At 54.9% G+C, this 56,962-nt stretch carries 56 protein-coding genes and 1 riboswitch (2 of these 57 cut by a window edge); of the genes, 26 read left to right on the top strand and 30 right to left on the bottom strand.

The window, feature by feature from the left end; translation table 11 throughout:
* The 5 genes from L1047_RS10160 to L1047_RS10140 form a co-directional block, all read left to right on the top strand.
* Window positions 1-592 carry the 3' portion of a sigma-70 family RNA polymerase sigma factor gene (locus tag L1047_RS10160; protein WP_235278741.1) on the top strand. Its footprint begins 71 nt before the window's first position, so only the last 592 of its 663 coding nucleotides appear in the window; its start codon lies beyond the left edge, outside the window; its stop codon occupies window positions 590-592.
* Window positions 589-1,170, top strand: a complete 582-nt coding sequence (locus L1047_RS10155) for an anti-sigma factor family protein (protein ID WP_235278740.1) — start codon at window positions 589-591, stop codon at window positions 1,168-1,170. The genes L1047_RS10160 and L1047_RS10155 overlap by 4 nt, the downstream gene beginning before the upstream one ends.
* Before the next feature lie 20 nt (window positions 1,171-1,190).
* Entirely contained in the window at window positions 1,191-1,913 is a 723-nt protein-coding gene (locus tag L1047_RS10150) for a hypothetical protein (RefSeq protein ID WP_235278739.1), read from the top strand.
* Window positions 1,914-1,974: 61 nt separating this feature from the next.
* Window positions 1,975-2,286: a DUF3181 family protein gene (locus L1047_RS10145; protein WP_235278738.1), complete on the top strand. Its 312-nt coding sequence runs from the start codon at window positions 1,975-1,977 to the stop codon at window positions 2,284-2,286.
* Between the two features lie 13 nt (window positions 2,287-2,299).
* Window positions 2,300-3,457, top strand: coding sequence for an S-layer homology domain-containing protein (locus L1047_RS10140; protein ID WP_235278737.1), 1,158 nt, complete (start codon window positions 2,300-2,302; stop codon window positions 3,455-3,457).
* Window positions 3,458-3,500: 43 nt separating this feature from the next.
* On the opposite strand, the gene L1047_RS10135 is transcribed toward L1047_RS10140, so the two are convergent.
* Entirely contained in the window at window positions 3,501-4,463 is a 963-nt protein-coding gene (locus tag L1047_RS10135; RefSeq protein ID WP_235278736.1) for a S1C family serine protease, read from the bottom strand.
* 217 nt (window positions 4,464-4,680) lie between these two features.
* Here L1047_RS10135 and L1047_RS10130 point away from each other — a divergent pair, with 217 nt between their 5' ends.
* From L1047_RS10130 to phnE (L1047_RS10100), 7 genes are all read left to right on the top strand, one after another.
* Entirely contained in the window at window positions 4,681-5,250 is a 570-nt protein-coding gene (locus tag L1047_RS10130; RefSeq protein ID WP_235278735.1) for a photosystem I assembly protein Ycf4, read from the top strand.
* An 84-nt stretch (window positions 5,251-5,334) separates the two neighbouring features.
* Window positions 5,335-7,338, top strand: a complete 2,004-nt coding sequence (locus L1047_RS10125; RefSeq protein ID WP_235278734.1) for a transporter substrate-binding protein — start codon at window positions 5,335-5,337, stop codon at window positions 7,336-7,338.
* Window positions 7,339-7,480: 142 nt separating this feature from the next.
* Complete coding sequence (locus tag L1047_RS10120) at window positions 7,481-8,722, top strand: ABC transporter substrate-binding protein (protein ID WP_235278733.1); 1,242 nt, start codon at window positions 7,481-7,483, stop codon at window positions 8,720-8,722.
* Window positions 8,723-9,168: 446 nt separating this feature from the next.
* Complete coding sequence (phnD, locus tag L1047_RS10115) at window positions 9,169-10,146, top strand: phosphate/phosphite/phosphonate ABC transporter substrate-binding protein (RefSeq protein ID WP_235278732.1); 978 nt, start codon at window positions 9,169-9,171, stop codon at window positions 10,144-10,146.
* A gap of 130 nt (window positions 10,147-10,276) precedes the next feature.
* Window positions 10,277-11,080 carry a phosphonate ABC transporter ATP-binding protein gene (phnC, locus tag L1047_RS10110; protein WP_235278731.1) on the top strand — a complete coding sequence of 268 codons (804 nt, stop codon included), beginning with the start codon at window positions 10,277-10,279 and terminating at the stop codon, window positions 11,078-11,080.
* A 37-nt stretch (window positions 11,081-11,117) separates the two neighbouring features.
* The gene (phnE, locus tag L1047_RS10105) at window positions 11,118-11,927 is read left to right on the top strand and encodes a phosphonate ABC transporter, permease protein PhnE (protein WP_235278730.1); all 810 of its coding nucleotides are present in this window, start codon (window positions 11,118-11,120) and stop codon (window positions 11,925-11,927) included.
* Complete coding sequence (gene phnE / locus L1047_RS10100; RefSeq protein ID WP_235278729.1) at window positions 11,927-12,739, top strand: phosphonate ABC transporter, permease protein PhnE; 813 nt, start codon at window positions 11,927-11,929, stop codon at window positions 12,737-12,739. Before phnE (L1047_RS10105) ends, phnE (L1047_RS10100) begins: the two co-directional genes overlap by 1 nt.
* A 15-nt stretch (window positions 12,740-12,754) precedes the next feature.
* On the opposite strand, the gene L1047_RS10095 is transcribed toward phnE (L1047_RS10100), so the two are convergent.
* Window positions 12,755-13,264: a MarR family winged helix-turn-helix transcriptional regulator gene (locus tag L1047_RS10095; RefSeq protein ID WP_235278728.1), complete on the bottom strand. Its 510-nt coding sequence runs from the start codon at window positions 13,262-13,264 to the stop codon at window positions 12,755-12,757.
* A gap of 347 nt (window positions 13,265-13,611) precedes the next feature.
* Here L1047_RS10095 and L1047_RS10090 point away from each other — a divergent pair, with 347 nt between their 5' ends.
* Both L1047_RS10090 and L1047_RS10085 read left to right on the top strand, forming a co-directional pair.
* Window positions 13,612-14,931 carry a D-alanyl-D-alanine carboxypeptidase gene (locus L1047_RS10090; RefSeq protein ID WP_235278727.1) on the top strand — a complete coding sequence of 440 codons (1,320 nt, stop codon included), beginning with the start codon at window positions 13,612-13,614 and terminating at the stop codon, window positions 14,929-14,931.
* Window positions 14,932-15,126: 195 nt separating this feature from the next.
* Window positions 15,127-16,158, top strand: a complete 1,032-nt coding sequence (locus L1047_RS10085) for a S1C family serine protease (RefSeq protein ID WP_235278726.1) — start codon at window positions 15,127-15,129, stop codon at window positions 16,156-16,158.
* A 28-nt stretch (window positions 16,159-16,186) separates the two neighbouring features.
* Here the strand turns inward: L1047_RS10085 and L1047_RS10080 are convergent, their stop codons facing one another.
* Together L1047_RS10080 and hpf are read right to left on the bottom strand one after the other, a co-directional pair.
* Entirely contained in the window at window positions 16,187-16,912 is a 726-nt protein-coding gene (locus tag L1047_RS10080) for an urease accessory protein UreF (RefSeq protein ID WP_235278725.1), read from the bottom strand.
* Window positions 16,913-16,925: 13 nt separating this feature from the next.
* The gene (gene hpf, locus L1047_RS10075; protein ID WP_235278724.1) at window positions 16,926-17,501 is read right to left on the bottom strand and encodes a ribosome hibernation-promoting factor, HPF/YfiA family; all 576 of its coding nucleotides are present in this window, start codon (window positions 17,499-17,501) and stop codon (window positions 16,926-16,928) included.
* Window positions 17,502-18,305: 804 nt separating this feature from the next.
* On the opposite strand from hpf, the gene L1047_RS10070 reads away from it, so the two are divergent.
* The 4 genes from L1047_RS10070 to L1047_RS10055 all read left to right on the top strand — a co-directional run bounded on the left by L1047_RS10070 (window position 18,306) and on the right by L1047_RS10055 (window position 21,435).
* The gene (locus L1047_RS10070; RefSeq protein WP_235278723.1) at window positions 18,306-19,532 is read left to right on the top strand and encodes a methionine gamma-lyase family protein; all 1,227 of its coding nucleotides are present in this window, start codon (window positions 18,306-18,308) and stop codon (window positions 19,530-19,532) included.
* A gap of 110 nt (window positions 19,533-19,642) precedes the next feature.
* On the top strand, window positions 19,643-20,449 hold the full coding sequence (locus L1047_RS10065) for a PPC domain-containing protein (RefSeq protein WP_235278722.1): 807 nt from the start codon (window positions 19,643-19,645) through the stop codon (window positions 20,447-20,449).
* A gap of 434 nt (window positions 20,450-20,883) precedes the next feature.
* Window positions 20,884-21,090, top strand: coding sequence for a hypothetical protein (locus L1047_RS10060; RefSeq protein WP_235278721.1), 207 nt, complete (start codon window positions 20,884-20,886; stop codon window positions 21,088-21,090).
* Window positions 21,091-21,117: 27 nt separating this feature from the next.
* Entirely contained in the window at window positions 21,118-21,435 is a 318-nt protein-coding gene (locus tag L1047_RS10055) for a TMEM14 family protein (RefSeq protein ID WP_235278720.1), read from the top strand.
* A gap of 16 nt (window positions 21,436-21,451) precedes the next feature.
* Here L1047_RS10055 and hypA read toward each other — a convergent pair whose 3' ends face one another.
* The 3 genes from hypA to argJ form a co-directional block, all read right to left on the bottom strand.
* Window positions 21,452-21,820 (bottom strand): hydrogenase maturation nickel metallochaperone HypA, encoded by a 369-nt coding sequence (hypA, locus tag L1047_RS10050; RefSeq protein WP_235278719.1) that lies wholly within the window; start codon window positions 21,818-21,820, stop codon window positions 21,452-21,454.
* A 3-nt stretch (window positions 21,821-21,823) separates the two neighbouring features.
* Window positions 21,824-23,002, bottom strand: a complete 1,179-nt coding sequence (gene speB / locus L1047_RS10045; protein WP_235278718.1) for an agmatinase — start codon at window positions 23,000-23,002, stop codon at window positions 21,824-21,826.
* A gap of 54 nt (window positions 23,003-23,056) precedes the next feature.
* Window positions 23,057-23,168: riboswitch (guanidine-I (ykkC/yxkD leader) on the bottom strand.
* 61 nt (window positions 23,169-23,229) lie between these two features.
* Complete coding sequence (gene argJ, locus L1047_RS10040) at window positions 23,230-24,447, bottom strand: bifunctional glutamate N-acetyltransferase/amino-acid acetyltransferase ArgJ (RefSeq protein ID WP_235278937.1); 1,218 nt, start codon at window positions 24,445-24,447, stop codon at window positions 23,230-23,232.
* Window positions 24,448-24,696: 249 nt separating this feature from the next.
* Here argJ and L1047_RS10035 point away from each other — a divergent pair, with 249 nt between their 5' ends.
* Entirely contained in the window at window positions 24,697-26,259 is a 1,563-nt protein-coding gene (locus L1047_RS10035; RefSeq protein WP_235278717.1) for a phytoene desaturase family protein, read from the top strand.
* Between the two features lie 90 nt (window positions 26,260-26,349).
* Here the strand turns inward: L1047_RS10035 and L1047_RS10030 are convergent, their stop codons facing one another.
* Window positions 26,350-27,792 carry a hypothetical protein gene (locus L1047_RS10030; protein ID WP_235278716.1) on the bottom strand — a complete coding sequence of 481 codons (1,443 nt, stop codon included), beginning with the start codon at window positions 27,790-27,792 and terminating at the stop codon, window positions 26,350-26,352.
* A gap of 191 nt (window positions 27,793-27,983) precedes the next feature.
* Window positions 27,984-28,310 carry a hypothetical protein gene (locus L1047_RS10025; RefSeq protein ID WP_235278715.1) on the bottom strand — a complete coding sequence of 109 codons (327 nt, stop codon included), beginning with the start codon at window positions 28,308-28,310 and terminating at the stop codon, window positions 27,984-27,986.
* A gap of 55 nt (window positions 28,311-28,365) precedes the next feature.
* On the opposite strand from L1047_RS10025, the gene L1047_RS10020 reads away from it, so the two are divergent.
* Both L1047_RS10020 and L1047_RS10015 read left to right on the top strand, forming a co-directional pair.
* Complete coding sequence (locus tag L1047_RS10020; RefSeq protein WP_235278714.1) at window positions 28,366-28,884, top strand: hypothetical protein; 519 nt, start codon at window positions 28,366-28,368, stop codon at window positions 28,882-28,884.
* A gap of 77 nt (window positions 28,885-28,961) precedes the next feature.
* The gene (locus L1047_RS10015; RefSeq protein WP_235278713.1) at window positions 28,962-29,645 is read left to right on the top strand and encodes a hypothetical protein; all 684 of its coding nucleotides are present in this window, start codon (window positions 28,962-28,964) and stop codon (window positions 29,643-29,645) included.
* A 205-nt stretch (window positions 29,646-29,850) separates the two neighbouring features.
* Here the strand turns inward: L1047_RS10015 and sppA are convergent, their stop codons facing one another.
* The 6 genes from sppA to L1047_RS09985 form a co-directional block, all read right to left on the bottom strand.
* Window positions 29,851-30,657 carry a signal peptide peptidase SppA gene (gene sppA, locus L1047_RS10010; protein ID WP_235278712.1) on the bottom strand — a complete coding sequence of 269 codons (807 nt, stop codon included), beginning with the start codon at window positions 30,655-30,657 and terminating at the stop codon, window positions 29,851-29,853.
* Between the two features lie 83 nt (window positions 30,658-30,740).
* Window positions 30,741-32,117, bottom strand: coding sequence for a gluconeogenesis factor YvcK family protein (locus tag L1047_RS10005; RefSeq protein WP_235278711.1), 1,377 nt, complete (start codon window positions 32,115-32,117; stop codon window positions 30,741-30,743).
* A complete protein-coding gene (rapZ, locus tag L1047_RS10000; protein WP_235278710.1) occupies window positions 32,110-33,084 on the bottom strand; it encodes an RNase adapter RapZ in 975 nt (324 codons plus the stop codon). Before rapZ ends, L1047_RS10005 begins: the two co-directional genes overlap by 8 nt.
* 81 nt (window positions 33,085-33,165) lie before the next feature.
* A complete protein-coding gene (gene nth / locus L1047_RS09995) occupies window positions 33,166-33,870 on the bottom strand; it encodes an endonuclease III (RefSeq protein ID WP_235278709.1) in 705 nt (234 codons plus the stop codon).
* 12 nt (window positions 33,871-33,882) lie between these two features.
* The gene (gene rseP, locus L1047_RS09990; protein WP_235278708.1) at window positions 33,883-34,980 is read right to left on the bottom strand and encodes an RIP metalloprotease RseP; all 1,098 of its coding nucleotides are present in this window, start codon (window positions 34,978-34,980) and stop codon (window positions 33,883-33,885) included.
* 57 nt (window positions 34,981-35,037) lie between these two features.
* On the bottom strand, window positions 35,038-35,280 hold the full coding sequence (locus tag L1047_RS09985; RefSeq protein ID WP_235278707.1) for a NifU family protein: 243 nt from the start codon (window positions 35,278-35,280) through the stop codon (window positions 35,038-35,040).
* Between the two features lie 223 nt (window positions 35,281-35,503).
* Between L1047_RS09985 and L1047_RS09980 the strand changes: the two genes are divergently transcribed.
* The 5 genes from L1047_RS09980 (at window position 35,504) to L1047_RS09960 (ending at window position 41,188) form a co-directional block, all read left to right on the top strand.
* A complete protein-coding gene (locus L1047_RS09980; RefSeq protein ID WP_235278706.1) occupies window positions 35,504-36,613 on the top strand; it encodes a PIN/TRAM domain-containing protein in 1,110 nt (369 codons plus the stop codon).
* A gap of 11 nt (window positions 36,614-36,624) precedes the next feature.
* On the top strand, window positions 36,625-38,412 hold the full coding sequence (locus L1047_RS09975; protein WP_235278705.1) for a sensor histidine kinase: 1,788 nt from the start codon (window positions 36,625-36,627) through the stop codon (window positions 38,410-38,412).
* Window positions 38,413-38,418: 6 nt separating this feature from the next.
* Window positions 38,419-39,267 carry a 16S rRNA (adenine(1518)-N(6)/adenine(1519)-N(6))-dimethyltransferase RsmA gene (gene rsmA, locus L1047_RS09970; RefSeq protein ID WP_235278704.1) on the top strand — a complete coding sequence of 283 codons (849 nt, stop codon included), beginning with the start codon at window positions 38,419-38,421 and terminating at the stop codon, window positions 39,265-39,267.
* Window positions 39,268-39,330: 63 nt separating this feature from the next.
* Complete coding sequence (gene fabG, locus L1047_RS09965) at window positions 39,331-40,026, top strand: 3-oxoacyl-ACP reductase FabG (protein WP_235278703.1); 696 nt, start codon at window positions 39,331-39,333, stop codon at window positions 40,024-40,026.
* Between the two features lie 121 nt (window positions 40,027-40,147).
* Window positions 40,148-41,188 (top strand): ABC transporter permease, encoded by a 1,041-nt coding sequence (locus L1047_RS09960; protein ID WP_235278702.1) that lies wholly within the window; start codon window positions 40,148-40,150, stop codon window positions 41,186-41,188.
* A 170-nt stretch (window positions 41,189-41,358) separates the two neighbouring features.
* On the opposite strand, the gene L1047_RS09955 is transcribed toward L1047_RS09960, so the two are convergent.
* From L1047_RS09955 to L1047_RS09885, 15 genes are all read right to left on the bottom strand, one after another.
* Complete coding sequence (locus tag L1047_RS09955; protein ID WP_235278701.1) at window positions 41,359-41,802, bottom strand: hypothetical protein; 444 nt, start codon at window positions 41,800-41,802, stop codon at window positions 41,359-41,361.
* Entirely contained in the window at window positions 41,802-43,730 is a 1,929-nt protein-coding gene (gene gyrB / locus L1047_RS09950) for a DNA topoisomerase (ATP-hydrolyzing) subunit B (protein WP_235278700.1), read from the bottom strand. The genes L1047_RS09955 and gyrB overlap by 1 nt, the downstream gene beginning before the upstream one ends.
* A gap of 200 nt (window positions 43,731-43,930) precedes the next feature.
* Window positions 43,931-44,467, bottom strand: coding sequence for a ribosome maturation factor RimM (gene rimM / locus L1047_RS09945; protein ID WP_235278699.1), 537 nt, complete (start codon window positions 44,465-44,467; stop codon window positions 43,931-43,933).
* 3 nt (window positions 44,468-44,470) lie between these two features.
* Window positions 44,471-45,448, bottom strand: a complete 978-nt coding sequence (locus tag L1047_RS09940; RefSeq protein WP_235278698.1) for an SPFH domain-containing protein — start codon at window positions 45,446-45,448, stop codon at window positions 44,471-44,473.
* Between the two features lie 268 nt (window positions 45,449-45,716).
* Window positions 45,717-49,046, bottom strand: a complete 3,330-nt coding sequence (locus L1047_RS09935) for a Swt1 family HEPN domain-containing protein (protein ID WP_235278697.1) — start codon at window positions 49,044-49,046, stop codon at window positions 45,717-45,719.
* 36 nt (window positions 49,047-49,082) lie between these two features.
* Window positions 49,083-49,481, bottom strand: coding sequence for an HNH endonuclease (locus L1047_RS09930; RefSeq protein ID WP_235278696.1), 399 nt, complete (start codon window positions 49,479-49,481; stop codon window positions 49,083-49,085).
* Window positions 49,478-49,765, bottom strand: a complete 288-nt coding sequence (locus tag L1047_RS09925; RefSeq protein ID WP_235278695.1) for a hypothetical protein — start codon at window positions 49,763-49,765, stop codon at window positions 49,478-49,480. Before L1047_RS09925 ends, L1047_RS09930 begins: the two co-directional genes overlap by 4 nt.
* A gap of 259 nt (window positions 49,766-50,024) precedes the next feature.
* Entirely contained in the window at window positions 50,025-50,672 is a 648-nt protein-coding gene (locus L1047_RS09920; RefSeq protein ID WP_235278694.1) for a Uma2 family endonuclease, read from the bottom strand.
* 15 nt (window positions 50,673-50,687) lie between these two features.
* A complete protein-coding gene (locus L1047_RS09915; RefSeq protein ID WP_235278693.1) occupies window positions 50,688-51,260 on the bottom strand; it encodes a Uma2 family endonuclease in 573 nt (190 codons plus the stop codon).
* 19 nt (window positions 51,261-51,279) lie between these two features.
* Window positions 51,280-51,630, bottom strand: coding sequence for a type II toxin-antitoxin system PemK/MazF family toxin (locus L1047_RS09910; protein ID WP_235278692.1), 351 nt, complete (start codon window positions 51,628-51,630; stop codon window positions 51,280-51,282).
* Entirely contained in the window at window positions 51,621-51,836 is a 216-nt protein-coding gene (locus L1047_RS09905) for a hypothetical protein (RefSeq protein ID WP_235278691.1), read from the bottom strand. Before L1047_RS09905 ends, L1047_RS09910 begins: the two co-directional genes overlap by 10 nt.
* Before the next feature lie 181 nt (window positions 51,837-52,017).
* Window positions 52,018-56,217 (bottom strand): DUF1156 domain-containing protein, encoded by a 4,200-nt coding sequence (locus L1047_RS09900; protein ID WP_235278690.1) that lies wholly within the window; start codon window positions 56,215-56,217, stop codon window positions 52,018-52,020.
* A gap of 6 nt (window positions 56,218-56,223) precedes the next feature.
* A complete protein-coding gene (locus tag L1047_RS09895) occupies window positions 56,224-56,577 on the bottom strand; it encodes a type II toxin-antitoxin system PemK/MazF family toxin (RefSeq protein ID WP_235278689.1) in 354 nt (117 codons plus the stop codon).
* Entirely contained in the window at window positions 56,574-56,858 is a 285-nt protein-coding gene (locus L1047_RS09890) for a hypothetical protein (protein ID WP_235278688.1), read from the bottom strand. Before L1047_RS09890 ends, L1047_RS09895 begins: the two co-directional genes overlap by 4 nt.
* Before the next feature lie 40 nt (window positions 56,859-56,898).
* A protein-coding gene (locus L1047_RS09885; protein ID WP_235278687.1) for a type II toxin-antitoxin system HicA family toxin crosses the window boundary here: on the bottom strand, window positions 56,899-56,962 show its 3' end. Its footprint extends 146 nt past the window's final position; 64 of the gene's 210 nt are visible here — the last part of the coding sequence; the start codon falls outside the window, past its right edge — the gene reads right to left on this strand; its stop codon occupies window positions 56,899-56,901.

The raw sequence follows: 56,962 nt of genomic DNA, 5'->3' as shown, positions 1-56,962 counted from the left end.
CGAAAAGCTCGCTGATTTGGATCTGGTGCTGCTTTGCCAGCAGGGATCCCAACCCCACCGCGAGGCCTTTGCTGAGCTGATGCGTCGTCATCAAGCCCATGTGGATAAGGTGCTCTGTCATCTTGCCCCCGACTGGCATGACCGGCATGATCTGGCTCAAGAAGTGTGGATCCGTGCCTACCGCCACTTGAAGCGGCTACAGGAGCCGGCCAAGTTTCGCAGTTGGCTGGGTCGGATTGCCACCAACCTTTTTTATGACGAGCTGCGCAAGCGCAAGCGGCAGCAGCAGCCTCTTTCTTTGGATGCCCCAATCCAAAGGCGGGATAGCCAGATGGAATGGGAACTGCCCAGCGAGAGTCCTAGCCCCCACGACCACCTCACCACCTGCGAGTTTTACGAGCAATTGCATCAGGCTGTCCGAGACCTGCCGCCAGCCTTTCGCCAAACCATTCTGTTGCGGGAAATTCAAGGTATGGCCTACGAAGAAATAGCCGAAATTACAGGTGTGTCTTTGGGCACGGTTAAATCCCGTATTGCGCGGGCCCGGGCCCGTTTGCAATCCACCCTGAAATCTTATTTGGAGGGTGAATGAGCATGTTTCGTGGCAACCTTAACCCCGACCGCGGGGATCCCCCGATTGACCCGCTGCAAGAATTGCCGGTGGTGGACAAACGCTTTGAGCAGCTGAGCGCTTATCTAGATGGGGAATTGTCTACCCAAGAGGCTCGACAGGTGGAGGATTGGCTGGCCACCGATGCCCAGGGGCGGCAATTATATAGCCAGCTGGCTGCCTTGCAGGCGGGGTTGGCCAACCTGGAAGTTCCGACGATGGACAGTACCCAAACGGAGTTGCTGATCAGCCGTGTTTTCGATGAACTGGATCAGGCTCCGGTGGCTCATCTGGGCTGGGGATCCCGGCAGCGGCGGCGTCATAACCCCTGGGGCCAGGTGGCGGCAGCCTTACTGGTATTGACGGGAGCGGGCTGGGCGGGCTGGCGCTGGTACCATCTGCAGCCGTTGGTATCGCTGGAGGAACCGCCGGTACGGGTGGCGATTGTGCCGGCTTCTGCCCGTGTGGCGCAACGCTACCTCTTCGAGCCGGGGCAAAAGCAGGACGCCTACTCAATTTTGTTTGAAGTGGCCTCCACAGGTGGAGCTGAGGTGCCTTGAGGATGACCCAGGAAGGTGGTGTGGAAAGACGTGTTCGCTGGGCTTGGAGCCTGGGGGTTTGTCTCTGTCTGTGCAGCCTTGGTGCTGGGGCTGTACAGGCCCAGATCAACTCCAACACTCGCACGCCAACCCATGGGAGCCCTGCTTCTGAAGCAAGCCCATCTCGGCCCCATTCGCTCTCTTCTTTAGAGGAATCGGAAGAGGAATTGGAAGCATCTCCAGAGGCTCAGGAACCAGGGTTGGGATCCACCCCTACTCCAAATAGGTCTCCCTTTCCGGGTCGCTTACCCCGCCTCACCACCCCCATGGTTCGCCTGCAATCTCCTACCCCAGAGCGGTGGCGGCCTGTGCTACCCAGTGCTGAAGCGGAGTTGTTTCCATTCTCCCGCTTCCCGCTCCTAGAAAAGATGGATCCCCCTCCTCCGACGTTGGCAGATCTTGGTATTCATCTGGAGCGCTTGGCCCTGCTGCCCGATCCCGACTTGGCAGAACACATGGATGTAGACTTCAGCCAACGCTTAGCCCGCCTGAACGCGCAAATTGCTGACAAACAGGAGCGCCTCTACCGCCTCTTGCAAGACTGGGGCTCTGCCGAAGCCGATATTCGCCAGATCCAAGCCCAACTGAGCGAATTGCGCACCGAACGGGATCGCCTGGCGCTGGAACACCTGCTGATGTTGCGGCAGCTCCAAGACAACTTTGCCCTTCCTTTGCCGAGCCGCTCTGCCACCAGCCCCCCTTAGCCCCAGGCTATGCTGTGACTGTGGGCAAATTGAATATGAGCAGAAACGACGGAGCTGAGCTATGGTCACAATGCCCAGCAATGCAGAACTTGAACAGTTGGCGGCCACCATTGGTGCGGAAGTCTATATCGATGTGGCCCGCTGGCACCTCTACCTGCGGGATGCCCATCTGCACACCCTCTTGGCAGAACAGCTGGCTCCACAAGTGATGACCGGCAAGGTGGATGAGGCAGCCGTGACCCAGGTATTGCAAGGGATCCCGGTCAAGCTGGGGGGTGGACGCAAAGAATTGCCCCTAGCGGATCTGCTGCCGATGCAGAGCTTACTGAATCTGCTGGATGTGCTGGAAGACTTTAGTCGCAAATGGGCCTAACTGGGGAGGAACCGTGTCGCATCATCAGCCTAGGTCTTATCCAACTGGATTGTCCGCCTGCCTCAAGCTGAGTGGAGTTGTCTGGCTGCTTTTTGGGGTGTCGGCCTGTCAGGGAACTGAGTGGGGGGATCAGCTGGGACGATGGGTGCAGCCTGTGGGTTCACCGGCCCTTTCAACTGATGTGCGTGCAGATGTGAGGTCAACAGAAACTCCAGCTACTCCCCGACCCCAACTCTCACCGGGATCCAGCCCAACCTCTGTCCCCGCTCCGGTTGCTCCCAGGATCCCCATTGCCCCATCTCCCCCGATTGAAGGCAGCGGTCGCTTTGTCGATCTGGAGACGGGATCCCTGGTGGCCCGTTCCGTAAACCTGTTGGATCAGTTGGGGGTGTTTGCAGATCTGACGGGCGACGAATTTCAGCCTCAGCGCAGTATCCGTCGCGGAGAATTTGCCCGTTGGTTGGTGCTGGCCAACAATGCCATTTATGCCGATGAGCCGAGCCGTCAAATTCGTCTGGGCTCAGCATCAGAGCGCCCGATCTTTTTGGACGTGCCGGAAGAGGATCCCCATTTTCGCTACATTCAAGCCCTAGGAGCGGCTGGGTTAATCGACGGCGATGCCCATCAGGAGTTTCGCCCCAACAGCCTGCTGTCTCGGGCCGAGTTGATCCGCATGAAGGTACCGCTGGATCTGCCCCCTGGCCAAGTGAAGGGATCCCTACCGGAATTGGAAGAAGGGTGGGGTTTTACGGATGCGGCGCAGGTGCCCCCGGAAGCGATCGCCCCTTTAGTGGCGGATCGCCGCCAGAACAATGCCTCGACAGTGTTGCGCACCTTTGGCCCAATCCGTACCTTTAACCCCTTTGAGCCGGTCAGCCGGGGAGAAGCGGCCATCGCTCTATCGGCTTTCGGGGAACGAACCGCTCAAGAAGCCCTATCGCAGCTCCTCCCACTGCCAGACCCAACCCCAGAGTCAGAACCCAAATCTGAGCCCTCCCCCCCTACCCCAGAGCTGGAACAGACAGCTTCTCCCGAACCGGAACCCAGCCCGGATCCCACGCCCGAGAGTGAACCCTCCCCAGAGCCTACTGAAGCTGCTGAGCCGACTTCCCCCAGTCCTCCTGATGTGGCCCCTGGGGAATTTGTCACCCCAACAGAACCCCAACCCTAAGGGATTCAGATTCAGACAGAAGAGCCACTTCCCTCAAAATCCCTCAAAATCGCACTGGGATCTCCGCCAGTTGCCGTCCACGCCCGATGGTCAGCCGCGCCGATTGAGGCCGAGTATCCAGATAATCCAGCAGTTGTTCCAAGTTGACCAAGCGACGCCCATTCAGCCCCACCAGGCGATCCCCCGGTTGTAGGCCGATGCGGCTTGCCAGGGATCCTGCTTGCACCTCTTGAATCACCAGTGTTTGCGGATCTACCGCCACCCCCAAGCGTGGCCCAGTTGGATTGCTGGCCACCAGAGGGGCATTATTCAGGTTTTGGGCGATGAAGGCTTGGGCGACGGTGGCGCTAGTGGCAAAGCCAATGCCCAGATTACCGCGCCCAGAGGAGAGGATGGCTTTGTTGACGCCGATCAATTCTCCGCGGGAATTGAGCAAAGGGCCGCCGGAGTTGCCGGGGTTAATGGCGGCATCCGTTTGCAGATCTCCATTGGGAGCAATGCGGCTAAGAATGCCGGTAGTGAGGGTGCCGGAAAGGCCAAAGGGGCTGCCGATGGCATACACTTGCTGGCCAACCCGAATGCCCGACTCGGAAGCCAAGGGCACCGTCGGGAAGGTAGCGCCGCCTGTATCCCTCAGGCGCACCAGAGCCAAGTCATTGGGCCGATCCACCGCGATCACATCACCGATGTAGGTGCTACCCGCCGCTGTACGCACCTGCACCTGTCCGTTGCGGGATCCCCTGACCACATGCTCATTGGTGAGGATCAACCCCTCAGGGCGGATAAACGTGCCAGATCCCGTACCGCGACCATTGCCAATGGTCACCACTGCCGGGCTAGCCGCCTGGTAAACATCGATGCTGGCCTGTTCTTCGCGGTTAAATTGGGTGGGCAATACTTCGACCGGGTTGGCATGGACCCGTAGCCCTAGCAGGCCGAGAGTGAGCAAGCCCAGCGAAAACCAGCGAGAAAGACGAGGAGAACCTGGTTGGGAAAGAACGCTCATGCTCATGGTTACACGGATGAGGAAGGGGATGAGGAAGGAATGGACGGAAGCCTTTTTTCCAGCTTGGCAGACGGAATGCCCCTTTAGGAGCCTCATGAAGCTGTCTTGGCTGTCGGCTTGGCGCAGGTTGGGCTAGGGCTTGGCGTAATTCTGCGGGGGAGAGCCACTGCGGCTTAAGATGAAAAAACAAAACCGGAAAGCTGTAGGGATCCTGCCCGTGTCCACAACTGTTCCCGAAATTCGTTCTGCCGATAGGTTGCGCTACACCGTGATCGGATCGCGGCGGGCCAGCGTTTACTTTTGGGCGGTGGCGCTGACAGGGGGCGGTTTGGGCTTTACCTTGGCGGGCCTTTCGAGCTATTGGCACCAAAATCTGCTGCCTTTTTCGGATCCGGCGGCCTTGGTGTTCATTCCTCAGGGCATTGCCATGCTCTTTTATGGGGTGATCGGATCCCTGACGGGGCTGTACCAATGGCTGAGTTTGTACTGGAATTTGGGGGGCGGCTATAACGAATTCGACCGCCAGGCCCAAAAGGTGACCTTGGTGCGGCAGGGCTTTCCGGGCAAAAACCGCGAGGTGCGCCTTGAGTATGATTTTGCCGATGTGCAGAGCCTGCGGGTGGAACTCAGAGAAGGGCTGAACCCCCGCCGGGCCATCTATTTGCGGGTGAAAGGGCGCGGCGATATTCCCCTCACCGGAGTGGGTCAGCCACCCCCCTTAGCCGAGATCGAAAACCAAGCAGCAGAGATTGCCCGCTTTCTCAATGTCAACTTAGAAGGCATCTGAAAACATCTGATCCTCCGTAATGCCAGTATATTAGCTTACAGGCTTTTGTCTGAGCCGTGAGTTATGCCTTGCAGAGAGAGGGGTATGTCCACCATCCAAGTCGGGATCCTGCATTCCCTCAGTGGCACCATGGCCATCAGCGAAGCCCCTTTGGTGGATGCAGCTCTGTTGGCCATTGATGAGATTAATCAACAGGGGGGCCTGCTCGGCTCCGAGATCGAACCCATCATCGAAGACGGCGCTTCGGATCCAGAGCGCTTTTTATCGGCGGCTGAGTATCTGATCCCGCAGGTGGCGACGGTATTTGGTTGCTGGACCTCCCTCAGTCGGAAAGCGGTGTTGCCCGTCTTCGAGGCGGCGGATGCCCTGTTGTGGTATCCCGTGCAGTACGAGGGCATGGAGCAGTCGCGGCAGGTGTTTTACACCGGGGCTTGTCTGAATCAGCAGGTGGAGCCAGCCTTGCGTTGGCTATTGCAGCAGGGACATTGCCGCATCTTTTTGGTGGGATCCGATTATGTGTTTCCGCGGGTTGCCCATACCTATCTGAAGGGGCAGTTGCACCATTGGGGCGGCCAGTTGGCGGGGGAATGCTATGTCCCTCTCGGATCCCGACACTTTGGGAGTGTGTTGCAAGCTCTTCGACAGGCAGCCCCGGATGCCATCTTCAGTACCCTGAACGGAGACAGCAACCTTGGGTTTTACCACGCCTTGGCGGAAGCTGGGATCCCGGCCAGCCAACTGCCAGTGATGGCGATGAGCATTTCCGAGGTGGAGCTGCTGCACATTGGCTCAGCAGCAGTGGGGCACTACGCCTGTTGGGGCCATTTTCAAAATCTACAAACCCCCGCCAACCAAACCTTTTTAAGCCGGTTCCGGCGACGGTATGGTCGTCATCGCGTTATCAACGATCCGATGGCTGCCGCCTATACGCAGGTGTATCTGTGGTGGCAATCTGCCCAAGCGGCTCAATCTCTGGAAGTAGAAGCGGTGCGCCAGACAGCGATTGGACAAGAGAGGGAAACCCCCGCGGGTCTGTGGCGGATTGCCCCCAACCATCACGTTTGCCGTGACTATCACATTGGCCAAATCCGCCCGGATCTGCAATTTGACATCCTAGCCAGCAGCCCTGAGCTGGTGGATCCCTTGCCTTGGCTGGGGGTAGAGCAGGCGGGCTTTGGCACATCTGCAGTGGTGATGGATTTGCTCCAGTCGGTGCCGCAAGCCATTCACGACCAGTGGCTGCTCAACCAAAAAACCGAGGAACTGAAGCGTTCGCAAAAGGCTCTAGCAGATGCCAACCGCGAGATCTCACAGCTGAACCAAGCTCTGCAAGTGGAGAACTTGCGCCTCAGTACCGAAGTGGAGATCACCCGCCGTCTGCAGCAGATGATCCTGCCCAAAGAGGAGGAATTGCAAGGGATCCCGGAGCTTGACATTGCCGGGTTTATGGAACCGGCGACAGAGGTAGGGGGGGATTACTACGATGTTTTGCGTCAAAATGGTTGCGTCAAAATCGGCATCGGCGATGTGACCGGGCACGGTTTGGAAAGTGGCGTGTTAATGATCATGGTGCAGATGGCCGTGCGCACCCTACTGGCTAATGGGGAAACCGACAGCAAACGCTTTTTATCGATCCTGAATCAGGTGATTTACGAGAATGTGCAACGGATGCGCACCGACAAGAACCTCAGCCTGTCGCTGCTAGACTACCACTCTGGCCAGCTTAAACTGAGCGGCCAACACGAGGAGTTAATCCTAGTACGCGCCAATGGGCAAATCCAGCGAGTGGATACCATCGACCTAGGCTTCCCCATTGGGTTGGAGGCCGATATCAGCTCCTTTGTGAACCAGCACGAATTTTTCCTGGAACCAGGAGATGGAGTGGTACTTTACACCGATGGTGTGACCGAAGCTGAGAACGAAGCCGGAGAGCACTTTGGCCTAAACCGGCTCTGTCAGGCGATTAGCTGCCATTGGCACCAGAGCGCTAGCCAAATTCGCCAATCCATCGTCAAGGAAGTGCGGCAATTTATCGGCTCCCAAACCTTGTACGATGATCTAACTCTATTGGTACTGAAGCAGCGTTGAAGGGCGTTCCACTGCTCAGTCCTACAGGGATCCCCGTGGGGAAAATCCTGCCGGAAATTGAATATTGTTTTCAGAGTAGCGGTATCCCCCCAGAAGAATGATCTACCCTTGAACCAGCACGGTTGTTGCCTGGGAGAAGCCTGTGATCGCTAACCTGAAACCCTTCACTCCTCTGCGCGCCATCTTCTCAGTGCCACTTCGCCTGTGGATACGGCTAGGGCTGACCCTGTTGCTCTCGCTGGGCTTGGCTCTGCTGGCCGTGTTGCTCACCCCCCATTCTGCTCATGCAGCCCGTGGGCCTCTCTATCGCTTGGGCCGTCCGGAGGGGGCAGTCTCGATCGTGGCTTGGGCGGGCTACATTGAACGGGGTGAAACGGATCCCGCCTACGACTGGGTGACCGGCTTTGAAAAAGAGACCGGCTGCAAAGTCAGCGTCAAGGTGGCGGCGACCTCCGATGAGATGGTGGCTCTGATGAACGAGGGAGGCTTTGATCTGGTGACCGCTTCTGGCGATGCCACCCTGCGCCTGATCAAGGGGGAACGGGTACAGCAAATTAACCCACGCCTCATCCCCAGTTGGGACACCATCGACCCGCGCCTGCAGGATGCCCCCTGGCATACCGTGGAGGGCAAACACTACGGTGTCCCCTACCAATGGGGATCCAATGTATTGATGTACAACACCCAAGCCTTCCGGGAGCCACCCACCAGTTGGGATGTGGTGTTTGAAGAGAAAACCCTGGCGGATGGCAAATCCAACAAGGGCCGCATCCAAGCCTACGATGGCCCCATCTACATTGCTGATGCTGCTCTGTACCTGAAGGCCCACCGACCGGAACTGGGCATTACGGATCCCTACGAGCTCATCCGTGAACAGTTTGATGCGGCTCTGGATCTGTTGCGTCAGCAACGGCAGCTGATTGGTCGCTACTGGCACGATGCGGCGGTGCAGGTGGATGACTTTGTCAACGAAGGGGTGGTGGCCTCTGGCTCCTGGCCCTTCCAAGTGAACCTGTTGCAGTACGAAGGACAACCCATCGCCAGCGTTGTGCCGGAGGAAGGGGCCACCGGCTGGTCGGATACCACCATGCTCAGTGCCACCGCCAAACACCCCAACTGCGCCTACCTATGGATGGAACATTCCTTGAACCCGAAAGTACAAGGAGATCTGGCGGCTTGGTTCGGTTCAGTGCCGGTGGTGCCTGCCGCTTGTCAAGCCAGCGAGCTACTGGGGCCAGAAGGCTGCCAAACCAATGGCATCGATAATTTCGAGCGCATCTCTTTTTGGAAAACCCCCGTGGCCGACTGTGGCGATGGCCGCATGGACTGTGTGCCCTACTACGAGTGGGTGACCAATTATATTGGTGTGATTGGCGGTCGTTAAAGGGATTTCAATCTGTCCTTACAGCCTTTTCCAGTGCTATCTAATATAGTAAATTCAAGCTAACTCTTGCTCCATAAAAGAACCTACGTGAAGTCAGAAAAGGTTGTTCAGCCGCCAGCAGGAGCTTTTCCTGAGGATGGGATCCCTTAAGTACTTTGGGAAGCTCGAAGATAAAGATGACGGATCTCTGCACCCAATAATCTATCCTTAACCCTTCATTAAACCCCTCTTAGCTTAGGCTCCAGCAGATAGTGTTACTGTGTTATTAAGCTTTATTAAGCGTTCTGAGTCCTGTGGAGCCATTGGGTTTTAGCGATAAGAGCTAGTGCTGAATTGAGCCTGGGATAACTTGATGTTTTTGAATGAACGGCACTTCACCTACTTTATTAATTATTAAGCTCGGCTCCTTCTAGCCTCAAATTCACCCCAACCAGGAGATCTTTGCAATGTTGGCCTATCACTCTGTAACTCGTCTGCTGTCTAAGGGTCTTGCTCTTGCTGCAGTAGCCATGACAATGGTGGGTTATCAAGCGGCTCAAGCGCAATCTTGCCCTCGTCCGGTGGGCATGGATGAACGGTACTGCGATGCTGATGGCGACCTAGTGGCAGATACGCCAACGGATCCGGCTCAAATTGTTAACCCTGATACCTTGCTAATCTCCTACACCTCCTCTGAAGATCCAGCGGTTTACTCCGAAACCTGGCAAGAATTCACCGACTACCTCAAAGAGGTGACTGGCAGAGACGTCCAATTCGTGCCTGTCGACTCTGAAGCGGCTCAAACAGAAGCGCTGCGGGCCGGACGGTTACACATCATGGGCACCTGCACCGGCTGCACCCCTCGTGCTGTGAACCAAGCGGGCTATGTGCCCTTCGCCATTTTTGCCAAGGAAGACGGCAGCTTTGGCTATGAAATGGAAGTGATCACCCGCATCGACAGCGGCCTAGAAAAGCTAGAAGACATCAAAGGCCGCCGCATTGCCTTTACCCAGCCCTCTTCCAACTCCGGCTACATCAGCGCCCGCATTTTGATTGAGGAGGAAACTGGCTTCAAGGATGGTGTGGACTATGAGGCCAACTTCTCCGGGGGTCACGAAAACTCCATCTTGGGTGTGTACAACGGAGACTACGATGCTGCCCCCATTGCCAACGATGTGCTCAACCGCATGTGCATCGCCGGACAAGTGGAGTGCAATCAGTTCCGCACCCTCTACAAATCTGCAACCTTCCCCAGCGGTCCTTTTGGCTACGCCTACAATTTGGATCCAAAGCTGCAAGAGAAAATCCGCGAGGCTTTCTACACCTTTGACTTTACCGGAACCAAGTTAGCAGAAGCCTTTGACCGTGCTGCTTTTGGCCCCATCACCTACAAGGAAGATTGGGAAGTGATCCGGTTGATTCAGGAGAAAGACCCTCCCCAATAGGTGAACTGAATAGAGCAGGGATCCCGTGTTAAGGGAAAACCATAAGGGATCCCTTTTTGTTGGATGCCAAAAAGTTGGGTTCTGAGGAAGTAACCGTTAAACCCTTGTCCGTTTAGAGTAGGTTATCCAGATGCTACGTATCGACTCCTTGAGCAAACGTTACCCTACAGGCGATATGGCCTTGAAAGGGGTGACCCTAGATGTTCCTGATGGGCAGGTGATGGCCTTAATTGGCCCTTCGGGAGCCGGGAAAAGCACCCTGATTCGTTGCATCAACCGCTTGGTGGAACCTACTAGTGGCAGCGTTTGGCTCAACCGTGTCGATCTCGCCCGCTTGAACACGCGCGAGTTACGGCAAGCACGACGCAAAATCGGCATGATCTTCCAGGAATATGCCCTGGTGGAACGCCTGACTGTGATGGAAAATATTCTCTCCGGGCAACTGGGGTACGTCAATTTCTGGCAGAGCTGGTTCCGCAAGTTTCCTCAGGCCATCATCGATGAAGCCTTTCGTCTATTGGAGCGGGTGGGGTTGTCGGAGTTTCCTGATAAGCGAGCCGATGCCCTCTCCGGCGGTCAGCGGCAACGGGTGGGGATTGCGCGGGCCCTTTTGCAGAACCCCGAGCTGCTCCTGGTGGATGAGCCTACCGCCAGCTTGGATCCCAAAACCTCCCGCCAAATCATGCGCTTGATCAACGAGCTGGCTACGGAACGGGGCCTATCGGTGATCATCAACATTCACGATGTGCCTTTGGCGCAGATGTTCGCCCAGCGGATCGTCGGTTTACGCTTCGGGGAGGTGGTGTATGATGGCCCCCCCAATCGCCTTACCCCCAGTGTCTTGAGCGAGATTTACGGCGAAGAAGATTGGAATGCCTCTGGCCCCGCCCAAGACTCTGAAGAGAGCGAGGCCGTCTCTGCTGCTGCTCACTAAAGGATCCCTTGCAGAAGTCAACATCGCGGAGCAGAACATGACACAGGCAACAACCCTGAGCAGTCGGAAATGGTCACCGCCGCCCCTGATTAAGAATCCCTGGGTTCGTTGGGGATTGGTTGTGGGTGGCATTATCTATCTGATCTTCGCTATATCCACCCTCAACTTCGACCCAGCCCGGGTAGCCCGCGGTATTGAGCGCAGTGGGCGGCTGCTACTGGCCTTTTTGCAGCCGGATTTCACCACCCGCGGCAACCTGATCTTCACCGGGATGATGGAAAGCGTGACCATGGCCGCCATCTCCACCGTGGCCGGGTTCATCGTCGCGGTTCCGGTGGGGTTTGGTGCCTCCCGCAACTTGGTGCCGATGCCGATCTATCTGTTTTGTCGCGGCCTGATCGCCCTGTCTCGCACCTTTCAGGAGGTGATCATTGCCATTCTGTTCGTGGTCATGTTTGGCTTTGGGCCTTTTGCCGGGGTGCTCACCCTCACCTTTGGCAGTTTGGGCTTTTTCAGCAAGCTTTTGGCGGAAGACATCGAAGAAATTGACCCGATGCAAGTGGAGGCGATTCGCTCGACGGGGGCCTCCTGGCTGCAAATGGTCAGCTATGCGGTGTTGCCGCAGGTGTTGCCCCGCATGATCGGTCTGACCCTGTATCGCTTCGACATCAACATTCGTGAGGCGGCTATTTTGGGGATTGTCGGTGCCGGCGGGATTGGCTCAACCCTGAATACTTCCCTGCGCCGCTACGACTACGACACGGCCTCGGCAATCATCCTGGTGATTATTGCGTTGGTGATGGTGGTGGAACTGACTTCCGGCTGGATTCGTAAGAGGGTGCAATAATGCCTGTTCTGGAAAGCAATGGGATCAAAACTTGGCAGTGGCGCAATCAGAAGCAAATTCTGCTGGAATATGCTTTCTGGCTGGTGCTGCTGCTGGTGATGTTAGCTTGTGCCCGGTTCATTGCCGAGCGCACCACTTGGAGCTTTGTGTTGGATGCACCCCGCCAAGGGGGAGAAATGCTCTCGCGGGGGGTACCGCCCCGCTGGGACTATATGTCGCAGCTTTGGCGGCCTCTTTGGGATACCCTCACCATTGCCACCTTGGGTACGGCCCTGTCCTTCGTCATTTCGGTGCCAGTGGCGTTCTTGGCGGCTCGCAACACCACTCCCAATTTGCTGGTACGTTACATTGCCCTGTTCATCATCGTGGGTACTCGCTCCGTTAACTCCCTGATCTGGGCTTTGATCCTGGTGATCATTCTGGGGCCGGGGGTTCTGGCCGGAACCCTAGCCATTGCCCTGCGCTCGGTTGGCTTTATGGGCAAGCTGATCTACGAGGGTATTGAAGAAATTAACGAAGAACCGGTAGAAGCGATCCGTTCCACAGGGGCTAGCGGTGCCCAGGTGCTGAGCTATGCCATTTGGCCACAGGTGATCACCAATATTCTCGGGGTCACGGTTTACCGCTGGGATATCAATTTGCGCGAGTCCACGGTAGTGGGTCTGGTGGGTGCGGGCGGAATTGGCCTACAGCTAGATGCTTCCATCAACACCCTGCGCTGGAACCAGGTGAGCTTGATCCTGATTGTCATCTTCATTTCTGTGTTCATCAGCGAGTGGATCTCCGCCAAGGCTCGCCAAGCTCTCACCTAGAGCCTGTCGTTTGGTTCACCGATTCGACGATTCCGCCACGGATTCTGTCACGATGGTCTGATCGGATAAATGGGCGATCAACCGATCCACCAGCTGGGAGAGGGTTTCCCGTTCTTCTGGGGTAAAGCATCCATAGGTATGATCCCGCATTTCCCAAATCAGGGGGGGCAACACCTCCTTCAGTTTTTCCCCGGCTGGGGTCAGGTAGACCCGCCAAATGCGCCGATCCTGGGGATCCCGTTGCCGCCGAATCAGATCCCGTTTTTCCATGCCATCCAATACGCCGGTCATGGTGCCCCCCAATTGCTGTAGGCGCTCGCAAATGGTGGAGGTCGGGATCCCGTCCTCTTCCCAGAGGCAGCACAGCACCACCCAATGGGAGGTGGTCAGGCCAAAAGGCTCCAGGTAAGACTGAAATTGCCGCCGCACCAATTGAGACAAAAGCCGAATGCGATAGCCCAACGAATTGGGGGCAAGAACATCGTGCCACCGCTCCAGGAAAGCCCGTTTCTCGGATTTAACCATCACCTTAGTTTGACTGTTTCCCATGGGCGGCCTGGAATGCTTAGAGCCTAAATTGTTTCATTCTATCCTTTGGGAGAAAAAAGGGTTTGTGAACTGTTACAAAAGTAGCTATCTCTCCCGCTCTGAAACAGTACAGCCTTTTCCGACTTCATGGACGACACAAGCTCAAGAAGAAATTCTTGTCGGACAAAGGATTGGCCTGCATCGGCTGTAGGATGTATTGCCGGAAAAGGCTGTAGCCTGAAACTGGGCTGCCAGCGGGTCATTGTAGAGATTTGCCAAGGCCATTCGGATGGCACTAGAGTAGCGTCAAGTCTTCCCAGCCTGTCGTCTTTTGCGAGGTGATCATGCCGCCTATTCCACAGTGGTTGCGCTCCTGCCGTCGTTCCTTCTGGGCAGGGATCCCATTGGCTTTTTCCCTCGCCTTGGGGGCCTGCTGGACGAATCGTACAGGATCTGAAGTGCCTCCTCTAACCCAGGCTGTGCAGGCCGGATCCCCGACATCCGCCCAAAATCCATTTCCCCCCATCCCCACTCCACCGCCGCCACTGCCTTCTCCTACAGGTACTCCGGGTGTACCGCCCTGGTGGCCCCGTTCTCAGACCCAAGTCTGGGAGTACTCCCCTTATGCAGTGGTGCTATCCGGCTTTTTGCAGGGGCTTGCTGCCCAGGGAGGGTCTCTCTCTCAACAGGGGATCCTGCTCTGGACCGCGGAAGGAGAGCTGTTGGCGGAGCATTTGTTGGATCAGCCTTTGCCGGTGGGGGCATTGGATCAATTGGCAATCAGCTTGATGGCTATCGAGACCTGGGGCTATGAACATCGCTTTGAGACAAGGTTCTATACCACAGGCCACTTGCTTGGGCATCGCCTCACCGGAGATTTGATCGTTGTGGGCGGCGGGGATCCCTATTTTACAGAAGCGAATGTAGAAGCGCTGGCCCGTCATTTGCGCAACTTCAATATCCGCCAGATCGACGGAGATGTGAAGGTGCTGCCCTCCTTCCATCTGGTGGGCCAAACCGATCCTTTGGCCAGCGGTCGGCGTCTTGCGGAACTCCTCGCGGATCCCGAACACCCCCACACGGTTTCTATCAGCGGTTCGGTGTCAACCCTGGCGGATTTGCCTGCAGAGGCCCGCTTCTTGGCCAGCTACACCTCCTTGCGCCTGGGATCCCTGTTGCAAATCCTGAATGGCAGCAATGATCGGGCCATGGCAGAAACCCTGTTGGCGGAACTGGGGGGCAAACCAGCCCTACTGGAGTACCTGCAGCATCGCTTGGTGGCTCATCCCATCTCCTATATGGATGCGGCCATGACTCTTGGAGAGGAGGATATTCGTCTTGGAAAAGCAGACCAAGCGTTGCAGCTCTCCCCCCGCGCTTTTGCTCATCTCTGGGAATATCTAATCGATTTCACCGCCGGGGATCCGACCCGGATCTTGCCCATGGCAGGGATTGGCCACAGCACTCTGCGGGTGCGTACCTTGCCTTTGGGCACATCTGCCCAGGTGGGATCTGCAGAAGACCGCCTGATGGTGATGGGGCAGTTGTCGGATGGCACCAACTTTGTCTTGCTCAACCAAGGGCCAGATTTGGGGCTCTTGCGCCAGCAACAGGATCAGTTTCTGCAGGATGTGCTGGTCATCAATGAGCCTTCTCACCGCTGATTCCCAAAGTTGGCAATCCTCTCCACATCCAATCTTCACTTCCAAAGGAAGGGCGTATTTTCCGCAGCCTTGGTCGGGATATCCCCTCTGATGGGGCCTATAAGTCCCACAAGCCCTTGTCCCACCAGACAGAATGAAAGAACCCCTTTCCAAAGGGCGAGCTTTCAAAAACTGGACAAGCAGGATGGGATAACCATGCCAAGACTCAGCCTTGTATCCAACGAACGCCCTACCCCAGAATCCACCACCCCTGTAACCCCATTGCCGGATGGCTCACTTCTAGATGCCTATTCGCAGGCCGTCACTCGTGTAGCCGAGCAGGTTAGCCCTGCGGTGGTCAATATTGAGGTGTATCAGCAGCGCCGCACTCCTCGTCGCGGGGTGCAGGAGGGCCGTGGCAATGGCTCGGGATTTGTGATTACGCCGGATGGATACATTTTGACCAACAGCCACGTGGTGAGTGGTGCCACCCGTATTGAGGTGTCATTGCCGGATGGGACACGGACTACTGCTGAGCTCATCGGGGATGATCCTGATACGGATTTAGCAGTGATTCGCATTCATGCCGCGCCGCTTTCTGCTGTGCGCTTAGGGGATTCGGCCCAAGTCAAGGTGGGGCAGTTGGCCATTGCTATTGGCAATCCCTACGGCTTCCAAACCACGGTCACAGCGGGGGTGGTCAGCGCCTTGGGACGCTCCTTTCGCTCTCGCTCGGGCCGGTTGATCGACAATGTGCTGCAAACGGATGCGGCTCTAAATCCTGGCAACTCGGGTGGGCCGTTGGTCAACTCCCGTGGCGAAGTGATTGGGGTGAATACGGCGGTGATTTTGCCCGCTCAGGGCATTTGCTTTGCTACGGCGGTGAATACGGCCAAATTCGTTGCTGCTCAACTGATCAAGGAGGGGAAAATTCGGCGGGGATACATTGGTGTGCAAGGCCAAAATACGCTTCTCCATCGGCGGTTGGTGCGCTTTTACGATCTGCCGGTAGAAAGTGGAGTGCTGGTGATTGCTTGTGAACCCAATAGCCCTGCCCAACGCTCAGGGTTGCAACAGGGAGATGTGATCATCGGCTTTGCGGAAGCGACCATTGCCAGCATCGACGACCTGCACCGCCAACTGACGGAGCAGCAAATTGGCGTGCCCTCTTCCATCACACTGATTCGAGGTACAGAGAAGCTGACGTTGGCAATTACGGCTGCTGAAGTTCCGCCGGTGCAGGGTTGAGAAACTCCAGGGATCCCTGACTCTTCTCTCAAGATTGAAATAGGCGAGAATACAACTGTTGGTGGGCCTGACCATCTCGCTCCTGTAAAGGGGCAAAGCTGCTCAACTGGGATCCCAGCTCAAGGCTCAGGTTCGGCACGATCTTCTGTTGCAACGCCTGCTCAATCGGTTCGTACAGGCTAGCCAACAAAGCTTGTCCGTCACTATGGCCCAGAGGAACCAACCGTACCGCTGCTGAGACCCATCCCGACAGAGCCGAAAACAAGTAGGCCCGCAAGGCATCCTCCAGGCCAACGCCCGCTGCGGCGCAAACCCAGCCAAACACCAAACAATGGTGCAACCCTTCTTCTGCATGGGTAGGAGGTTGGATCCCCCAGGTGCGTTCTGCCAGTTGGGCCAAGCGTTTGCCCAGATTCAAACTGGCCTGTCGGGGTTCAGCAGCCCAACGAGCGGCGTTTAGGTGCGCCTGCAAGTCCCTCAACTCAGCCGGGGATCCCTCCTGCGCCCGCAAATAGGCTAGCCCACAGGCTCTACCCTCAAAAGGAGCCAAGCTCAGATGCAAAACCCCCAATAGGTACTGCTGTACCCCGACTCGATCCCGCAGTTGCCCCGCTTGAACGGCAGTTTCTAAGCCCCAAGAGTGGGAATAGGCCCCAATCGGCAGAGCAGAATCGGTGAGTTGCAGCAGTAGGTAGAAAGCGCCACCAGACCTAAGAGAAACGAGAGAAACGAGAGAAACGGGTTCGCCGGGCATCTTCAACCCATCTTCAGCGGTGGGGGCGGATCAGGCCAAAGCCACCGTGGTTACGCACATAAATGACGTTGATTTCGTCGTTCTCGCTATTGCGGAAGACAAAGAAGTCGTGATCCACCAACTCCAACTGATGCAGGGCTTCCTGAACCGTCATGGGGGGCATGGCAAAGTATTTGGTGCGCACCACTTCCGAGGGTAACTCCGGCTGCCGCTCGGTATTCAAAGGATCGGTGACAGGCTGTTGGGCCACCGCCACGGAGGTTTTGGGGGCATGGCGGGTACGATGAACACCATTGCGCTCCTTGTATTTGCGCAACTTGCGAGCTAGCTTGTCGGCGACGCGGTCGATGCTGGCGTAGAGGTTTTCGCTGCTTTCTTCCGCCCGGATGATGGTGCCATTGGCGTAGAGGGTGACTTCGGCAGATTGGCTGGCACTGATGCGGGGGTTGCGGGCTACAGATAAGTTGACATCAACTTCACTGGTGATCTGGGCGAAATGGCTAACGGCACGGTCGATTTTTTCCTGAACATAGCTCCGGATGGAGTCGGTGATATCGACGTTTTTCCCTTGGATCACAAGCTTCGTCATGGGGACTCTCCCAGTCATATCGGTTTACGTCTGAGTTAGCATCTCACCCCTGCCAGGGATCCCCTGGGTTCTTTAGAACACCCCCAGCTCATGAGTTATTCATGAGCTATTTCAGCTTCAGCAACTTGCGAAAAATAGGGCTGTATAACGAGAAGATCAGCCTTTGCAGGGACGCTAACTTCTTGGGTTAAGTCTAAATTAACATCACTCCCAGGGATCTCTGTTGGAGATTAAGCATAACTTTAGGCTGTCTTAACCTTTACGAGACTGTGAATTGCCGCAACCTCCTTGTTGCAAAAGGCTATCCCAGACCGAGAGCGACAGATTCAAACTTCGTAGATTGATCGCAGCAATTCCAATTGATTACCAAAATTATCAAATCGAACAGCAAAATAGGGACAGACTAACTCTGCACAAAAAGTCTCTAGAAAAATCTCTGGAATGTTACTGAAATATTAAAGATAGAAGCCAAACTTGCGTTAGTAGATTATGAGTAGACTACCCATAGCTTAAGCAGCCCAATTTCCTTCTCAATTTTCCATAGGCCTTGATAGTACTTAATACTATCATACAGCCCAGCTCTACCCTCTGCGGATAAGGCTCGATAGATAAAGATAAAGGGGTATTGAGTTAAATTAAGGTTTTTATCAAGAGCAGGGATCCGAATTTGGGAGATATTATCGCTTGCGGCAGTGAGTCTGACAAGTCTGTTTTTCACCTCTTTTGAGGTGACAGAAGTGCTACCTTCAAAACCCAGCTTTGTGTGGGAAAGATGGGGTAATTTTTGGGCGCGGAGGGATCCGATTGAACCTGGTAGAACATTTGGACAACGCAGAAGCAGCCCTGCAAGAGCGCTTCCGGGCGATTGAAGCCACCTTGCGGCAGAATTTGGCGCGGGTCTTGGAGGCTTTTCGCGCTCAACAGGTGGGATCCCATCATTTTGCTGGGGTTTCTGGCTATGGCCACGACGACTTGGGGCGGCAGGTGTTGGATCGGGTGTTTGCCCAGATCATGGGCTGTGAGGCGGCGGCGGTGCGGGTGCAGATGGTGTCCGGCACCCATGCCATTGCCTGTGCTTTATTTGGGGTACTGCGCCCGGGGGATGAGCTGCTGGCGATCACCGGCCCCCCCTACGACACCCTCGAAGAAGTGATCGGCTTGCGGGGATCCGGGCAGGGATCCCTGCGGGAGTTTGGCATTACCTATCGCCAATTGGATCTGCTCGAAGGATCCGTAGATTGGCAGAGCCTGAAAACGGCGCTTAAGCCCCAAACCCGTCTGGTGCATATTCAGCGCTCCTGTGGCTACGACTGGCGCCCCAGCTTCTCTATTGCCCAAATCGCCGAGATGATCCAGCTTGTCAAAGCTCAAAACCCAGAGGTAGTGGTCTTTGTCGATAACTGCTATGGCGAATTTGTGGAAGCCCAAGAGCCAACCCATGTGGGCGCCGATCTGATCGCTGGATCCCTGATCAAAAATCCGGGTGGCACCATCGTACCTGCGGGGGGGTATGTGGCTGGGCGAGCAGAGTGGGTAGAGCAGGCGACCTGTCGCTTAACGGCGCCGGGCATTGGCTCCGAGGGAGGGGCAACTTTAGATCTAAACCGGATCTTGTTTCAGGGGGTGTTCCTAGCCCCGCAGATGGTGGCTGAAGCTGTCAAGATCGCCCACTTAGCCGCCCAAGTGTTTCAGGATCTGGGCTATCCTGTCTCTCCTTTGCCCCAAACTCCTCGTACCGACATCATTCAGGCCATTCAGCTGGGATCCCCGCAAAAATTGGCAGCCTTTTGCCGAGCCATTCAAAGGAGTTCCCCCATCGAGGCTTATCTCACCCCCATTCCTGAAGTGATGCCCGGTTATGCCGATCCTGTGGTGATGGCGGCGGGCACCTTTATCGCCGGGAGCAGTGCCGAACTTTCTGCGGATGGGCCGATGCGGGATCCCTACACGGTCTATTTGCAAGGGGGAACCCACCTCTGCCACGGGCGCTTGGCCCTAGAAGCGGTGCTCACGGCATGGGAGGCCCTTTGAATGTCTGAAGCTTTCCTATAGGCTAGGGGCATAAACCCTACCAGCGACTAAAATTGGGGTGATCTGCGGCTCTTATCCCTCAGGCGCACTTATCTAGGGGAGTCTTTTCGATGTTGAATTTGCGTCGTTCTTCTGCCTCTCCCCGCCGTTGGGGATCCCGTTTGGCCCTCAGTTGCCTGGCCTTGGGGCTGGCCAGCAGTTGTGGATTGCTAAATTGGGTGCGAGAGAGTGGCTCTCAGGTGGGATCCTCTCTGACCCGTTCTGCCCTATGGAGAGACAGCCAAACCATCACCGGAACCCTTGGCTCTGGGGATCAGATCAACCCCCACGATGGCAGCTTTTTGGATGAAATCTCGATTACGGCTCAGCCGGGGCAAATTTTGATCGCGTCTATGGAAAGTGAGGCCTTTGATGCCTATTTGGAAGTGGTGAATGGCCAAGGACAGGTGATCGCCTTTAATGATGACTCTGGCTCCGATGTGAATGCTCTGTTGGCGGTGCGTTTGCCGGAAGGGGGTACCTACACGTTGCGGGCCACCAGCTTTGAACCAGAATCTACTGGCGACTACCAGCTCACCTACACCGTCACCCAACTGGATTGGCAAGAAAGTCACTCCGGTCGTCTGCAGCCGGGATCCCTGCAGCACCCCGACGATGGCAGTTGGATGGAAGAACACCCCATTTCCGCGCGAGCCGGGCAAATTCTGATCGCCTCCATGACCAGCCCGGATTTCGACGCCTTTTTGCAACTGCTGGATCCCGATGGGGAAGTCATGGCTTGGGACGATGACCAGGGGGGCGGAACCCATGCCCTGATGATCGCCTTCCTACCCCGTACAGGTACCTACACCCTACGGGCCAACACCTACGAACCGGGGGAGCAAGGGGCTTACGTATTGCAGTACACATTGCGTTAGCACCTATGTCTGCAAAGGTTCTCCAGCTCTCTGACAGCCTTTTCCAGCGCTATCTGATACAGCAGATTTAGGTCACTCCCTTGCCCCATAAGGTTTTTTGCCTAGCTCAAGGGCCTGCGTAAAGTCGGAAAAGGCTGTCAGTAAGATCCGCGATCAGGTTTACAAACCTTTTGATGTTGATGTCGAGGTTTTGACAGTAATCATTATTTTTTAATATTCAGTGCAAAAAGCCTCTGGATTTCTTCCTGAAAAGCCTTCTAAAGCAAGGATATTGGGCACTTGCTGAGGTTTATGGGCAAGCATGACATCTTATCCTAAGTTGTGACGGAGCTGAAATATTCTCAGTTTTGATGGGGTCTCTTTTCTAGAATCAGGGCTGTGGCCTAGACCACTTTCGAGCAGTCCAGACCCTACTCTTTATCAAGATGGATGCCATGACTCCTGAAATGGTACGCCAGTTTTGGTCTTTGGTCGGCGAAATCGGCAGGCCAGAATGGCTCACACAGCGCGACGATGACTTGGTGCGGTTGCTCTTGAATGCCTGCCGAAAGCAACATGCCCTCAGCCTCGTAGATACTTCTATTCTGAATCGTTACATCACCATCCGCTTGCCGTTAATCCGTGATATCGTCCTGGATTAGACAGGAATTGAGCGGAGGTCTGCAATCATGGTGACCGCACAAATTACCTTGCTGATCTATGGGGTACTGCTTTTGGTGGGCGGAGTAATCGGCTATGCCAAGGCCAAAAGTCCTAAGTCTTTGCTAGGTGGCTTGGTGGGATCCCTGCTGAGTGGGGTGAGCTACTGGCTGCTGGGTTCGGATCCCCGTTGGGGTCTGGGGTTGGGGTTAGGGACGGCAGTTCTGTTGTCGATTGTGTTTGGCATTCGCTACCGCAAAACCCAAAGTTTTATGCCCGCTGGCTTGCTGTTGATCCTGAGCTTGGGGGTAGCTGCCCTCTTGGGCTTCAGTTTTCGCTTGGCCTAGACCTCAATCTTCCTGTTCACTCTCCCTGAGAGACTTCCGATAGGCACTCAATCTGGTCAATTTTCAGTTCCCGGCCTGAGCGGATCTCCTCCATCGGGGATCCACAGGTGGGGCAGGCGTACCGTTGGCCGATTTCTGGCTTGTATTCTTGTTTACAGGAATAGCAGTAGGCGATCAGCGGGGTTTCCCGGATCACCAGCCGGGATCCCTCGAGGAAAGTAGCCTGGGTCTGTACCGCGTAGGCAAACTCCAGGCTGACCGGCTCCACACAGGTGAACCGCCCGACGATCAAATGGACGTGGGTGATCCGAGGTCGTTCCGGCTGGCTTTCCCACCAGTCCCGCAGGGTTTGGATCAAGGCCCGCGTCATATCCGTTTCATGCACCCTTCACCTCCAGTCGCCTGCCATTTCTGGTTCTGCTTCGGGGTGAAGGTAGGCGGGTTTTTCGCGGCGGGGCAGTTGCCCAGACACCACCAAGTGGGCCAGCGTATCGCAAATAACTCGGGTGGCCATCAGGGCAGTGATGTCGCTAATGTCGTAGGGGGGCGATACTTCCACCACCTCTAGCCCACACACGGGCGCCTCCCGTACGATGCGCTTGAGCAGGTAGAGCGCTTCTCGGGGCAGTAACCCGCCCGGTTCTGGCCAACCCGTACCTGGCACAAAGCCTGCATCGATGCAGTCGATGTCGAAGCTGATGTATACACAATCGGTGCCATCCAGGGCTTTTTCAAGGGCAAAATCTGCCGCCGCATCCAACCCCATTTCGGTGATATCCGTTACTGTGAGGATGTTGGTGGCCCGCTCCCGACACACCTTCACCCCTTGCCGGGGCACTTGCCAGCCGCCGATGCCCAGTTGTACCAGGTTGTGGGCGGGCGCGTTGCGAATGTTGGTGGCGTGAAACCAAGGGCAGGTGTGCATGCGCTCATCCAGATCGGTCTCTTGGGTATCCACATGGCGGTCGAAGTGGATGATGCCGACTTTTTTATCCCCCAGGTGGCGACAGACCCCCCGTACCGTCGGGAAGCCAATCGAGTGATCGCCGCCGAGGATGATCGGGAAGGCCCCGGAGCCGAAAATATGGGCCACACCTTTGGAGATTTGGTCGAAGGATTTTTCGTTGTTGGCTGGGATCGTGAAAATATCGCCGACATCACAGAGGGTGATTTGCTCCCGCAGATCCACGCCAAACTCGAAGTTGTAGGGGGTGTAAAGGGCGGAAATGCGCCGGATCCCTTGTGGGCCAAAGCGGGTGCCAGGTCGATAGGTGGTGCCAGAATCGTGGGGAACCCCCACCACCGCCACATCGTACTCGCCGACTTTGCGCACATCCTCTAGATAAGGAGCCTTGAGGAAGGTGTTGATGCCCGCATAATGGGGCAATTCGCCACGCGAGAAGGTGGGAATGGAGCGGTCGCCGATGCTGGCTGCGGCCTCCAGGCCAAATTCCAGGCCCCGGCTGACTTCCTGTTGCCAGCCTGATAAGGATAGCCCCGCCTCTTTGGCCAGAGCGGCTTGGGCCTCGCTGGAAAAACCGTTATTCACGTTCGATTCGGTGGTCATGATCGGATCCCTTTTGCCAAACAACAAACCCGGAAGGCCGCTTCGTGATGCTAGCTCTCCCGGGCTTTTATCCCTCCGTGTGTCCGAGGGCTACCCATGAGCCGCCGGATCCCTCTCTTGAACCAGACGTTCGTGAGTGAGAACCGGAATCCTAGAGGTTTTGTATTGCGTTTGCCTCAATCCTACAGTGAGTTGGCCCATTCAGCGCTGGGAAGGACTGCTGGAGTTTAGGTGGTGTATTCGGCGTTGATGCGCACGTAGTCGTAGCTGAGATCGCATCCCCAAGCAATACCCTGGCCGGATCCCTGGTGCAGATCGACCGTGAAGGTTACCGGATCCCCTTTCAGATACGCTGAGGCGGCTTTGCGATCAAAAGCCAAGGGCATCCCTGCCTGCATCAGCAGAAATTCCCCCAGGTAAATATCCAACCGGCGGCTGTCGAACGGGATCCCTGCCCGACCCGCTGCTGCTGCCACCCGGCCCCAGTTGGGATCGTTGCCAAAAGCTGCCGACTTGACCAAGGGGGAACTGGCGATCACACGGGCCATTTGCCGGGCTGCCGCATCCTCTACAGCTCCACGCACCTGAATTTCCAGCAGCTTGGTGGCCCCTTCTCCATCGCGGGCAATGGCCTTGGCCAGATGAATACAAACTGTGTTCACCATCTCCGCCAAAATCTGGGCGGCTTCTGTACCCGGTTGCAGGGTCGGGATCCCGCTTTTGCCGTTGGCCAGGGCCAGGAGCATGTCGTTGGTGCTGGTATCCCCATCCACGGTGATTTGGTTAAAGCTCAGATCCGCAGCCCGTTGCAGGATCCCCTGCCATAGGGAGGGTTCGACGGCGGCATCACAGGTGAGAAAGGCCAGCATCGTGGCTAAGTTGGGATGGATCATGCCGGATCCCTTGCTGATACCCCCCACCCGGACGGTATATCCCATAATCTCAGTCTCTAGGGCAATGCTCTTGGTCACCAGATCGGTGGTGATGATGGCGCGGGCCGCGTTCTCCCCCCCTTCTGCGGAGAGAGTTTTAACCAAACTGGGCAGAGCCGCTTGAATTTTCGGCATATCCAATTGTCGCCCGATCACCCCCGTCGAAGCAGTCAGCACCTGTGCAGCCGGGATCCCCAACTGTTCTCCTACCCAGGCGGCCATCTGCGCGTTGTTGCGATCTCCTTCTTCTCCGGTGCAGGCGTTGGCTTGGCCAGCATTGCAGAGGATGGCCCGTACCGGCTGCTGTTGGGCGAGGATCCCTTGTCCGTAGGTGACACAGGCCGCCTTCACCTGGCTGGTGGTAAAAACCCCCGCCCCGACCGCATCACACTCAGAAACAATCAAGGCCAGATCCGCAGCCCCTGAGGGCTTTAACCCGGCGGCTACCCCGGCAGCTTGAAACCCCCGTGGGGCAGTGACGGCGCCTTCAACTTTCTGAAATCGGGATCCCATGCGTTTCTTGGCCAGGTGGTGGATCTGCCATATCATACCGGCTCCACTGCAGGGTGATCTGAGGATCCCGGCTCGTTTTTGTGGCTAAAGTGAGAACCTCTCCATTGAAAAAACACGTGATTGAGGATCCAAGACTCTCCACAATTCTTATCGGGCAGGAGATCAGCCTGAATGAGCGGTAGAAGCTGTCGCTGGGAAAAGCAGTATCTTGGGTGGAGATCCAATAGGGGAAAGACCGAAGGACAACAGATGAGCTACGACGCAGTGGTGATTGGCGGTGGGCACAACGGCTTGGTCAGTGCCTGCTATTTGGCCAAGGCGGGCAAAAAAGTGTTGGTGCTCGAGCGCTATCACACCGTCGGTGGGGCAGCGATTACCGAAGAGATCCATCCAGGGTTTCGCGTGTCGGTGGCTTCCTACTCCTGCAGCTTGCTGCGACCCGAGATCATCCGTGACCTGCGCCTGCCAGAGTACGGCTTTGAGGTGTACGCCAAGCAGCCCTCCTACTTCATGCCTTTCCCGGATGGGCAGCACCTCTTCCTCTACGCCGACAACCGCGCCAAAAGCAAAGCGGAAATTGCCAAGTTCTCTGACAAAGATGCCGAAGCCTACGACCGCTGGGAAGACTTTTGGGATCGGGTGAATGAGGTGATTGAGCCGACCTTGATGCAGCCTCCTATTTCACTGGGGCAATTGGCGGAGCGCTTCGCTCAGGCAGGGTATGAGGATGATTTTCGCCGCATTATGCTGCTTTCCACCACCGATCTGCTGGATGAATTTTTCGAGTCGGATCAGGTGAAGGCGGCAATGGCGCCACAATCTTTGATTGGCACGGCAGCTGGGCCGATGACCCCCGGCACGCCCTATGTTTGGCTAATTCATGCGGTGGGCCGGGCGATTGGGATGCGGGGGGTATGGGGCTATGTGCGCGGGGGCATGGGGGCGATCACCCAGGCCATGGCCAAGGCGGCCCTGGATTTGGGGGTGGAGATTCGCACCTCAGCTCCAGTAGTCGAGATCTTGGTCGAAGCTAGGCAAGCCACCGGAGTGGTGCTGGAAACGGGCGAGACGATTCGCGCGCGAGCGGTACTTTCCAATGCCCATCCGCAGATGACTTTCTTGAAACTGTGCCCCACGGGATCCCTGCCAGAAGCGTTTCGGGTGCACCTGGAACGGAACTATCGCACTTCTGGCCCCGTTTACAAACTGAACTTGGCTCTAGAAGAATTGCCCCGCTACACGGCAGCCCCCGCCGAGATAGCCCCAGAAGTGGTGAGTTCGGCGACAGTGGATATTGCCCCTTCGGTGGCCTACCTGGAGCGGGCCTGGGATGACTACAAGTACGGGATCCCCTCTCGGGATCCGTTTATCGAGATCTATAGCCAATCCCCCACAGATCGAACGATGGCCCCGGAGGGTAAACATATCCTCTCCTGTTTCTGCCAGTTTGTGCCCTACCACCCAAAAGGACGGGATTGGAACGATGGCCTACGAGAAGAATTTGCCAATCGGGTAATCGATAAAATTGCCCAGTTTGCCCCCAATATCCAAAATGCCGTGATCGCACGGCAGATGTTGTCACCGGTGGATTTAGAAGCCCGCTTCGGCCTGATGGGGGGCAGCATTTTTCATGGGGAAATTACGCCGGATCAAAGCTATGATCTCCGGCCCATCTCTGGCTTTGCCGATTACCGCTCCCCGATTGCCGGTCTTTATTTGTGTGGCTCCGGGGCGCATCCTGGCGGAGGAGTGACAGGGATCCCTGGCCATAATTGCGCCCAGGTGGTGCTTGGCGACTTCCCGAAACTTTAACTCCACTTAACAAAAAAGGCTCAGCCACAATGACCAAGCCTAGGGGATCCCTTGTTGGGGGTTAACTTTCTTTTGGTATCAATTTTGGCCTCAAAGGCGAACCTGAGCCCCGTTAAAGAATCCACGGATGATCAGAATAGCCCCTTGCAGGCTAGCGGGTGTACCGGGTTCATCGGCTGTACCGCCTTCAACGTTGCCAGTTGGGAACTCTTGCTCCAAGAACCACTGACCCGAAATTTGGTCTGCAGAAGTGGTTTGGTCGAAGACAAGGTTCAAGTTGCCACGTTGGGTACCGCCCCCAATATCGAACCGGTTAAATGGCCCCGCCAATTGTGCCCCAGCCAAGGTGCGGAAGATGAAGTCGCCCGTAGTGGGTACAATGCCCTGCAACACCACTGAGCCTGGAGTCGTTCCTTCTCCTTCTCCTTCTCTTTCTGTGCGCAGAGAGAAGAAGTAGTCAAAGGCGGTCGGAGCACCCGGACGGGTGGGAGGTGGTAACTGCGGAATCGGCGTGGGAAAAGGCTCCGGTGGAGGATTGGTTTGCACAAAGTTCAACACCGTACTGGTATTGGCTGGGTCAAACTCTGCTTGTACCCGTCCATTCAAAAGGCGACGGATCTGAACCAATTGATTCGTAAGGATATTGGGCCGAGTCGGATCGGGGGCGAAAAGAACCGATTGAGTTCCGGTTTGTGTCGGACGATAAACGATCTCCGCTTGGTTCGGTTGGAAATTCAAGCGCGCCAATAAAGCCAGTGCGTCTTCACCACCACCATCTCCAGCAATACCCCGCTGCCGTACCACAAAACTGGCGGAGAAAGAGCCAGCTCCCATGGTCACAATCGCTGTATCTGGAGGATTGCTGCCCAAGGTTTCACCCGTTACTGTATTAAATACATTCGTGGTGCGAGCTTGCAGAGAGGCTTCTCCTTCAATCACCACCTGAGTACCCGTAGTGTTCACCAAGATCCGGTTCACCCTCAGAGTCAGAAGCGTTCTTACTTGAACGTCCTCAGCCAGATCTGCATTAACCAATGCGCCACGAAAGCTGGAATTGACTCGGATCCGCTGGTCTTCTGGTGTACTGGAGATCAGCTCAATTCCATTAACAGATGCTTGTGTCTCTAGGCGAGCATCATTGGGAGCAAAGGCAATAATTTTCAGAGGTGGCAATGTTGAGGATAGAGCAATGGCCAGGGTACTGCTGCCATTAGAATCGCCAATGGTAGAGCCTGTCTGACCCACGGGCCGTATAGAAGCTTCAATGTTGGTAAGGCGGGCCTCACCACTCCCTTGACTGCCTGTATTTCGTACAGCAATGCCTTGATCAAACCTTGGATTGACAAAGTCCAGCCTCATACTGGTGGTTTCCAGAACAGATCCTGGAGTGAATTGATATTCTTGAGCCGAGACAAAGGCACTGGGATCCACCTGGACAGGCCCAGGCAACGCGGGGGACTCATCAACTTCACCGCAACTGGCTAGCAGCAATACTCCACATAAAACCGCCAATGAGCGACATTTGAAGTTCATACGGCACTTCCTCACACACCATAATCTATGCACAAAAGGAGACAACAGGCACTCGACCACAAACGCTACGGGTAAGCTGCCCACCCCTGCTCGAAGTTATAATACCCCATATGTAGGGGATGGGCCGTTTCCGGAAAATTCCTTTGATTTGCTGAACCAGTGGGTTGACAACGCCTCAGGATGAAGTAGAACTAACAGCAGGTGATCCCTCCTTTGAAACGGGATCCCGTGGATACAGGCATATCCTGCAAATTTGTGGTTGAGTTGGATCCCTGCTGGACTTTGTCCAGAACTTTTTGGTGTGAGTGAGTGGAGAATTTCTCGATGAGACGACTTTCTGGCTCAGCCCTTTGCCGTGGCGGCCTCTCTCTTTTGGCAACCTGTGCCTCGATCGCGCTAGCCGGTGGTTGTAGCAGCGAGACCACCAGTGGCGTACCGCCCTTGTTGAGTTCTAGCTCTGCCACCCCTCGGCCTGTGGCTGTTGCCCCCACGATTGCCCCTAATAACAATCCGACCACGGTACGCCCTGCCCCCGATTTTGCCCCGATTACGCCACCGCCTGTTCAACCCAACTTGCCAGATCAGCCTCAGTTTGATCCGACAAATCTAAACAGTGGGTTCAATGCCAACCAGGAACTTGCTTCGTTATCCTACAAGGTCGATATCATTGATTTGATTGTGCGTGGTGTTATTGCCAGTGTTGATATACAGGTTCTGAACATTACCTGTGGCACAGATGTGACAGAGGTAATTCTCCCAACCGCACTAGAACAATTTCAGAACTTGTTGATTGGTAGGGGCAACACCTTCGCTGATGCTGGGGGATTTAGCTTTAGCTTTACTTTCCCAACCGATCCTCGATACTTTGATGATCTTAGGATTTTATCCAAAGGCACTCGCGGCGTTCGTAAAGTTGATGCACAGGGGCAGGTTACTATTGAGGATGAACTAACAGGTGATGATATACTCATCATCCTGACTATCCGTGATACTTTTGGCCAAGTGCTAAGAGTTGACAACTCCATATTTAGTGGGGAAGAAAGCCGAACGGAAATTCGTGGGTCTCAGGTTCCTGCTTGTGGAAACCTGTAAAGAAAGTAACTCCAGAAAGAAGTTGCCAGATGAAGCAGAGGCTGAATTGAGAGTTTCAGTGAGTGTGAGAGGGTGTGATGATGAAAAAGGATCGCTTGGTTGCAATTAGTGGTGCCTCTTTGTTGTTGGCTGTCTTAGCATTAGGCGGATGTCAGCAAGCCAAGGATAAGAATGTGACGAGTTTTTTGCCAGGGCCAATCATCGGTGTGCAAAACCCAACCGTTGAAACGGGTGGAACCAACGTAGGATCTAGCCCTGTGGCTGTGGCTCAACCTACTCCAGGGATCCCGAGGCCAATCTCTGCTCCTACCATTGACCCGGTTGTCACCCCAGATGCCGTCCCTCCAATTGTTGCTGAAGGGCCCATTCCTCCTGCTCCAGTTCCCCCAGTCTTGACAGTCTCCATTTTGCCGGGTCGGGATCAGATCAACGGTGTAATTCCTGTGGGTGAAGGAACGGGTTCTGGTGCTGGCTTGATCTCTGGAACAGCCAATATCAATGCAATTGTTGCCAGAATTACGGGTGGAGTTGCACCAATTACTGTTGATGTTCAGATCGATCCGACTCCTGTTCCTCCAACAATCACTAATGTAAATGGCACCTTTACAGCCTCATTCTCGTTTAGTGTCATCAACAACCAAGTTTTTATCAACTCCGCATTTATCTTCCCTGGAATTTATGACTTGCAAATTTCAGCTGTAGATGCTAGCGGGCAGCTTGCTGTAGGGAATATAACTATTGTGATAACTCAAGGTCAGTGAGTTTTCTTGCATCTTGGTTACAGCCTTTTCCAGAGCTGCCTGAGACAGCAGATTCAGATCAATCCTTTGCTTCATAAGTTTTTTTGCCTAGCTCAAGGGCCTGTGTGAAGTTGGAAAAGGCTGTAAGGTGCTTGATCATCTTCTGCCCCAAAATCTCAACTGAGGGATCCTTTGCTGGATTCGTAAAAGTTTCAGGTGATACCCCTCAAAAGCCTGTGTAAAGCCAGAGGGGTAGACCAGAGCTCACCACATCAAAATGCAAACGCGCCAGGGCATCTCCCCCAGGGATCAGCCGCGCCAAGCCAGTGCGCCGTGGGATCAGATCATAAAACTTGGTATCCGGCTCTAGCCCTGCTAGTTCCGCCGCCCATAGGCGGGCATCTTCTTCTGTGCCTAACCGATCCACCACACCCAAATTGAGGGCCTGTTCCCCACTAAAAATGCGCCCATCGGCAAAGGTTCTTACCACGTTCAAGCTCAGCTTGCGAGCTGTTGCCACTGTCTGCACAAACTGGCTGTAGGTAATATCAATCAGCTCTTGCAGGATGTTTCGTTCTTCTGAAGTCAACTCACGATCAAAGGAGAGAATATCTTTATAGGGGCCAGACTTGATCACCTTAAAGGAGATCCCCACCTTGTCCAGGAGGCGCTCGATATTATTGCCCCGAATAATCACGCCAATACTACCGGTGATCGTACCCGGATTGGACATAATTTTTTCGGCGCCCATGGCGATGTAAATGCCTCCAGAGGCAGCAATGTTGCCAAAGCTAGCAATAATATGGGTGCCTTTTTGTTCTCGCAAGCGGAGGAGGGCATTATAGATTTCTTGGGAATCGGCCACGGTACCACCAGGGCTATCAATCCGCAGCACCACAGCAGGAATATGTTTTTCCTCCACCTCTTTCAAGGCTTTTAAGACACGTTCGCGAGTTTTGCCATCAATGGCCCCAGTTACCTCAATGCGGCCAATTCGTCGACGCAAGCCACCCAAAAATAACCGCTTTAGCATGGAGAAGAATTTGATAAGTCTATATTTTGTATCATGAATGGCGGCTCATGGCTTGGTCAATGGCAATTCGCGCCGATCCGAATCTAAAGGGGGCGATGTCGGTCGAACCAGCGCATCAGCATAGCAGCCAGCCGTTCTGGGTTATGGCGCACCAAGCCTGTCTCGGGATCTTCTTGCATCACATTGGCCAATACCGCCCGACACCCCAGGTAGGCCAGTTTATCGGGATCCAACGGCACAAACTCCGAGCCGCTACGCCGATAATGCTCCAACGCCCGCGCCGAGGGCAACTCCCGCTGCACCAATACCCCGTCGAAGAGACGGATCCCGGCCACTTGATCCAGCGCCATGACATGATCCCCAACCGTGTAGCCATCTGTTTCACCCGGCTCCGTCATGATGTTACACACGTAGATGTGGGGGGCGGTGTTTTTGGCGATGGCCTCGACAATTTCGGGCACCAACAAATTGGGAATCACGCTGGTGTAGAGGCTGCCCGGCCCCAAGACCAAAAACTCTGCCGACTGAATAGCCTCGATGACCTCAGGTATAGCCGGAGGGTTGGGTGGATCACAGCCGATCCGGCGAATGTGCCCACCAGCTTTGGCAATGTTTGACTCCCCCACTACCCGGCGGCCATCACTCAGTTCCGCCCATAGAGTGACATCTGCCAAGGTGGCAGGCAACACCCGTCCCTGGATCGCTAGAACTTGAGAGGTAGCAGTGATGGCCCGAATCAAGTCGCCCCCGGTGACCGCAGTCAGGGCTGTAATGAAAAGGTTGCCAAAGCTGTGCCCCGTCAGCCCATCCCCCGATTGGAAGCGATATTGAAACAACTCCGTGAGCAGTTTTTCTTCATTCGCTAGGGCCGTGAGACAGTTGCGGATATCTCCGGGGGGCAGCACGCCAATCTCCCGCCGCAGCCGTCCTGAGGATCCTCCGTCGTCGGCAACCGTCACCACAGCGGTAATGTTGGAGCTATAGCGTTTCAAGCCCCGCAGCAGGTGGGAAAGTCCGGTGCCTCCTCCCAACACCACAATGCGTGGCCCCCGACTGAGGCGACGGCGAGACAGGAGCTTATCCACCAGGGCTTCGTCCCCTTCCGGGATCAAAACATCCTCAATGGAGCGCATGGCACTGTAGAACCCGAGCACCACCAGCAGTAAGCCGATCCCAGTCACCAGAGGGCCGCTGATGTTGTTTGGGATCCAGGTGGTGATCAGGCGGAGGGTAAAGTCAATCAGCTGTTTGAGACGAAAAACCGGGGTGAGTTCCGTCCAGATGGCAATGCCCAGCACCATCAGTAGCACACCCCCAATCGCTAGGCTCAGCCAGCGTTTGACCGATAGGCCGGGAGAGAGCCATTTCCATCCGCTTCCTGGCCAACTGGCCAAGTGACGGTACAGACTCCAGCGAGAGGGAGGTAATTTATTGCCATTGGTACGAACAGGCCTAACCATGGGGGATAACAGGAGCAACTGCCGTTCTGGCTAGGGTGCCGTCCGGGATCCTAACCTCAGGCACCGAACCAAAACGAGCCTCTAGCTCCCGCTGTGAATCCAGCAAATGACGATGGTGTACCTGCACACTGAGACGGGGTAAACCATGTTCGGCAGCCAACCAAGGCTGCAAGTCCTGCGCCAAGCGCTCTACCAGGGCCACAGAGCGGTGCTGACCACCCGTACAGCCGATGGCAAGGGCTAGGTGAGGGCGACGCTCCGCCTGGTAGTGGGGCAAAAACTCCTGAATCAGGGAGAAAATGTGCCCATAGGCAGATTGGGTGACGGGATCTGCGAAGAGAAACTCCTGCAACAGGGGATCCTGTCCGGTCAAGGGACGCAGATGCGGTTGAAAAAAAGGATTGGGCAAAAACCGCACATCGAACATCAAGTTGGCATCTGAGGGGATGCCGTACTTGAACCCAAAGCTAATCAGGCTGAGGTTGAGAGGTTGCGGGATCCCTTGGATTAGGGCTTCCAACTGCTGCCGCAGCTGCTGGCTATTCAGATCCGAGGTGTCCAGGAGGTGGGTACAGCGTTCACGGGCCGGGCGCAGGGCCAGCCGTTCTAGATCAATCGCTTCCAGGAGGCCGCAAGCCGCAGATTGGTGGGGGTGGGGGCGGCGGTGGGCACTCAGGCGGTTCAGCAGCACCTGGGGGCTGGCCTCCAAGAATAAGAAGGGGATCCCTTCCGTTTGCAACCAGGCATCGAGGGCGGGGAGCTGTTCTAGGTAATCGGGCTGGCGCAGGTTGAGGGTTACCACCAGAGCCTGATGCTGGGGGCGCATCGCCTCGATCAGAGGGAGGACATGGGCGGGTGGGATCCCTTCCAGGCCCACATAGCCCAACTGCTCCAACTGCTGAACCGCCAGGGTTTTACCTGCCCCCGTCAATCCCGCAATTGCCAAAATCGGTGTTGCTGCTCGCATAAATCCCATTGTAAGGCTAGGCGGATCTACCTAGGGTACGGGCAGGCTTCTACAGGTGCACCTCTAAGGTTGGGTACGAATTCACGCCCTGGCTTGTGAAGGAACTTTGGTTTTATCCTTGGTCTTGGGGCTCGCTGGCTGAATAAGGGGGGCAGTGGGGCAAAGATCTGCCAAAAAACACTGATCACACCGGGGCTTGCGGGCCTCACAAATGGCGCGTCCGTGAGCGATGAGCCGGATCGACCAGTTTTCCCAATCCGACTGAGGCAAGAGCTGCATCAGATCTTTCTCAATACGCACGGGATCCTCTTGCTCCGTCAAGCCTAGGCGACGGCTGAGCCGTTTCACGTGGGTATCGACGGTCACCCCGGCATTGATGCCAAAGGCATGGGCCAAAACCACATTGGCGGTCTTACGGGCCACCCCAGGTAGGGTGAGCAGCTCAGGCATCGTACGGGGCAGTTCACCACCAAAATCCGTCAGGATCTTCTGGCAAGCCCCTTGAATATGCTTGGCTTTGTTGCGGTAGAAGCCGGTGGAGTGAATCAGGGTCTCGATCTCCTCCCGTGGGGCCATTGCCAGGGCCTGAGCATCGGGGAAGCGGCGGAACAGCTCCGGAGTAACGCGGTTCACCCGTTCATCCGTACACTGGGCCGAAAGGATGGTGGCCACCAGCAGTTGCAGCGGCGTTTGGTACTGAAGGGCACAGGTGGAGTCGGGATAGTGCTGCTTCAGACGGGTCAGAATCTCCAAAGCCCGTTGGCGCAGGGTGCGTTTGCTGGCCATGTTGCCCGACCCTTAACCCGAGCCGGTGACGATGGCAATCGTGTCTTTGAAAATCAGCACCACCCCCAACCCCAGGAGCAGCACCAGGCCGGTTTGCATCACGCGATCCTCCAGGCCCTTGGGCAGACGTTTGCCTCGGATCCCTTCCAGAATCAAGAAGGCGATGTGACCCCCGTCCAAGGCGGGCAAGGGCAACAGGTTGAGAATGGCCAGGTTAATACTGATCAAAGCGGTGAAATTAAACAGGCTGGCAGCATCGTTGCGGGCCAAATCGGCACCGATCTTGACAATTCCCACCGGGCCAGAGACCTGAGTGGCCGTACTCTGAAAGTTTTGCACCAGCTGGCGCAAGCCATTTACGTTCAGCATGACGATTCGCTGGTAAGCTCCGCCTGCCTCCGAGAAAATTTCACCCCAGTTGGCGGCAGGACGCAGGGCTGTTTCTTGGTTGGGAGACAGGTTTACCCCGATCACCACCGTATCTTCACGGGCTTGGGGGATCACCGTCAGTTGTACGGGATCCGCCTCTCCTCGTTGGATCTCCAGGAGAATGGGCTGATTTTCGTGGGTGCGGATCAACTCCTGAAACTCGTTCAAAGCGGATAGAGCTGCCGTTTCATCCGCTACCGTGCTGTAGTCTTGATCCGCCGCCCGCAACACCACATCTCCCGTCTGCAGTCCAGCCACCTCCGCAGGGCTATCGGGCATCACCTGGGGGATGAGGATGCCAGGATGGATGCGAGCTACCGATGGGATCCCGATCGAAGCAAACATCAACACCAGCACTAGGTAGGCGAAGACCAAATTGGCCATCACCCCTGCCGCCATCACCACCAGTCGATCCAAGACGGGGCGGTTCTTTAATAGGTTCGGATCAGTCTTGGAGTAGGGACAATCCTCATCCTCATCGGGAAAACCGACAAAGCCCCCCAAAGGCAGGGCGCGAATGGCGTACTCCGTTTCCTTGCCCCGGTAGCTCCACAAAACCGGGCCAAACCCGAGGGAGAAACGATTGACATGGATCCCTTGCAACTTGGCTGCCGCAAAGTGGCCTGCCTCATGCACCAGGATCAGGAGGGCGAGAATGGCGATGGAGATGAGGATAAACATGCGTTAGGGGTGAGAAACAGGGAACATAGCGGCCCGAAGCCGAGAAAATAGCCAACTTCAGAACACCTGTTCTACCTCTAGAACATCGGGAATGCTCTCCCGCAACTTGCGCTCGATGCCCATTTTTAAGGTCATAGTAGAGCTGGGGCAGGCACCACAGGCCCCTTGTAGGCGCAGTTTCACCACCGGGCCATCGATTTCCACCAGCTCCACATTGCCCCCGTCGGCCATCAGGTAAGGACGCAGCTCATCCAGCACTTTTTCGATGTTGGCGGGATTCAGTTCCAATGCTTGTGCCATAGTTGCCTTCATCCTGGTTTCAGGTTCTGATTGTAGCGATTTCTCCACAGGCCACTCAAGCTAGCGTGGGATCGCTATTATTCAGCATAGTCTGCTTCTTCCTGGCGGCTGTATACCAGCTTCAGGGGATCCCTCCAACACAAGTGACTAGAATAAGAAGCAGATTTGCGCATTGCTAGCAGCATCACCCAAGCACATTCTGAGCAGGGCCGCCTTCCTCGCTATGCTAGACGCCTTACTGATCACGATCTTTATGCTGGCCGGGGCTGGCCTCGGATTTTACGGTCTGGATCTGCTCCCCCCCACCGTTACCCAGGGAGCGAATGTGGAGGGGGCACGCATTGTCACCAGCGGCTTTGGGGTTTTGGCCGGCTTGGTGCTGGGATCCATCGTGCGCTGGAGCTACCGTCGCTTTGAGGCCAATGTGCGCTCGCTGCCGCCGGATGTGTTGATTACCCGCTCGGTGGGGTTGGTGATCGGGTTGGTGATCGCCAATTTGGCCATGGCTCCCGTGTATTTGCTCCCCCTGCCGCAGGAGCTGAACAACTTTATCGAGCCGCTGGCCTCGGTCTTTTTCAGTTTGTCCTTCGCCTACCTGGGGGTGAGCCTAGCGGATACCCACGGCCCCTCGCTGTTACGGCTGTTTAATCCCAACTATGCCCTGCAGGTGGCCCTTTGGGCAGAGGGCAATGTGGTGGCCGCCAGTGCCAAGGTTTTGGATACCAGCTCAATCATCGATGGTCGCTTGGCCCAGTTGATTGAGACAGGCTTTCTGGAGGGCACGCTGGTGGTGCCCAGGTTTGTGCTGGCGGAATTGCAAACCATCGCCGACAAAGCCGATGCCCAAAAACGGGAGCGGGGCCGTAAAGGTCTGGATACCCTGCAGGCGCTACGGCAAGACTATCCAGAACGGTTTGTGATTCACGAAACCGACTATCCCGATCTGGCCACCGTGGATGACAAGCTGGTACGGCTCACCCAAACTGTGGGCGGTACCCTGCTCACCACCGATTTCAACCTGAAGAAAGTGGCCATGGTGCAGAATGTCAAGGTGCTGAATGTGAACGAGCTGGCGGAGGCTCTACGGCCCCTCTATATTGCCGGAGACAGCCTCGATATCAAGATCACCCGCGAGGGGAAAGAACCGGGCCAAGGGGTGGGTTACCTGGATGACGGCACGATGGTGGTGGTAGAAGAGGGGCAGCGCTCTCTGGGCAAAACCCGCTCTGTGGTGGTGACCAGCGCCATTCAAACCTCGGCGGGCCGAATGATCTTTGCTCGTCTCAACTCTGCGGCTGCCCCCACCAGTTCTACTCCCCCTGTAAAAGCCTGAGGCTTTGGGCTATGGTGGCCTCCTCTCGCCTGAGCGTGCTCCGACCCGATCCGATCTTTTACACTCAGGATCGACAGAGGCGTTTTTGGAGTTTTTACTGGGAGGACGCCGAGAAATATGCCATTCATCCGCAGCAGATCCTAAGCGGACAACAGCCCTGGGAGTTGGCCAATGCAGGAGAGTACGAGGCCAAGGTTAGTCAGGTGTTTGAAGTCGGGGATCCCCTCCAGTGCCAATGTCAGGTGCTCTCCCCCCGCTATAAGTTGCACCTTCACCTTTCGCTCAATCCTGTGCGGGATATGGAAGGAGAGGTGATCGCCATCTCGGTGGTGGGCAAGTTGTTGGGAGCGACACCTTTTTCTTTAGCCGGACGGGCTAGCAGCTCCAGCAACCCGCTCAATCCGGTCGTTTTGGATCCGGTGCAGGGGATCACGACGCAGTTAATGCGCAACATCCGACATTCCCTTGATATCCGCCAATTGTGCCAACAAACCGTGGATCAGCTGGGGCAGTTGTTTGGGGTGGATCGCTGCCTGATGGCCCTCTACGAAGTGGGGCACGATTCTTTGACCATTGCTGCGGAGTATCGACAACACCCCAAAGCGGGCTCCCTGCTCAACCAAACTCTGCGGCTGGCGGATTACCCCCACCTGTTGCAAGCCCTCAAACAAGAGGAACCACTCGAGGCGGGCCGCAACCTAGTGATCGCCATGTCCTACCAGGGGTACGCCAACAGCTTGCTATGGCTGGAGATTCTCGACCCGGATGTGGATCCCATCTGGCAATCCGGCCACATTCAAGTGCTGCAAAGCATTTCTACTTACTTGGGCACTGCCATTGCCCACGCCATTCTGTTGGATCAGAGCCGTCAACTGGCCACCCGTCTGCAACTGGCTAACCAAACTCTGCGCCAAAAAAACAAAGAGCTGGAATATGCCCGCACTCAGGCGGAATCCGCCAACCAACTGAAGAGCCAATTTTTGGCTAATACCTCCCACGAGTTGCGCACCCCCCTAAATGGCATGATCGGCTTCATCAAGCTGGTACTGGATGGCATTGCCGAAGATCGCGAAGAGGAGTTGGACTTTTTGCGAGAAGCCTATCGCTCCGCTCTGCACCTATTGGCTCTGATCAACGATGTCTTGGATATCGCCAAGATCGAGGCGGGCAAAATGCAACTGGAATCGCAGCCCTGTGATTTGCAAACCCTCTTGAAGGATGTGGAAGCCAAGACCAGTTTGCAGGCCAGCCAAAAGGGCTTAAAGCTGAGCTTTCATCTGCCCAACACCCCCGATCAAATTCTGCTGTTGGGGGATTACCAACGTCTGTTGCAGGTGCTGCTCAATTTGGTGGGCAATGCCATCAAATTTACCCCAGCCGGCTCCGTGACGGTGCGGGCGGATATCATTCCTGGCAACCCCTTCCGTGCTCGCATTCGGGTGATCGATACCGGTATTGGAGTGTCGTTAGAGAAGCAGCAGCGGCTGTTTCAAGCCTTTAGCCAAGTGGATGGCTCCACGACCCGCCAATACGGGGGCACAGGGTTGGGGCTGGCGATCAGCCAACGGTTGGTGGAGGCGATGGAAGGGGAGATGAATTTCTACAGTTTGGGAGAAGGGTTGGGATCCACCGTCACTTTCACGGTGCCCCTCTACCGCAAGCCGCTCCTGGGTGGAGAGGAGGAGCTGCCCACCGCCGCTCTACCTGTTCGTGAACTCCTGCCGGAAGAACAACCCGAAGAACGGGAAGATACGGATCCCACCCTGGTGCCTTTCCCCAAGCCGCCGGTGCGGCAATAAGCTCCCATGCCCTACCCCCGCAAACGGTTTGGCCAACACTGGCTCAAAGATGCTTCTGTCCATGAGACGATCCTACGGGCTGCAAACCTGGATCCGGCCCAAGCGGGTGTGGACCCCATCTGGGTGCTGGAGATCGGCCCAGGTACGGGGCAGTTAACCCAACGGCTATTGACCCGGGGAGTACAGGTTCTGGCGGTGGAGATCGACCGGGATCTCTGTCGGTTGCTGCACAAACGCTTTGCCGACCAGCCCCATTTTCATTTGGTGGAGGGGGATTTTCTACGGCTGCCCTTACCCAAAGAACCACGCCTCTTGGTGGCCAATATCCCCTACAACCTCACTAGCCCGATTCTAGAGAAAGTGCTGGGATCCCCGGCCCATCCTGTGCAGCAATTCGAGCGCATTGTCCTGCTGGTACAAAAGGAGCTGGCGGAGCGTCTCCAGGCTACCCCCGGCAGTAAAGCCTATGGAGCCATGAGTTTGCGAACTCGTTATCTGGCGGAGTGTGAACTGATTTGCACTGTGCCTCGCAGCGCCTTTAAGCCCTCACCCAAGGTGGAATCTGCCGTTATTCGTCTCAGCCCTCGTCCTGCCCCCACTCCCGCCCGGGATCCCCGTTGGTTTAACCAACTGATTCAACAGGGATTCTCCACCCGCCGCAAGAAGTTACTCAATGCGTTGCAGGGCCTAGTGGAACGGGAGTTGTTGTCGGCAGCCTTGACACAGCTCAACCTGAACCCCGATGCCCGCGCTGAAGAACTGGATCTGCCCGATTGGCTGGCCTTGAGTGATCTGTTGTTGGATGAAGTGGAAAGGACTACCCTGGCTCACTGCCAGGGGGAAGAATCGCGCTAGGGTGAGAAAGGTGGCCTACACGAGGGGGCACCGAGGATTGAGTTTTTCCCCAGGAACAGAGCCATGCAGGGCAAACAGATCTTGCTGACGGGTGGTACAGGTGGGTTGGGATTGGGGGTAACCCCGGTGGTACTGACCACAGGGGCAGAGCTGACCTTGCCCTATCGCAAAGAAAAAGATCTGATGGCCTTGCGAGAAACTCTACCGGCCAACACTTTGGAACGGATTCGCTTTGTGCAGGTGGATCTGCTGGATGAAGCCGCGATCGCCCAGATGATTGACAGTATGCGGCGGGTGGATGGGTTAATCCATTTGGTGGGAGGCTTTGCCATGGGGCCAACCCACGAGTACAGCCTGGAGGATTGGCGGAAAGATTTTGATCTCAACCTCACCACCACCTTCTTGATCTGTAAGCACAGCCTGCGAAAAATGTGGCAGCAAGGCTATGGGCGGATCGTGACGGTGGGATCCCGGGGGGCGGTGGAGCCGGGCCCACAACTGGCCGCCTACTGTGCCTCCAAAGCTGGGGTGGTCGCCCTCACCCGCAGCATCGCTGCCGAAACCAAGGGTACGGATATCACAGCCAATGTCGTCTTGCCGAGCATCATCGATACACCGACCAATCGAGCTGCCATGGGCTCCGAACAGGCTGAGCTGTGGGTAAAGCCGGAGTCTTTTGGGCAAGTGCTAGCCTTTTTGGTTTCTGAAGCAGCGCGAGACCTGCGGGGTGCAGTAATCCCGGTGTATGGCAATGTCTGATGAAGTATTTGATGCAGTGGGTTTGAGAAGTGGGTTTTACTCTGTCTCTGGGGATAAGGAAGCTACGCTTGTATCGCAACGCAATCCGGTGTAGTGCATTCACAATAAGCGAGGTAAGTCGATGGGCCAACGCACCTGGATCCTTCAGGGGTTAGCTTTGCTGGCGGCGCTGCTGTTTGTGGCGGTGGTGATCCTATGGGTGGGGGCCTCGCCGCTGCAGGTGGCCCGGAGTATGTGGAGTGGGGCGTTTGGCACAGAAGCTCAGTTTGGGCGGGTTTTGGCGACCTTGGCCCCCCTTTCTCTCTGCTGTTGTGGTCTGGTCTTGACTTTCGTTGCTGGTCTCTACAACCTGGGTATTGAAGGGCAGATTACCATCGGGGCGATTGCGGCGACATTCCTGTTGCGGCTGGAAGATGGCCGTTTGCCACCGACTTTGGCTATAACCTTGGCACTTGGGGCAGGGATCCTGGGGGGAGCAGGCTGGGGCTGGCTAGCTGGGATCCTGAATGTCTTTGGGCGGGTAAACGAGATCTTCGCTGGCCTAGGGCTGAACTTCGTTGCTCAGGGCTGGGTGCTATACCTGATTTTTGGCCCCTGGAAACGACCAGGGGTGGCCTCTATGAGTGGGACGGAATTATTGGAGCCCAGTTTGTGGCTGCCCACTTGGGGACGGTCAGAGGCCAGCCCGGTGGCATTGTTTCTGGCTCTGTTGGCCTTGGGCCTGACGGTGATGGTGGTACGCAATACCCGCTTTGGCTTGCAGTTGCGGGCGGTGGGGAAAAATCCTTTGGCGGCCTTTCGGTTGGGGATCCCTTCGACGCAGCGGTTATTGATGGCCTTCGGTTGCTGTGGGGGCTTGGCGGGGTTGGCGGGGGCTTTGCAGGTTTTGGCCTTGTTCCATCGCCTGATCCCGAATATCTCTAGTAATTTGGGCTTTTTGGCTTTGCTGGTGGTGATGTTGGCGGGCTTTAATCCCCTGCTGATTTTGCCGATTGCCTTTTTCTTCAGCAGCCTTAATATCGGAAGCTTGCAACTTCCCCTTTCGTTACAGTTGGAATCTTCTTTGGCGGGGGTGATTCAGGGATCCCTGGTATTGTTTGTGCTACTGGCACAGGGGATCAGCCGCCGTTATCGATTCGGGCCAAGCAAAGGATCCGTTTAGGAAGTCAGGGGTTTCTCTTTCCAGTTGATTCTCTAGTCTCTCCGTAGAGGGCGTTGCCCGCGCAGGCGTCTTTTTCAGCCTAGGCCAAGCTAGATAGAGCAACAACAGCCCATTCAAGGCCAATTCCACCCCAAAAAACCAGTTGCCCCCATAGCGGGGATCCCAGTAGCTCACCGGGCCACGCCAGCGGTAGCTCCAGTTAAAAGGGAAAAACAGCAAAGGGCCATCTGTGACATGGACGGGGATATCCACCAGTGTATGCAGCAAACAAGCAGACAAAAAAACCAGCGCAGCCAGAGGGATTGGGATCCCTTCCAAAACAGAGTCCAACCCAAGCTCAGCACTAGGACTGTTGGTGAATGCAAAACATTGTGGCTAGCGATCCAAAAGGGATTGCGAAAAAACAACTGCCGAAACATATAGCGAAAGGCATTGGATGGATCCCAGCCCAGGATCAGACAGTAGTAGACCCATCCCCCCAAGGTGAGCAGATATAGGGGAATGTCGGGAGCAAGAGATCCCCACCACCAAGCTGAGCGCAGCGGGTGGATCCCCTGCTGCTTGAGAGGCCTCCCCAAAGCCACCGTCAGCAGGAAATGGGTGGGGGTATTCATTAAATATCCAGTGCTGCCAGATCCAGGTGGGCACTGTGGGTTTCGATAAACTCCCGCCGAGGGGCCACAGCATCGCCCATCAAGATGGTGAAAATGCGATCCGCCTCCACAGCATCTTCAATGGTGATTTGCTTGAGGGTGCGAGTCTCTGGGTTCATGGTGGTGTCCCAAAGTTGTTGGGGCATCATCTCCCCCAAACCTTTGAACCGTTGAATATTGTACTTGGCATTGGCGGGCAGACCGCGCACAATCTGATCTTTTTCCGCATCACTATAGCAATAGCGGACATTGTTGCGGCCCCACTCAATTTTGTAGAGAGGTGGACAGGCAATATACACATAGCCCTGTTCCAACAATGCCTTCTGATAACGATAGAAAAAGGTTAACAACAGAGTGCGAATGTGGCTACCATCTACATCAGCATCAGTCATCAATATAATGCGGTGGTAACGCAATTGACTGGGATCAAATTCATCGCCTTTTATCCCTAAACCCAGGGCGGTGATCATGGCTTGAATTTCAGCGTTTTTGTAGATCTTTGAGGGATCTGCTTTCTCAATGTTGAGGATCTTACCTCGCAGGGGCAAAATAGCCTGAAATTGTCGATCCCGTCCTTGTTTGGCACTGCCCCCCGCAGAGTCGCCTTCCACCAGATAGACCTCTGATTCTGCCGGATCTCGGGAACTGCAATCGGCCAATTTCCCTGGCAAAGTAGAAGATTCCAGAGCAGATTTACGCCGCACCAAATCCCGTGCTCGACGAGCCGCTTCGGCAGCATTAAAGGACTGAATAGCTTTATCAACAATCCCCTTAGCAATGCCGGGGTTAAACTCTAGAAACTCTGTCAGGGCCTCGGAAACTATGGTTTGGACAATACCGCGAACTTCTGTATTACCTAGCTTGGTTTTGGTTTGCCCTTCAAACTCGGGATTGGGCACCTTCACCGAAACGATCGCCGTCAACCCCTCTCGTACATTTTCTCCGGCTAGATTGTTGTCGGAATCTTTGAGCTTGTTGAGTTTACGAGCCTGGCTGTTGATGGTGAGGGTAAGGCAGGTTTTAAGTCCTTCCAGGTGAGTGCCCCCCTCGTTAGTGCGAATGTTGTTGGCAAAGCCAATCAAATTGTCGGTATAAACATCCGAACACCACTGCATGGCCACTTCCACCTGCACCCCGTCCCGTTCCCCCTGCACAGAGATGATGTCGGAATGGATCGGGGTTTTCTCGTGGTTAATGAAGGCTACGTATTCTTTAATGCCGCCGGCATATTGATAGGTTTCGCTGTGAACCGGATCTCGCCGCAGATCGCTAAAGGTAATCTTCACCCCGGCATTCAGGTAGGCCAGTTCCCGGAAGCGCGCCGCCAACAACCCGTAGTCGAACTCCCGCTCCAGAAACACCTGTCCATCGGGCATAAACTGTACCCGTGTGCCCCGCTGATCGGATCCCTTGAGTTGCGGCTCGGATTTGAGGGATCCCACCACTGCTCCCCGCTCAAAGCGTTGAAAGTGAACTTTGCCCTCCCGCCAAACCGTCACCTCCACCCATTCCGAGAGGGCGTTCACCACCGACACCCCGACACCGTGCAGTCCGCCGGAAACCTTGTAGCCACCACCACCGAACTTGCCGCCCGCGTGCAGCACCGTCAGCACCGTGATTAGAGCCGATTGACCCGTTTTGGGATGAATATCCACCGGGATGCCGCGACCATTGTCCAAAACCGATACCGAGCCATCTGGGTGCAGGTTGATCTGAATGTCATCGCAGTAGCCCGCTAGCGCCTCATCGACGGAGTTATCCACCACTTCATAGACTAAGTGGTGCAGTCCTTTCGGCCCGGTGGATCCGATGTACATGCCAGGCCGCTTGCGCACAGCTTCCAAGCCTTCCAGTACTTGGATCTGCTCTGCACCGTAGTTCTCTGCCATTTGCAACTCCAATCCAGACAAGGGATCCAGGCCAGGGTCAACAGAATTCCAGTAAAATTGACCTTGAAGACCAGGCGTGAGCTTGATATCAAAATTCGCTCCTATGATAACATAAAAGGCTAGAATAGCCACTCAGCCGCCTCTGAGAGACAACTTTGGGGTGGGATGCAGATTTAGGAGTAATTTAAACTCGCCCGGCCCTAGCCTAGAAAACTCTCCACCAACCCAGGCGGCGGCTGCACCTGCACCTGCCCTTGTTCTAGATCCACAACGGGCACAAACGCCTTGACAAAAGGGATCAACACCTGTTGGCCACTGGCGGTGGTTATCTCCAGCACATCCTGGCCAGCCGCCCAAATCGCCGAGACTTGCCCTAGCAACTCCCCCTGGTGATAGACCGCCAAACCGATCAGATCCCGGTAGTAGTATTCATCCGGCTCTAGGGGCAACCTGTCGGAAGCAGGCACCAACACACGAGCCCCCACCCAAGCCTCAGCCGCCGTGCGATCCGGGATCCCTTCCAACTGCACCAAATACAAACCTTTGGCCGGGAAAAATTGCCCCTGAATCAGGGGGTACAACTGGGGCTCAGGATCACTATCGCGTTGCAGCCAGCGCTGCCCCGGCTCTGTGAGGCGCTCGGGAAAATCCGACAGACACCTCACCCGCAGCCAGCCCTGCAAGCCATGAGCCGCTACCACCCGCCCCACCCATAACCAAGCGGGATCCGCCATCATGGTTCAGTCACGCCGAGGAAAGTCCGCTTCAGCCGGAAAAGAAGTCGGGGTGCGCAACGGAAACTTTTGCGGGGGGAGAGTGCGGGAGCTAGAACCCTCTCCCACTTTGGAAACATCCACCATCGAGAGCAGCCCTTGCAACGTACCCGGAATCGAGTTGGGATCCATGAAGATCACCTTTGAGCTGGGGCTGTTGCCCACCTTGAGACCCATATCAATGTAGTTTTGCGCCATCAAGTATTGCAGCGCGCTGCCCGCCTGGGGATCCGCCTGTAAGGTAGCCGCAATGGTTTTTAGAGCTTCGGCCGTTCCTTCAGCTAGCAAGAGGCGTTCGCGTTTGTCAGCTTCTGCCCTTAAAATTTGGGCCTTAGCAGCACCAGTGGCTTGGTTGATGCTGGCCTGCTGTTCTCCTTCCGATTTGAGAATAGCAGCCCGCTTTTCCCGTTCAGCAGCCATTTGCTTTTCCATAGAATCTTGTACGGTTTTAGAGGGCTGAATATCTTTCACCTCCACCCGTGTCACCTTGATCCCCCAAGGATCCGTAGCTTCATCCAGTTCCGTCAGCAGGCGGGCATTGATCTCAGCGCGAGAGGAAAAGGTTTGATCCAATACCATGCGGCCAATTTCGGAGCGCAAAGTCGTTAACACCAGGTTAATCAAGGCCCGTTGCACATCCTCCACCGCATAGCGGGCTTTGATCATGTCAGTGATCCGCCAGTAGACCACCGCATCCGCCATCAAGGAAACGTTGTCGCTGGTGATGCACTGCTGCGGCGGCACATCCAACACCTTTTCGCGGATGGTTTCCCGGTACACAATGCTGTCGATGGGGGGCAGGATAAAATGCAACCCGGGAGTAAGTTTGCGGTGAAACTTGCCCAATCGCTCCACCAACGCCTCATAGCCCTGGTTGATGATTTTGACAGAGTTAAATAGGTAGCCGAGAAAGATCAGGGCAATGGCCGCCAAGATACCTGGCATAGGGGTTTTCTCCTTATCTGGAGTTCAGATTCCATTTTAAGCGATGGCCCTTTCCTCTTACCCTCAGACCATGCACAGCTTTTCCATGCACAGCTTTTCTGATGAAATCCCATTCATCTTGGGCGGCTATTGATGAAGTGCAGCGGCGGCAGGCAACCTTGCTTGAACTTAGCATCAGTGACTTTCGCCCATTCGCTGCCAAGCAGGGTTAGCCCTCCCTCATCACTGGTTTGAACGCTTTCCGTCGTATTCCATTGGTTTTGCCACATCAACTCTGCTCAAAAGATTGACCATTAAATTTGAGCGTTCGGCAATTCTCCATGACAGTACGCGCTACATCATCAGGTACTCCCTCAGGAATTTCAGCTTCAATCTCCAGAGTAATTTTGACCGTTGCGCCATTCAAAGCGGTGAGGTGTTGAATGACTTCGTTGGCGATCGTTGGCACATCGCGGTTAATCCGCATCGCATCAATGTCCACATTGCCATGAAACCTACGGAGGATAGGAATAGAGGAGATAGACGTGAGGGGAGAGGAGTCAGAAGTGAGGGGAACTGAAGTACTCTCTCCATCCTCTTTTCTCTCTTCTCTTTCCTCTTTTTTCCTCCTTTCCTCATCAAGCTGCTGCTGAGCCACTTCTGGCTTAACCACAAGGCTTTGGGGGCTAATGCTGGGATTGATACCTGTACCGGCTTGAAGACCGAGATACCTCCCTTTTGCGTCATCAAAGCCTTCCGCATAGGCGAAGTTATCAGCCCACACCGTTGAGGTGACTCCATCTCGAACGGCTTCCAGAAGCACGGACTGATTCTTCAAGCGAGGGAGATAGAGGTACTGGGTGAGATATTCCCAAAGCCGTTTTAGATCGATGTGATTCGTGTCTCGCCAGAGGTATTTATCGAGGGCTTCGAGCCGTAAATAGGATGCATGACAGGTGGTTAGAAGATCATTTTCATGGCTGGCTTTGCGACTCGCTTGCAAAATAGGGGAGTCTTGATTGGGTAGTCGAGTTTCCTGCCATTCAATGCCACCCTGCGCATCCGGTTGATCAGGAATTAAGAGCCACTGATAGGTATCGCGGAGGATATTCTCAACATCCTGGTGAGATTGTTTGAGCTTGGTGTCAGCCTGTTTGCTTTGAAAGACATCCAGGTTGAGGGCATCTTTTTCGTCCACAATCGCTTTCCAGGCAAGATATTGGGCGGTGTTGCGTTCCAGATTTTCAATTTTGGCCTTATCCGGTGCCAGAAATAGGAGCGTGTTTTTGTAATACCGGGAACCGCTGCCCCTATGGTTCAGGGCATTCTCGACCCATTGGCGGGCGGGGCTGTCTTCGGTGCCTTTGCTATGCGGATGTTGGGGATCGAGCACGACTAACCGGACGCCTAGGGTGGGATCATCGGGAATGTCGGCGGTGGAGTCTGGTGCGACATGGATAGCGCTGAATTCGCCCCGATTTTTGTCAGCTTTGAGGCGTTTGATGATTTCTTCCCAGACGGGGTGGCGATCGCTCAGGAGTTGCTCGGCACGTTCCTGGGCGGTGCGGTTGACGTTGGGTTGGGTGGAGATCCAGTAGCGGTTGCCGTCGATGTAGAGATAGGTGGCTTGATCGGTGAGGCGGCGCAGGGCATCGCCAAAGGTGGCGACGCTTTCTCCGGGTTGGACGCAGCCCAGTTTAATGCGACGATCGTCGAGGCCGCGATTGGCGGCACGCAGGGTAGGCGCAGACCCCATGTAAACGGTGCGGGCGACGCGGCGGCAGGCGGAATAACGCCCCAGTTTGGGATTGTTGCGATCGAGGGTGAGGGGCAGGGAGTTTGTGCCATCCACATCCTTATCAATGACGGGCAGCCAGTTATCTTCCAGGTAGCGGGTCAGTTCTGACTGCACCGGCGGATCGTCCATCGGGATATGGGCAGGCATGATCATCAGGCTCTGGTCGTTGCGCTCCCAGAGGGAATGGATGACTTTGGCCATCAGCCGCAGGACACCGCGGGTGCGTTGGAATTTATCGAGGGTAGACCAGTCGGAATAGAGGCGATCGAACAGTTCAGGATGGATGGGGTAGGCGGCCTTCATGCGCCGTTCGTAGTCACTTTCTTTGCACTCACTCGGAAACTCCTGGCTCTGGGTGCGATACATCTCCATGAAGGCTTTGACGACGGCATCCCGTTGGACAAACAGGCTGGGGTCAACCGTCGTTTGGAATAAGCGCCGGCGCACAATCTCAAAACTCTCTTCCGCGCTAGCGGGTCGCCAGGGGGATTCCACCCGACCGATCGCATTTTTGAGTCGATCCATGGCTTCTTTACCGCGATCGCCCCCAATCTCGATATCCGACGATGGAATGCTCACCACCAGCAGGGTATCTTTAGCATTCTTGGCGGATTCGCTGAGGGTCTGGGCAAAGGTGAATTGGGTATCGAAACTGCCGCCGGGTAAGTCGCTCTGTTCGTGGAGCTGCCGCGCGTAGGACACCCATTCATCAATCAGAATCAAGCAGGGAGAAAAGCGGTTAAATAATCTCTTAAGGGCATCGCCCGGATTGGTGGACGTTTCATCCGCTTGCCGCACCAGTTCATAGCCCTCGGCTCCGCCCAGTTGCCAGGCCAGTTCGCCCCAGAGGGTTTTAATCAGCGGGCGATTTTGGCTGGCGTGTTCTGGCTTATAGGGCACAATGCCGCTGGGCTGGAGCTTATTGCCCACCAGAACGGCCACATTGACATTTTGAGGCGGGGCCGCAAGCCCCACGGTCTGAAAGATCGGTTCCATCCCAGGCAAGTCTGAGATTTGCATTGCCTGACACAGGTGGTAGAGAGCCAGCATGGCGTGGGTTTTGCCACCGCCGAAGTTGGTTTGCAGTTCGATCACCGGATCGCCGCCCTGACCACTCAGCCGTCGCAGGGCGTTGGTGAGCAGTTGTTGCAGTCCGTCGGTGAGGTAGGTGCGGCGATAGAATTCGGTGGGGTCGCGGTATTCGTCGGAGCCTTCATCCAGATAGACCTGCCAGAGGTCGGCGGCAAATTCGGCTTGCTGGAAGCGACCAGAAGCAACATCGGGATGGGGGGTAGCAATTTCGCGCCAGGGTTTGAGGCCAGCCATGGGTTGGCCTTCAGTAGGAGCGACGGTTACTTTACGGGTTTCACGACGGGCCTGTTCTTCATAGCGCAAGCGTAGGAGTTCTTGTCTTTGTTTTTCAACCAAGTTGGCTTCCGTCGCAGCCGAGATGGCATTGAGGAGGCGGGTAATGCTGTCCAGGGCACGGTAAGCGTCGTCGGATGAAAAGGTGGGTGTGTGTGCCCAATCATTTCGGGTGTTGCGCAGTTCGCTAATTAGGGTTCGTTCGGATTGACCTAGGGTTTTCTTGAAGACGGTGTTCCATTGTTCCCACATGACAATCAGCAAGGCGGAGATATCTTCCCGTAGCACGTCCTGAGCTTTTTTATACTTGACGTAGCTGTCGGGTAAGCAGGCGGAGGCGGGGATGAGCCAGCGATCCCTATGGATGGCCTTCATCTCCCGCTCGATATAGGGGTAAAGCCCATCGCGAAGTAGATTCAAGGCTCTGCCGACTCGTTCGTGGTTGCTAATCGCCATAGGTCAACTCAGAAAATATCGAAGTAACTGTGGGACTCAAGATTCAAGGTTTAGCCGTTGTCGTTCGGCAATGCGTTCATGACTGTTGAGCTTGAGGAGGTAGACAGTAGTGCGACCCTCTGGGGTGATGCCATTGATCCGAGCATCTTGCCAACGGAAATGATCAGACCATTGTTGTGTACGGGGATTGAATAAAAAACTGAACGCTCCAGTTTCAGGGTCGAATGAGCCGAGGTCGGTGCCTTTGTAGCGATTGCACCGCCAACAGGCATAGGCCAAATTTTCGGCATTGGTTGACCCGCTGTGTTTAAGAGCAATAATGTGATCGACTTCATGGGGATAGAAACTAAGGCTATTGGGTAGTAGACAGTACTCACAGCGGTGCTTGGCTCGCTCTTCCACTTGGCGACGGAGCGGTTCCGGAATAACAGTCACGATGGGGAACCTGTGGTGAGGTAGGGTAAATTGCCGGCCTTGAGCAAAATGATGAGATGCTCGATGCGTTCGTATTCGTCCAGTTCTTTCACTTCGTCGGGTTCAATGGTGCCATCATGGCTGCGAGCCAGAAGATACCGGAGTCGAGCTTGCATTTCCGGGGTAGGTCGAAAGGTTGCAACCTGCTCAGGCGTTGGTTGGCTGGTGAGAAAGTCGAGAATGTAGCGATAAGCCTGCGTTGAAATGATCGAGGGCTGTAAACAAAGCCGTAAAAGCTCAGGCAACTGATCCTGTATTGGAGCAAGGCGCTCCATCAAATCATCTGGAATTTCGATAGTCAAGCTAGCCATTGTTGTACGTCTAGTAAGGATCTTGTTATGTTTTTCGTACTGGAGCTATCTTCTGGGAGCAATTTGATTTTGCGGGCTTCATGATAGATTCGACTAACTCGGTGTTCATGGCTTAACTCCTTGAGGATTTCTCTGTGTTTTCTGTGTCTCCGTGGTTCGTATTCACCACAGCGGCAGATCGGGCACGGAGGGTTTATGAGGTTGAGAGGGATCTTATTTTTTGGCGAAAGGCGCGTAAGGCTGGACTTCGGCCCAGCTCTCGGCTGTGCTCCAATACTTCTGATATCCACGCCACAATTGGCAAATCGGGAAAGGTGGGGCTGGTGGTAGAAACTTGATAGTGTCCGGCTTGCAGGAGGTAGATTTTTAGCTCAGTCCCCTCATAGACCCACAGTTCCAGAACCCCTAGGCGGGTGTAAGCTTCCATCTGGATTTTGGAGGTGATATCGACCTCAATCGCCAGATCGGGAGGCGGGTCAACGGATAAGTCCAGCCGATCCTTCCCAATCATGGTTTGGTGATTTTGAATATAGAAACATTCGTCTGGCTCAATGCCGTAGTTCATTTCTTGCCACTTAAACGTCGTTGAGCCAAAACATTCGCAGTCAATTTCTAGTTCTTCCAATAGGATTTTGACGATATCTCCGATAATTGATTTCTCTCGCTCATGTTTGGGTAATTGCATTCGGATTTCTAAAATTCCATCGCTATAGGCAATGCGGCTAGCGCGTTTTTCGCCTAGTTCATCCAGGATGGCTTCAAATTTTGACCAGTCTAGGTCGTGGATCCGCAGACGCTGACCGGGGGGAACGCTGAGTTGTCGAAGTTGGAGGGTGACCATCGTGTGACTTCAGTGTTACTCCCAGATGAGGGTGAGATCCATGACAAAGTTGGGTAATATGGTTTCGCCAGATAGGGTGCTGGGCTGGTTGAGCCGTTGCATGGGTTGTCCGGGTTGATAGCAGTAGACGGTCTGGGTTTCGGGGTCAATTAACCAGCCCAGTTGGGTACCGTTGTCGATGTATTCTTGCAGTTTGGCCTGGAGGGCAGCAAGGTCGTCACTGGGGGATTTGAGTTCGAGGACGAAGTCGGGACAAAGGGGGGCAAATTTGCGCCGTTGCTCGGGGGATACGTTATCCCAGCGAGTTTGTTCAATCCAGGCGGCATCGGGGGAGCGGATGGCCCCGTTGGGGAGGGTGAAGCCGGCGGAAGAATCAAAGGCTACTCCGAGTTTGGCTTGGTGATTCCATTGCCATAATTGGGCGCTGAGGCTCAAATTTTGACGACCACTTTCACTTCCGGCGGGGGATATGGCGATCAGTTCTCCTTGGGCGGTGCGTTCCAGCCTTAGATCGGGGTTCTGTTGGCAGAGTTGGGCAAAGACTTCATCAGTCAGTTGGAGAGTGGGGCGCAGATTAAGGGCGATCATGGGAGTCTCCTTGTGGGGATTACACGTCAAGCTGAAAGGCTTGGATTAGGGTTTGGTTTAGGCACTGTATCTGCTGCGTGCCCAGGCTGCCTAATCGTCGCTGAAGCAACTGTCGCTCTAGGGTGACAATTTTAGTCACTTTGATTTTGGAGGTGGTTTTAAGTCCTGTTTGCGTAAATTCTGGGTCGCTTGTCTCCAGAAGCAACTCATCCAGCGTGATGCGCTCAAGGTTCTGCGAAGAGATAAAGCACAGTGTGATGTCTTGCCCTTGAGGCTCGACCCAAAGAACGACTGCTGGCCTCAGTTTAGTTTGGCTAAGGTCGGTAAAGGGAAAGGGAACCAACACAATATCGCCTTTCGCTAAGGACATGGAATGGGTTCTCCATCATCCAGTCTATAGAGGTCGAGTTCGTCATTCAAGAACTCGAAACTACCACCTCGTAGGGCGAGGGTGACGAGATCTGGGGTAGATGGGTAAGCAAAATCAAAGAAAAGCTTTTCTTCTAAGATGGCTTGCTCCTCTGGGGAGAGTGAACGGATAAGCTGAATGACAGATTCGACTAACTGGGTGTTCATGGCTTAACTCCTTTAGGATTTCTCTGTGTTTTCTGTGTCTCCGTGGTTATATTCACCACAAAGGCACAAAGGGTTATAACAAACTGGTTTGGATGGGTTCGCTAGGTTTCACCTCTGATGCTAACCGACTGATTTCGGGCCAGGAGATGACCAGGCTGTTGTAGGCTAGGGCTTCTTGGGTTCAGTTTTTTCTGTCGCACAGGCTATACAGCCGATAGGCCAAGTCACGGGCGATGTCGCCTCTGCTTCCCAGTTTAGCCAGCAGGGCGGCGGCTCCGGTTTCACCCTGTTGATCGAGGGTATGGATGAGGTGTTGGGTGATCAGCCAGTCGTTTGCCCCCTCACCCCCGACCCCTCTCCCACGTGGGGAGAGGGGAGAAGGTGTGCCTTGCTCCTCCCTCGCCCCTGGGGAGAGGGAGGCTGGGAGGGTGAGGGCGTCCCGTTTGAGCAAGCGCACCTTGCCGCCCTTTGCTTCTAGAATGCCCGCCTCTACCATGCCTTGTACACTGGTATTTTTGGCTTTGCTGAGGGTTTCAGCATCACCGTACTGTCCAGGCTCAAACTGATACTGTTCAAACCAGGTGAGTGCCCAACGGGTATCACCATCAAATTCACCTTCCTGCTCGGTGAGGTATTCGTCGAGGATTTGGTTGATCAGTTGCAGGGCGGTGCGGACGCGCAGGGGGGTGCCATCGTTTTCGAGGACGGCGGTGTATTGGGAGTAGATGGCCATGCCGGGGCCAATGCTGTCTTGTTGGGCGAGGTCTACGGGGGCGATGTTGCCTTGTTGGAGGGTTTTGAGGGCTTTGGGGAGTTCGCGTTTGAGTTCGGTGAGGAATTGGCGGCGGGTAATTTTGGGAGCGTCGCTGGGGCGGGGGCGGCAGACGAGGACGATCGAGGAAACAAGAGCGTTGGTGCCGCTAGCAACCATGCGGTTACTCAGTTCACTTCGCATGGGCCAAGTACCGTTAATGGTCAGGTTTGATTGTAACAATCCCTCCAGCATGGTTTCCCACCCTGTCGAGGCGATCACTTCTTCGCCTTTTTTGCCTTCTTCTTCCTGTTGCTTAAAGGCATAGAATATTGTGACGGGATAGGCATCATGGGTTACTGCTCTCATGCGAGAGAAAGCTTGTCTGATTCCAGATTCAAAGAAATCTTTAGCCTTTTGTTTGCTACCTTCAAAGCGATAGAGTGTGGAAACCAGTTCTTGGGCTTTCGGGACTAGGAGGGTGCCACAAATATTAGGATAGATGCTTCCTAGAGATCGGCGTAACCAAACGTAAAAGAAGTCAGAGAGATCGGCGTAACCAATGTTGTCGCAGTTATGCACACATCCCATTGCTGTAGTGTAGGAGTGATCTAGGGTTTCAAGGTTATATACATATCCGGCATAGGGTTTCTTTTCTATTTTCCGAATGGGTACAAGATAGCCATTTTCCCACCAGGATCCATGTTGGCTAAACCGCTTGAGGGATAAAGGCTCATTTTTGGGTTCGCCAATATGATGGGCTAGTTTCAGTAAGGATGGCCCGTTGACGATGATGTTGTGCTGGGGGTAGCGGGCGATGACAGGATTGCCGTTAACGATCGTGGTTTTTACGGTGCGGGTATGTAAACAGGAGCGAATGTCTAATTTCTGGAGAATGAGTTGAATTTGTCCGGCCAGGGCAGGGGAGACGGTGACAGCTTTGTAGCCATTATTGGCACGATAGCCATCACCCCACCAGTAGCCTCTAATCAGGCCTTCTAAAAATTCAGCAGGTAGCTCTAAAACCCATTGGGGCAGACATTTATGTCCGTCTTGGGTATAGAACCAGGTACGGAAAAGGGTGGTAATGGGTTTTGAGTAGAAGTTGAGACGGAAGGAGTTATTATTATTTTTGCGATTGTCGGTGGTTTTGCCGGGGCTGAGGTGAAAGCAAGTCTGCATCAGATGGATGATGTCGTCTTTCAGGTTTTGCTCTTCCCAGTGCAGGGTAAATTGAATAGTTCCACCATCGGATTCTAGGCGAGCATAGCCCTCGGCAATGAAGAAGCCAATTAAACGGCAAAAATCGGGAGTAATTTGTAAGCGATCTGGAATTGTATATTGACGATCGAGGCAAAGGGTAGCGGTTTGTTGTTCTCTGCGATCGAGAGATTTAGAGGTTGCTTTTTGGTGGTGTAGTAACCCATTCCGCTCTAGATAGTCACTCTGTGGCAAATATTCTCGCAGGCTAATCGAGCGACGAAATTTATTCGTAGTTAGTGTCGGTACAAAAATTAGATCATAGGGTTTAGCCTCTGAGGTGGGTATCCAGTCGAGATGATAGTCGGCGAAGGCTTGATGTCGGCAGTGGCCTTGGCTTTTGATGTAGGAACAGTCGGGATGGCAATAGCTGAATTGATAACCACAGGGATTGGTTTGAATGCCATAGATTGGGTGTTCTCCAGTGATAATCAGAGGGTGGTTAACGCCTGCAACAGTGAGGTGATAAATGTCTCCTTCATACCAACGTTTGGAAGTGTTGATGACAGGGGAAAATTGCCCTTTATGAGTTAAAACTTGATCGCCGATTTGGATGTCTTGAATGGGGACATAGCCTTTGGCGGTTTGGATGAGGGTATCTGGGGCAAGGCAATAAGGGGGATCGGTGGAGATGAGTTTGGGGGTTGTGTCGTGGGGGTGAGGGGTGGTTGCGTCGTGTTGCTGGACTTGAGTGCGAGAGTTGGGAAATTCGTTTTCAATTACTTTGTAAACCCACTCAATTGCACCATTAAAGTTCCCGGTTGAGTCACTGAAAGCATTTGCTTCTGCAAAATCCCAAATCATTGGAATTGCTTGCCTAACAAATGTATTTCTGACTTTCACACATCCAACATCCCAACTACAAATAGTTGAACATCTATCTGATAGTTTATCAACAGAAAACGCCAAATAAGTTGCGATCGCATCTCCATAAGCCCTAGCCCCGGTTCCGCCATCATTCAACGGCACATCATCATCCGGCAGCCCTGCGACAATAGCATCCTGGGTGGCTTTTTCCCGTGCTTCCCTCACCAAATCGCTGAAGGTGGTTAGCGCTACAAGTTGACGCGGCGTGAAGAGATCTGAAATCTTCTTCATTCCATAGTTTGGAGTCTTAAAATCTCTCGGATTATGCGGCAAATCAGCATCAGGTTTCCAAGTTGGTTGTGCTGATTGGGCAATTTCGACGTGTTCCGCTTGGGGTGATAGATAAATTCGTCCGTTTTGTCCTTCAGCGACGATCGCCATCAACTGCTGACTCATCCGCCCCGCTTTACCCTGACTTCGCACATGATCAAGCGGTACAGGTGTTTCGCAAGCAACACACCGCGCCCCCTTACGTTCCACCGTTCCTTCTGGCGCTTTCCCCTGCCCCGACTTGACCACAAACCGGATGGAGGGAACAGATGAGAGGGAACTGGGAACAGAATCATCACTATTCCCTGTCACCTCTTCCCTATTCCCTACGATCGGCTCTACCCAAGCCTCCTTCCCCTTCTTGGTTGAAAGCTGGAAACTCTGTACCAATGGCATCTGGCACCCACAAGCCGGGTTTGGACATTTCACCGTCCGCGCCCACAGCCACGCAATGACAGTTGCCTCACCACCACCAGACTCCTTCGACAACTTCACCTTCGGATACAGATGCCCAATTCGCTTAAATGCTTCTTCTCGCATCCACGCGCCGTAATACCGCACGTCTGCGGCCAACCCTTGAGCGCCAAGCCAGTTGCGGATCTGCGATTTGTCTTCTGGGTTAATCGGCGGTCGATCTTTGAACTTCGGCGGGATCTCAATCAGCGCCTTGTTGATCAGCACCGCCACCGGATTCAAATCACTGGCATGAGCCTCTAATCCCAACCGCTGTGCCTCCAATGGGATCGATCCACCCCCAGCAAACGGGTCATAGGCAGGCGGCGCATACTTGGCGATATACTCGCGCACCGCGTCCGGTTTTGTCGGCGGTTCCTCGCCTCTCTCCCATGCCAAACACCGCGCTATCTCTTGCTGAGCTTTCTCCAGCACCTTAGATTTGGGGTCATTCACCTCATCCCAAGACACTAGGCCTTTCACGACCTGCTTGGTGTTGCCCTTCTTGTCCGTCTCAACAACAATCCGCCCCAAAATGTCGAACAAGCGCTGCCGTTCCTGGTTTTGCGCTTCTTCCGTCGGAAACTTGTCTGGCCAGCTACTCGGATCATCCACCAGCGACGACCACAACACCGCCCGACACGCCGCCAGCGGCCGCCTTGCCCACCACAGATGCAGCGTGCTGGGGTGCCCATGCCGAATCGACTTCTCCCGCGCCGACTCCATGTTGATGGCTTCCAGCGGCAGGGCAACTTCAATCAGCTTTTTGCGGTAGGACATGGGGGTTTAGGACTGAGGTAACTTGAATAACTGCTGCAAAGCAGCTTCCACAGAGGCAGCATCTTGGCTCGTGAGTTTATCGATTTTTCTCAGCACCAAGGCATGATCCAGAGTAAATAACTTCATCCGAATGATGGAAGGTGCTTGTAGGCCGGTGGATGCTAAATCCTGAATTTGTACGTCTAAAGGCCAGGAGCTATGGGTTGATGTGGTAATCATCGCCAAGACACTGCGATCAAGCAGCGTGTTGAATGCAGCCAGGTCTGACAATACCAGAGCGGGTCTGCGTTTAGTCGCTGTTCTATCTGTGAATGGAAAGGGCACGACAACGAGATCAAACTGTTCAAACTGGCTGCTCATAAATCTTGATAAGCCAAGTTATCCGCTTCTGAATCCCACTCGGTCAGCGTTGCCGCAACAGCATCTAAATATTCTCCATCCACCGCTGGGCTAGAGGGTTCGTCGTACCGTAACACTGTCCCCTGCAATGGATAGTCTCCTGAAAATGCTTGACTTGAAAGTTCCGCTTTTGACTGCTCCAGGATAATGATTTCTACCGTATCTCCGGCATGAAACGGTAATCCTTTCAAGACGAGAGTTCCATCCTCCATTAGAGTTGCAGCGAGTTTGTGAGCATTCATGAATTTGACTCCTAAAATAAAAAACACTTAGGCATAGAGATTATTCAAGATCAGCTTCTGAGAGGTGGGCTTGTTTCATAAAATAGTGGAGTAGTCCGATTTTG

Source organism: Synechococcus sp. Nb3U1 (assembly GCF_021533835.1).
GTDB lineage: Bacteria > Cyanobacteriota > Cyanobacteriia > Thermostichales > Thermostichaceae > Thermostichus.
This window is presented reverse-complemented; position numbering and strand designations above follow the sequence as displayed.

Bases quoted from the DNA above. Each gene is read 5' to 3' on its own strand.
- hpf (WP_235278724.1), bottom strand. From the start codon at position 17,501: ATGACGAAGCTTGTGATCCAAGGGAAAAACGTCGATATCACCGACTCC.
- L1047_RS09895 (WP_235278689.1), bottom strand. From the start codon at position 56,577: ATGAGCAGCCAGTTTGAACAGTTTGATCTCGTTGTCGTGCCCTTTCCA.
- L1047_RS09940 (WP_235278698.1), bottom strand. From the start codon at position 45,448: ATGCCAGGTATCTTGGCGGCCATTGCCCTGATCTTTCTCGGCTACCTA.
- phnE (WP_235278730.1), top strand. From the start codon at position 11,118: ATGACACAGGCAACAACCCTGAGCAGTCGGAAATGGTCACCGCCGCCC.
- L1047_RS10035 (WP_235278717.1), top strand. From the start codon at position 24,697: ATGAGCTACGACGCAGTGGTGATTGGCGGTGGGCACAACGGCTTGGTC.
- L1047_RS10065 (WP_235278722.1), top strand. From the start codon at position 19,643: ATGTTGAATTTGCGTCGTTCTTCTGCCTCTCCCCGCCGTTGGGGATCC.
- L1047_RS10145 (WP_235278738.1), top strand. From the start codon at position 1,975: ATGGTCACAATGCCCAGCAATGCAGAACTTGAACAGTTGGCGGCCACC.
- phnD (WP_235278732.1), top strand. From the start codon at position 9,169: ATGTTGGCCTATCACTCTGTAACTCGTCTGCTGTCTAAGGGTCTTGCT.
- L1047_RS10125 (WP_235278734.1), top strand. From the start codon at position 5,335: ATGTCCACCATCCAAGTCGGGATCCTGCATTCCCTCAGTGGCACCATG.
- phnC (WP_235278731.1), top strand. From the start codon at position 10,277: ATGCTACGTATCGACTCCTTGAGCAAACGTTACCCTACAGGCGATATG.
- L1047_RS09960 (WP_235278702.1), top strand. From the start codon at position 40,148: ATGGGCCAACGCACCTGGATCCTTCAGGGGTTAGCTTTGCTGGCGGCG.
- rseP (WP_235278708.1), bottom strand. From the start codon at position 34,980: ATGTTTATCCTCATCTCCATCGCCATTCTCGCCCTCCTGATCCTGGTG.
- rsmA (WP_235278704.1), top strand. From the start codon at position 38,419: ATGCCCTACCCCCGCAAACGGTTTGGCCAACACTGGCTCAAAGATGCT.
- L1047_RS09955 (WP_235278701.1), bottom strand. From the start codon at position 41,802: ATGAATACCCCCACCCATTTCCTGCTGACGGTGGCTTTGGGGAGGCCT.
- L1047_RS10015 (WP_235278713.1), top strand. From the start codon at position 28,962: ATGATGAAAAAGGATCGCTTGGTTGCAATTAGTGGTGCCTCTTTGTTG.
- L1047_RS10080 (WP_235278725.1), bottom strand. From the start codon at position 16,912: ATGCCCGGCGAACCCGTTTCTCTCGTTTCTCTCGTTTCTCTTAGGTCT.
- L1047_RS10005 (WP_235278711.1), bottom strand. From the start codon at position 32,117: ATGGTTAGGCCTGTTCGTACCAATGGCAATAAATTACCTCCCTCTCGC.
- L1047_RS09890 (WP_235278688.1), bottom strand. From the start codon at position 56,858: ATGAATGCTCACAAACTCGCTGCAACTCTAATGGAGGATGGAACTCTC.
- speB (WP_235278718.1), bottom strand. From the start codon at position 23,002: ATGACCACCGAATCGAACGTGAATAACGGTTTTTCCAGCGAGGCCCAA.
- L1047_RS10085 (WP_235278726.1), top strand. From the start codon at position 15,127: ATGCCAAGACTCAGCCTTGTATCCAACGAACGCCCTACCCCAGAATCC.
- L1047_RS10135 (WP_235278736.1), bottom strand. From the start codon at position 4,463: ATGAGCGTTCTTTCCCAACCAGGTTCTCCTCGTCTTTCTCGCTGGTTT.
- L1047_RS10155 (WP_235278740.1), top strand. From the start codon at position 589: ATGAGCATGTTTCGTGGCAACCTTAACCCCGACCGCGGGGATCCCCCG.
- nth (WP_235278709.1), bottom strand. From the start codon at position 33,870: ATGGCCAGCAAACGCACCCTGCGCCAACGGGCTTTGGAGATTCTGACC.
- L1047_RS09980 (WP_235278706.1), top strand. From the start codon at position 35,504: ATGCTAGACGCCTTACTGATCACGATCTTTATGCTGGCCGGGGCTGGC.
- L1047_RS10060 (WP_235278721.1), top strand. From the start codon at position 20,884: ATGACTCCTGAAATGGTACGCCAGTTTTGGTCTTTGGTCGGCGAAATC.
- L1047_RS09915 (WP_235278693.1), bottom strand. From the start codon at position 51,260: ATGATCGCCCTTAATCTGCGCCCCACTCTCCAACTGACTGATGAAGTC.
- rimM (WP_235278699.1), bottom strand. From the start codon at position 44,467: ATGATGGCGGATCCCGCTTGGTTATGGGTGGGGCGGGTGGTAGCGGCT.
- L1047_RS09920 (WP_235278694.1), bottom strand. From the start codon at position 50,672: ATGGTCACCCTCCAACTTCGACAACTCAGCGTTCCCCCCGGTCAGCGT.
- L1047_RS09900 (WP_235278690.1), bottom strand. From the start codon at position 56,217: ATGTCCTACCGCAAAAAGCTGATTGAAGTTGCCCTGCCGCTGGAAGCC.
- L1047_RS10095 (WP_235278728.1), bottom strand. From the start codon at position 13,264: ATGGTTAAATCCGAGAAACGGGCTTTCCTGGAGCGGTGGCACGATGTT.
- L1047_RS10030 (WP_235278716.1), bottom strand. From the start codon at position 27,792: ATGAACTTCAAATGTCGCTCATTGGCGGTTTTATGTGGAGTATTGCTG.
- L1047_RS10055 (WP_235278720.1), top strand. From the start codon at position 21,118: ATGGTGACCGCACAAATTACCTTGCTGATCTATGGGGTACTGCTTTTG.
- L1047_RS10090 (WP_235278727.1), top strand. From the start codon at position 13,612: ATGCCGCCTATTCCACAGTGGTTGCGCTCCTGCCGTCGTTCCTTCTGG.
- L1047_RS09910 (WP_235278692.1), bottom strand. From the start codon at position 51,630: ATGTCCTTAGCGAAAGGCGATATTGTGTTGGTTCCCTTTCCCTTTACC.
- fabG (WP_235278703.1), top strand. From the start codon at position 39,331: ATGCAGGGCAAACAGATCTTGCTGACGGGTGGTACAGGTGGGTTGGGA.
- L1047_RS09975 (WP_235278705.1), top strand. From the start codon at position 36,625: ATGGTGGCCTCCTCTCGCCTGAGCGTGCTCCGACCCGATCCGATCTTT.
- L1047_RS09905 (WP_235278691.1), bottom strand. From the start codon at position 51,836: ATGAACACCCAGTTAGTCGAATCTGTCATTCAGCTTATCCGTTCACTC.
- phnE (WP_235278729.1), top strand. From the start codon at position 11,927: ATGCCTGTTCTGGAAAGCAATGGGATCAAAACTTGGCAGTGGCGCAAT.
- L1047_RS09935 (WP_235278697.1), bottom strand. From the start codon at position 49,046: ATGGCGATTAGCAACCACGAACGAGTCGGCAGAGCCTTGAATCTACTT.
- L1047_RS09985 (WP_235278707.1), bottom strand. From the start codon at position 35,280: ATGGCACAAGCATTGGAACTGAATCCCGCCAACATCGAAAAAGTGCTG.
- sppA (WP_235278712.1), bottom strand. From the start codon at position 30,657: ATGCTAAAGCGGTTATTTTTGGGTGGCTTGCGTCGACGAATTGGCCGC.
- rapZ (WP_235278710.1), bottom strand. From the start codon at position 33,084: ATGCGAGCAGCAACACCGATTTTGGCAATTGCGGGATTGACGGGGGCA.
- gyrB (WP_235278700.1), bottom strand. From the start codon at position 43,730: ATGGCAGAGAACTACGGTGCAGAGCAGATCCAAGTACTGGAAGGCTTG.
- argJ (WP_235278937.1), bottom strand. From the start codon at position 24,447: ATGGGATCCCGATTTCAGAAAGTTGAAGGCGCCGTCACTGCCCCACGG.